The organism is Mucilaginibacter sp., from assembly GCF_041660805.1.
Lineage (GTDB): Bacteria > Bacteroidota > Bacteroidia > Sphingobacteriales > Sphingobacteriaceae > Mucilaginibacter.
The window spans coordinates 1-50,474 of the sequence record NZ_JBAZVP010000035.1; the positions used below are offsets into that span (position 1 = coordinate 1).

Consider the following 50,474-nt stretch of genomic DNA (forward strand, 5'->3'; position numbering starts at 1 on the left):
AGGTAATCAATTAGTCTGCGGCCATAAACAGTAGTTACCAATAACGATACAATTACCGCCATAGCCATACGGAATGTGTAGTACTGGAATACACCTGTACCCGGGATGCTGTAATTTTTATTCAGATAGCTAAACAGGTAATATAGCATTGGTTTTTTAATTGGTGTGCAGATATGCTATATCCATATCTGCAGATTATTTATTTTCTATTTAATTATTCCTTGTTACTTTCATTTGAAATCTGCAAATCTGAAATCTGCACATTTACAACATTTCTTTAAATTGCTCCAGTAATTCTTCCATATCATCAAAATGGTTTTTAACGCCATTTATTTCCTGATACTTTTCGTGGCCCTTACCTGCAAGCAGGATAATATCACCGGGTTGTGCAAACATGCAGGCTGTTTTAATTGCCTCGCGCCTGTCCACAATGCTTACGCTGTGTCTTTTAAAAGCGGGGTCAATACCTGTTTCCATATCTTTGATGATCTGACCCGGGTCTTCCGTGCGGGGATTATCTGATGTTAAGATCAGTTTATCGCTCCATTCGCTGGCAACCTTGGCCATTACGGGGCGCTTGGTTTTATCCCTGTCGCCGCCGCAACCTATAACAGTTATCACCTTTTCGCTCCCCTTGCGGATATCGTGGATAGTGCTCAACACATTTTGCACAGCATCAGGTGTATGCGCGTAATCAACAATACCAATTATTTTATTTGGCGATACCACATACTCAAACCTGCCTTCGGCACCGGTTAACTTGCTCAGGCTAACCAATACTTTTGAGCGGTCTTGCTCCAGCAGCATAGCTGTAGCATATACCGCCAATAGGTTATAAGCATTAAATGTACCTACCAGCTTAAACCAAACTTCTTCGCCGTCAATATTCAGCAACAGGCCGCCAAACTGATTTTCAATAATACGGGCCTTGTAATCGGCCATGCTTTTTAGTCCGTAGGTTTTTTTATGTGCCGATGTATTTTGCAACATTACATTGCCATTCTTATCATCGCTGTTGGTTAAAGCGAAAGCGCTTTTCGGCAAGCCATCAAAGAATGCCTTTTTGGCCTTCAGGTAGCTATCAAAAGTTTTATGATAATCAAGATGATCATGCGTAAGGTTAGAGAATATACCTCCTGAAAAGTGCAGCCCCTCAATACGGTGCTGTGCTACCGCATGCGAACTCACTTCCATAAAGCAATAATCACAGCCCTCGTTAACCATTTCGCTTAATAATTCATTTAGCGCAACAGGATCGGGCGTGGTATGTGTTGATGGCACAATGCGGCCATTAACCTGGTTCTCTACAGTTGAGAGCAACCCGCATTTATAACCCATATCACGAAACAGCTTATATAACAAAGTAGCTATTGTGGTTTTACCGTTTGTACCGGTAACACCAACCAGCTTTAAGTTTGATGATGGATTTTCGTAGAAATTTGCCGCAATAGTACCCAATGCTTTTGCAGAATCGGCAACCATTAAAAAATCAACCTCGCCGGTTACGTGGGCAGGCAGGTCTTCGCATATTACAGCAATGGCACCATCTTTAACAGCCTGATCAATATAGTCATGCCCATCAACCGCTGTACCCTTTAAGGCTACAAACAAGCAGCCCGGCACAACCTTACGCGAATCAAAAACAACCGCAGATATTTCCACATCGGCACTACCCTGTAATTCGGTAAATGCTACCCCCTCTATTATATCACTCAAATATCTCATAGTAGTTCTATAGTTATTTTTGAACCCTTTGGTATCTGGCTTCCCCCTGTTACTGATTGTTTATCTACCGTTCCGCTGCCAAGCACTTTTACTTTATACCCGGCGTTGCCCAGCGCAAATAGCGCGTCGCTTAAACCCATACCGGTAACATTTGGTATGGTGCCTGTTTTATACTTATTTTCCTCAAGTGCTATACCTCTGCTGGTATCAATACTATTAACATTGGTTGATGCATATAAAGGTTTCAAACCTAAATTATCATACACTTTTTTAAGTGCTTTTAAATTGCCTTGTTTATATTTTGGCAATGTGGTATTACCTACTAACGTTACCGGGGCATGTTTAATGTCCATATCGCTGGCATAAACCCTGTCTGCAATTTCCTTAAATACCGGCCCGGCAACTGATGCCGCATAGTATCCATTTTTAGGATCGTTAATAACTACTATCAGCGAATATTTAGGATGATCGGCAGGGAAGTAACCGCAAAAAGATGACTGGTACTGTTTTTTAGCCTTATAACCTTTATTGCCATCAGCAACCTGTGCTGTACCTGTTTTACCCGCTATTTTATATAAAGGGTTATAAACATATTGCTTACCTGTACCTTCGCTAACAACACCTTCCAGCATCTCCTGCATCTTTTTAAGTGTAACATCAGAGCAGATCTTGTCATTGAGTACCTTTGTATGAAAAGTTTCAATTGTATTGCCTAATCTTCTTATCTCCCTCACAAAAACCGGCGACACTAACTTGCCATTGTTGGCTATAGCATTGTAAAACGACAACATCTTTAATGGTGTAAGCTGCATCTCGTAACCATAGGCCATTTGCGGCAGGGTCATGTTCTTATTCCAGCTTTTGTTATTTGGATTTTTTACTACAGGTTGCGCTTCACCCGGAATTTGCAGACCCATTCTTTCGTTCAATTTCCAATCATACAAATGATCTGTGAACTTGCTTTGGTCCGTTTTATAGCTGGTATTTACCAAATAGGCAACTGCCGCATTTGATGATTCTTCAAAAGCTTTTTTTACACTAACCCTTCCAATACTTCCGTGCGAATCTTTAATGGTATGGCCCGGTATAGGGTATTCACCTGTATTCACCATGGTACTGGTATCAATCATCTTATCCTCCAGCATAGCCATATATGATGCTACTTTAAAGGTAGAACCGGGGTCCTGGTTGCCTGCTATAGCATAATTGAATTTCTCTTTATAGGAGCCGTCGGGCATTTTAGTGAAATTGGCAACCGCTCTTATTTCGCCTGTGGCAACTTCCATTAGTATAACCGTGCCATGGTCGGCATCACTTTTCACCAGTTGTTTTTCCAGCGCGCTTTGTGCCACGTCCTGAAAGTTAATATCAATGGTCGACATGATATCAGCGCCTTCTTTAGGTGCAATTTCATCATCATCATTAACAGGCCTCCAAACATTGCCGGCCATGCGCTGCTCTAAACGCTTACCGCTTTCGCCGTTAATATAGCCTGAGTATGCGCCCTCAAGGCCCACCGCATTGGTCACGTTATCATTTTTATATCCAATTGTACGTGCCGCTAATGAACGGAATGGCAAGATGCGTTTATTTTGGGGAACGATGATCAGCCCTCCCTTATACTTGCCCAAGCAAAATATCGGGAACTTGCGGATCTCCTTTAACTCCCGGTAAGTAACCTTGCGCCTAACCAACTGGTAGCGCGAACTATCTTTACGTGCATCACGAAATAACCTTGAATACTCCCTTGCAGATTTATCGCCATAGACCTGTGAAAGCTTCATAGCCAGTGAATCAATCTTTTCGTCAAAAACCTTATCATCGGCAATACCGGCGGCCAGCATATCCATACGCAGCTCGTACTCAGGTACTGATGTAGCCAACAGGCTGCCATCAACTGAGAAAATGTTACCCCTTGCCGCTTCAATGGTTTTGTAGCGGGTCGACATGGTTTTAGCCATTGCCTTCCACTTATCGCCCTGGGCAAATTGCACACGGCACAGTTGGAATACCACCGCTGCCGCAAAAAGCAGGATCAACCCAAAAGCAAGGTAAACCCTTAGCAATATGTTAGTTCTTATGCTCATTCCTGCGCATCCTCCTTTACTGTTATTTTTTGCGGTGGCTGTTCTGACGTTTTAATACCCAGTGTATCCGCCCGTTTAGCTACCTCGGTTAATGTACTTTTAAAAGCCAGGTCGGCCTTACTGCTTTTATATTCCCAGCTTAGCTCTTTAACCTCTTTACTTATTTTATCAATATCGCGCACCGCGTTTTCTGATATATGCCTGTTAGCTATATATAGCATGCCCAAAAAAGCGATATACAAAACAAACGGAAGCGCACGGGTAGCGTCATCAGTACTGATGGCCCCCTTTGTTAAAAACTGAATTAAAAAGTTATCGGAAAGTTCCTTTACAGGCTTCTCGTCAACAATAAGCTTTTTTTCAGCTATCTCTTCTTCCGGAATTTCTGTACGCAAACGATTGGTCATCTTTTTACAGCTATTCTTAGTTTAGCGCTACGCGCCCTGTTATTGTTACTTATCTCTTCGTCGGTTGCCGTTACAGCACCACGACTAACCGCATCAAACGGCCTGTTATCATTACCATAAATATCTTTCTCCAGCTCTCCGCTGAATTTGCCTTTGGCAATAAAATTCTTTACAAGCCTGTCTTCAAGCGAGTGGTATGACATTATAACCAGCCTGCCGCCAACAGCCAATACTTCTGATGTTTGCATCAAAAAGTCCTTTAAGGCTTCCAGTTCCTGATTTACTTCAATACGTAATGCCTGGAAAACCTGCGCCAGGTATTTATTTTCTTTCCCCCGGGGGATGAGATTGCTTATTGCATTCTTCAAATCGGCAACGGTAACTATCTGGCCGTTAAGCCTTGCGGTTACTATTGTTTTGGCGAGTGATTTAGCGTTTTGAATTTCGCCGTACATGCCAAAAATGCGATGCAGATCGGCCTCACTATAAGTATTTACTACCTCTTTAGCACTCAGATCTGATAATTGATTCATCCGCATATCCAGCTCGGCATCAAACCTGATAGAAAAACCACGCTCGGCCTGATCAAACTGATATGATGATACACCCAGATCTGCCAGTATACCATCAACAGGGATAGCATCATGCAAACGGGTGAAATTTTTCAGGTAACGAAAATTCTGATCAATGAAGGTAAAACGGTCATCTTCAATTACATTTTGCTGCGCATCAACATCCTGATCAAAAGCCAATAGCTGACCATCTTTACCCAAATGCTTGAGTATTTCGCGCGCATGGCCACCGCCGCCAAAGGTTACATCAACATAAGTACCGTTAGGTTTAATTGCTAAACCCTCAATGCACTCCTGCAACATAACCGGTGTATGGTAATTACTCATTGCGCCCCCTTCCTTTATTGCCCATTACTTCTTCGGCCAGTTCGGCAAAATTTTCGGGTTCGTTATTGATCATTTCCTGATGCGCCTGCTTATCCCAAACCTCAACTTTGTTCAGCATGGTAGTTAACACAACTTCGCCGGTGATGCCTGCATGATCTAGCAAGTTCTTTGGCAAAAGCACACGGCCGGCAGCATCGGGCTGCAAATTTGTTGCGCCAGCGGTAAAATATCTTATAAACTGCAAACTTTTTCTATCGTATTCGTTAAGTTTGCTTAGTTCATCAAGCTTCTTGTCCCATTCCGTTTTAGTGTAAATAACCAGATACTTCTCCAGGCCACGATTGATCACAAGACCCTCTGAGTCAGCTTCTGGAAGCTGCTTTTTGAGGCCTGCAGGGATCATCATCCGCCCTTTGGCATCCAGTTTACATTCAAATTCACCGGTTAAATAGGACATTGTTGTTGGTCGACAATATTTGTAACGTAAAAGTATATTACTTTTACCACTTTCTACCACTTTTTACCACCAAAAGTTTTCAACATTTTTTGGGGTGTATTTTTATATGGTAAACCCCTCATATCTATAGCGTTGTAGCCTCAATAAATAACATAAACATGTTTATTGTGATACAGTACCCCTATCGCTTTGGTTGGGATGCTTTTATATTAAATTTGCTTGAAATGCAGGAATTTATTGGTAGCACAGCAAAGAGATGTAAGTGTGCAGCTGTTCCGTTCCGCTAAAAGCGGAACAAACCGGAACAAAAGCGGAACACGTTGTAAATAAGCTCTTAATGCATTGATTAGCTATGCAGACTACTAACTTTACTGTAGCCGCAGTTATATTATAGTGTGTGAGCACAAACTACGTTTGGTATTACCTACCGCTTTTTACCATTAGATACTCAATAACTTACCAGATAGATTTCAAAGACGTTACTTCCAAATTCTTAATTTCCATTCCGTTGGCTGTAATACTTAATTGGGTATAGGGCTTTTTTGGGAAGAATACACTGGTTAGGTTGCTGAGGCCGCCATCGGCAAATAGCTCTATTGATGATGCATCAACTATCAGTTCCAGATCTGACTGAGGGTTAATATCAATGCGTGGTGCATAAGCAACGCCCGTAAATAACTTGCTAAAATCATCCCGGCCGGCTTTGGTACGGTTAATATAATATCGATAATTCTTTTTGTCAAAACCTAAAATCAGCTTTTCGCCGCTTTCATTGGCTAAAACAACAGCGTAACTGTTTAGCTTATCTGTTTTAAATTTTAATTTATACTGGGTAAGGTTTTGCTTAATTACAGCGAACAGGTTGTTATTATTAGCTACCTGTTCTGCATTGATCTTAAAAGTTTTTGCAGCAATATTTTTTAACTCCTTTATAGGGTTTGAGGCCAGGTAAATATCATTATCTACAAACTTTAACGACAACTCCCTCGGGATGGTCATGGCGTTGCGCCATTTGCCTGTGGGCACCTCATTGGCATAGAGCCAGTTGCCCATCCACCCTAAAAATATTTTACGGTTGCCCGTGTTTGACCATGTTACACCGGCATAATTATCGGGGCCAAAATCTATCCATTTTGTTTTGTTGTTGACAGGAGTGAATTTACTGCCATTAAACTGACCCACGAAGTATTGCGTTGCCGAGCCCCCGTTAGTCCCCCCTGGATTGATACTTACCAGCAGCACCCAATATTCTTTACCATCCACTTTTAACGGAATTAGGTCCGGGCATTCCCAAACACCGCCGTGAGCGCCCAGGGCCTGGCCAAACTCACTTTCTTTTGTCCAGCTCTTTAAATTTGCCGAAGAGTAAAACGTGATCCTGTCTTTAGTGGCCAGGCTCATTATCCATTTTTTACCCGGGCCATACCAAAATACTTTTGGGTCGCGAAAATCTTTGATGCCGGGGTTTCTAAGTACCGGATTGCTTTTATATTTTGCCCAGGTTTTACCCTCATCAAGGCTGTAAGCCAGGCTCTCATTCTGATAGTTTATAGCTCCCGCTTTTTCGCCTTTAGGATCATGATGGGTAAATATGGCCACCATGGCAGGCTTATTTTTTGTGCCGAAACCGGAAGTGTTTTTTTCATCAACCACCACACTGCCGCTAAAAATATAGCCCAGCTTATCCGGATATAAAGCTATTGGCATTTGTTTCCAATGGATCATATCTTTACTCACCGCGTGCCCCCAGTGCATAGGCCCCCATACGGTAGTTTTTGGATAATGCTGAAAGAATAAATGATAGGTACCTTTATAATACACCAGTCCGTTAGGGTCGTTTATCCACTTAGCCTGTGGCGAAAAGTGTGCCTGCAGTCGGTATGGTTCATGGTATAGCCTGGTTTGTGCCTTAACAATAATTGCAGCTAAAATCAGGCAGCTTATCAGTAATCCTTTTTTGATATTCATGTACGGGGCGGGTTTATTAAGTAATAGTACCGCTTTAACAATTAAACAGCAAATAGGATTTAATTTAATTATAAAAGTAAGGATTGCGCAAAGCGGAGAAAAGCGGGTTAATTAAACGATTTATCTAAGCAGTGATACCCACCCCTTTTGTACAGCGGGCTTTTGTTCTTCATTTACAAAATTCACTACCCAATAATATATTCCTGCCGGCGCGTTTTTGTTGTTGCTGGTACCCGGCCAGCCTTCAAACATATTTGTTGAAAAAAATACCTCCTGACCTAAACGATTATAAATATGCAATTTATATTGCCGGGCACGGCTGTCCTGGTTTGGCCGGAAAATGTCATTTATACCATCGCCATTTGGAGTAAAGGTGTTTGGGAACACTACCGGTGAACAAGGTAACTGAACCAACTGAATACCGGCAGTATCAACAATACAGCCTTTTTCATCAAATATAGTAAAGAGATGGTGTCCGGCATGCAGATTAGTAAAGGTGTGGTTAAAAGCATACAAAGCACCATTAAACTGCAATTGATATAACCGGGTATTACCTGTATTGTTAAAGGTAATTTCGCCTCCCAAATCGCACAGTTCGGCTCTTTGGATTACATTAAAGGCAGGCACAGTTAGTTTGTAATCAGGCACAGTTACAGGTACATAAATGGTATCTTCTGATGAGGTTATTTTAATTTGATAACTCCCCTTATCAACATCGCTAAACGCACCGTTACTATTATTGATACCATTTAAAGTATAGGTGTAAGGATAGGCGTGTGTGGGCGTATTTACGGCAACCGTGCCTCGTAACAGGGCATTGCACTGCTGTGCAACAGTTACATCGGTTACAATAATATCACATTTGGTGCGCCCAATTGTAACATCATAAGTCCCATAAAGGCACCCGTTTTCGCGTAATACCATAAAACGATAAGTACCCGTTGCCAGCCCTGTTATGGGTTGCGTAAAGGCAAGTGTATCTGCGTTAAATTTAATTTTATACCGGTCGCCGTCATCTGCTATATGAAACGTAATCTGGCCTGATAATTCGCATTTTGTATTTAAGACAGTATAGGTAACGGCCGGCCTGTTTAAAGAATAATCGGGTACTTCGGCTGTTGTATTCAACACAGTATCGGGAGCAGTAACCCTAATATTATAAGTACCTGAACTTAGGTTTTGATATAAGCCTACTGTATCAGCAGCGCCTCCGTTAAGTGAATAATAAATTGGTTTTTTATCACCAATGGCGCTAACCTGTATCTGCCCCTTGCCCGGATTGTCACATTGTTCTGAAACAACAATATTATTTAAAAGCGTGCCGCTCTCAACTTCACTTGCGGCATCACCTACGGGCTCGGCTATATTATAGGCGGCTTTTGTTACCACATTTTTTACGAAGTCCAGTTCAAGTAAATCCGTTCCGCTAATTGAGTTTGAAGTCGTAGCATATGGCTTAATTTGCCCATCCGCCCCTAACAGGCTCGCCATCCCATAACTTATGGTGGTAAGGGGGATAACTAAAGTACTTAATGGCGGATTTGATAAATTTACTTTTACTATACCTTCAATAGCGGCCATGTATAATGTGCCTTTATTAAAAATAAAATCGCCCGCACAACGATAAGGCATGGTGCCTACAAGTTCCGCTACGGGTTTTTGCGGGTCTAATTTATAAAGGTCTGTAGCTGCGGCAAAATAAAGCACTCCACGTTCATTTACAGTCATACCAACAGCACCGTAACAGGGCGTGTTAGCCACTAACTTACAATCTATTGTGGTATTGCCGCTAATTGTTGATTGAGATATAGACCCATCCCCAGTGATGGTATACAAGGTGTTCTTATATAATGCAATGGTACCAATTTGGGCGCAACCGGTAATAAATTCGCCAGTGTAGCCTGTTTTAGTTATGGTAATTCTTTTAACGCCACCATTAGTGATTATATAAAATTGCTGCGAATAGGTTGTGAGGCAGGCCAGCATGAATATAAGGCTGACTATCAGCTTTTTATTAATCGAAAATATTAGCACAATTGTGAAAATCAGGGTGCTTAAATATAATAAGATGTTTGATATTTATAACTGTCTGGTCTTATAAAAATTTAATAACTTAAAGCGAAAGGCTAAGCTTTTTTATTTTGGTTAGTTGGCGCATTGGTCGCCGTTACCAGACATCGTAATCCAGGCTTTGAAATGAAGAAAAGATATTATTGATGAGCTTATTTCCCTGTCATTTAATTAACAAATGCAGCGCCGTAGTGCTGCATTTGTTAAGATTGGCTAAGTAATCACTTCGCCTTTAATTTTTGCACTTCTAATTTAAGTGCTTCTATTTCGGCTTGCTGTTCTTTAACAGCACCTACCAGCAGGGGCACCAGTTTTTCAAGATCAACCTGAGATGTGGTTACCGCGCGCTGATTGTTTTTACCCGCCGTAAACCAGTTATTATGTCTGCTGATGGCTGCAGGAACTACTTGTTTTACATCATCAGCGATGAACCCAAACTGCTTCCCTCCCGGTAAATGGAGTTGTTTAAAAGCATCCTGGTTATACTCGTAGGTTACAGGCTGCAACTGCTTGATATAGCTGAGCGAATTAGCTACAGGAGCTGTATTCTTCTTCAGGTCTTTGTCGCTTATTTGCTGTGCGCTGGCCGAAGTAGTTAGAATTAGTATGGAACCGATTGTTAAAAGTGACGATAATATTTTACCACTAATTTTCATGTTTTATAGATTTTTAGATAAAGTAATACCTCGACGCAAGATGCGACAGGCGTTAAAAAAGATATGTACGGATTGAAATTAAGCCAGCGGATTGGGCGGCGGTGTGGGTACAGGTGAAACCCAGGCCAGGTGGTTACTGCTTTGCTCATCTGCATATTGCAGAGGTTCGCAACTGATGCATAAAGGGGTTAGTCGCAAATATTCATATGCAGCGTAGTATTCTTTCAGATTGGTTTCCTTTTCACTACGTTCGGTAGCATCGTCATCATCTGAGGTGGTAGCTTGCCATTCTGAATGACGATCTGTAAAACTAAATACTGAACTTACAACTGCGCCGGTATCTTCCAGCAAGGAAAATATACACACAAATATCAGTAAATGTTTAAGGCCGCTAAGTTTCATATTTACTATGCAAACATAGCAAATCTTCCATTCGCTGCAAATAACCGCATTAATATATTACGATAAATTGACTTGATGCTCATAGAGCGCAATTAAAGGATCTGATTAAACTCCAGCCGTTCGCCATCGGGCCCGGTGATGTTAAAGTATTTGCAGCCTTTATCCCAGAACTGCAAAAACACCGGCTCAGGTTCTAAAATGTTTAGTCCCGCCTCTTTTAAAGCAGCATAGGCGGCATCAATATCTGGCATATCAAAGGCAACATGATCTATGTGCCCGTTCTTTCTTGAACGGATTTCGGCAAGGTCTTTTTCGGGCAGTTGGTAAAGTTCAATGACCATGTTTCCGCGTTTCATCATGATGCAGGTGCCACGTTCACCCTCCGGGCCAAAACCAGCCTCCATCACATTTGCAAAACCAAGCCGCGTATAAAATGTCTGCGAGTTTTGGATATCAGTTACCGGTATGCCAATGTGCTGGATGCCGGTGATGTTTATGTTAACTGGGTTTTGCATGGTATGTATTTATGTGTGGTTAGTTATAATCATAACATCCAACATCGGCTGAATGTTGCTTAAGCTGAAAGCTTAAGTCATTTTAGGTCGAAGTTGTAAACTTCGACCAGTGAGGGGAAATTAAAAAAAGTGTATTATTATCAGAATTAACACAATAAATAAGAACCCTAACATCTTTTGCAAAAGTTCTGCAGAAACGCCTCTGAAAAAATCATCATTATAGGGAGCGTTCCACACCTCTTTAAATGAATAGGGCTTTCTCCATTTAAAGAATGAGATTGTCATTTCATAAAAATAGATAACTATTGTTCCAAGTAACCTTAAAAAATATCCCCCTATAAACATTGCATATTTTTTTCTCCCTTATTAATATTGTCACCGGTAATCATACAACTGTGCCCTTGTTGATGTTGTCTTCCCACTGGTCGAAGTTTATAACTTCGACCTAAAACAATGTAAGCTTTCAGCTTACATCACCCTCACCTTCAAATAACTTGGATGCGCTTTTGAGCTGTACACCCGGTGGGTAGCTTTCTTAAAGTCGTCATCTTTAGCTTTCATAATATCTTGAAACTGTTGGGTATTTCTGTCTATCAGCGGGAACCAGGTGCTTTGGATCTGTACCATTATGCGGTGGCCTTTTTTAAAGGTGTGCAATACATCCTGCAGCTCAAAATTAACCGGGGTTACCTTGCCGGGTACAAACGCCTCCGGCTTATCAAACCCATTGCGGAACTTACCACGCATAGCCTCGCTGCGTACCATTTGCTCGTAGCCGGCCATGCTTACTTCTTTACCTGTAAATTTATTGGCAGTTGCAGTATCGGGGTAAACATCCAGCACTTTTACTATCCAGTCGGCATCGGTACCGGTAGTGCTTACCTTCAGGTTTGCCCAAATGTTACCGGCAATGGTTACATCCTTATCCAGCACTTCGGTTTTATAGGTTAATACATCGGCACGTTTTTCGGCAAAGCGCTGGTCGGCGGTCATGTATTCGCGCTGCATATCATTATCAATACCGGCAATGAACGGAACGGGGTTCATGGGGTCTGATACAAATTCTTTATAATCATCTTTAGCGGCAGCAGGTGCGTTGAATGATAACTTACCACCCGGCAACAGGTAAAGGTTCTTTTCTTCGGCCTCTTTTGGCGGCCATGTTTTATAGTTTTTCCATTGGTTAACACCGGTCTCAAAGGTAGATACCTTGGGCAAGTCAAGCGGTGTGCCTTTCAGGTAATGACTAAAAAATGCAAACTCTATCTTCTCCCTGTAAAACGGACCTGTAGGGCCGCCAAAATCAACATCGCCCAAATGGTCGCCGGTACCACGTGCCCATCCGCCATGCACCCAGGGGCCCATAGCAAAGTAAACAGGTGTAGACGGATTTTTTTGAGCCAGCACCTTATAGGTGTTTATAGCCCCGTATAAATCTTCGGCATCATACCAGCCGCCGGTAACCAGTGTGGCGGTTTTAATGTCATGCAGATGGGTAAGCACGTTGCGGTCTTTCCAGTGCTGGTCATAATTAGGGTGATCCATCATCTCGTTCCATAAGCGGATAGTATCCTTATAATACTTCACATTTGAATTACGCATGCTGCCCATATCCATAAAGAATTTATAGCCATCATCGGTACCCATATTAAAGCCTTTGCCCCTGCGTTGGGTAGGCTTGTCATCCTGGCGGTTAGTGAAGCCCGGGTAGAACCCGAAATTCGCTACCAACATAAACGCGCCGTTATGGAAAGCATCATCACGATACAGGTCTGCAATTGGTGCCTGCGGCGATGCTGCAACTAAAGCCGGGTGGCGGCTCAGCAATGCTGTTGTAGTATAAAAACCGGGATAAGAGATACCCCATACTCCTACTTTACCATTATTATTCGGCAGGTTTTTTAGCAGCCAGTCAATGGTATCATAGGTATCAGTTCCTTCATCAACATCTTTATTGGTTTTGTGCGATTCCAGTTCGGGCGTCATTTCTTCATAAATGCCTTCGCTCATATAGCGGCCGCGTACATCCTGGTAAACAAAAATAAATCCATCATGCAAAAACTGTGGCGATGGACCAAGGCTTGTTTTTAACTTATCGGCACCATACGGGGCTACACTATAGCAAGTGCGGTCCATCATGATAGGGTATTTCTTGCTTTGATCTTTAGGTACATATACCGATGTGAACAGCTTTTTGCCATCGCGCATTGGTATCTGGTACTCAAACTTGGTGTAATTATCTTTTACGTAAGCGGCATCGCCCTGGGCGCAAGAGTATAAAGTTGAAATAACCAGACAGAATACTAAAAGGAAAGATTTTTTCATGATATGGAATTGATGCATTAAAAATAGCGAATAAAACAAAAAGGCGCTGACAAATCAGCGCCTTCAACAAAATCGTTACTAAAGCCCGGCTTCCTGTTTCTTAGTATTGAAAAGTTCAACGCTGCTTTTTTGATTGATCAGCCATTCTGTAAGCTTTATTTTCATACTATAGCCATTCCCCGAGTCTGTCGACATACTAAACGGAATAGAACAGCCTTTGTAAAATTTATAATCACTCAAATAAGTTTTAACGCCGCTTTTTTCGATCATCGTTAATAGGCCGCTTTTCTGCTCATAATAATTGGTATTTACTGATCCGTTTTTTGATGTTAGGATAACCTTATAACATGGCACGCCATTAATATTTTCGAGCCCTGATACCTGTCGGTTATACTGTAGCTTTATATAACTCATGTCAGGCAAAATATTTGACTGAAGTTGGTAATGGTCAAGCATAATAGTGTCCGTTATCTTCCTCGGTTTACCATTTTGTAATACAATGGCGCTTCCTGAATCATATATCTCCGTTATAGATAGATTGCCACCTTCCATACTTTGGTATAACTTTCCGGAACCTGCTTTTATAATTAACATAATCAACGCTTTATCACCGATAGTTGCTGTCGCATGAAACTCTGACGTTTTAATAGCGGCCCATTGTTTTTCCCCTCCTATCATTTTTACATAACGGGCTATAATAGCGTCGGCAGCAGGAGGCTTTTGTGCAAAACCAAAACAACAAGAGAAAAGAAATAAAGCTGAAAGGAATGATAATTTAGGCATATGGATATTGTTGCGTAAATATAAAAAAAGAGGCAGGGTTACCCGCCTCTTTTTTTAATTATGCTTTTGAAGGATTTTATCCTTATTCGTTTATCGCTTTTACGCCCGGTAACTCTTTACCTTCCATGTATTCGAGCAAAGCACCGCCACCTGTAGATACATAGCTAACATCGTCGGTCATATCAAACTTGGCAACCGCAGCTGCAGAATCACCACCGCCTATTAATGAGAATGCACCGTTATCAGTTGCTTTAGCAACGGCTTCGGCAATTGCTTTGGTACCTACCAAAAATTTCTCCATTTCGAAAACACCCATCGGGCCGTTCCACAATATGGTTTTTGATTCTTCAACTACCTTGCTAAACAGTGCTACTGTTTCCGGGCCTATGTCTAATCCCATCCAATTGTCTTTTATTTCGCCTGTTTTTGCTATATCGGTATTGGCATCGTTTGAAAATGCATCGGCAATAACGTTATCTACAGGTAATAACAGTTTTACACCTTTTTCTTTTGCTTTTTTTACAAGGCTAAGTGCCAGGTCAAGTTTATCGGCTTCTACTAATGATGTACCAATATTGCCACCATCCGCTTTAGCAAAGGTATAAGCCATACCACCGCCAATGATCAGGTTATCTACTTTATCAAGCAATTTCTCAATCAGCTCAATTTTATCAGAAACTTTTGAACCACCCATAATAGCGGTGAAAGGTTTTGCGGCGCCGTTTAATATTTTTTCGGCATTGGCTAATTCGGCTGCCATCAGGTAACCAAAGTATTTGGCATCCGGGAAAAACTGCGCTATAACAGCTGTTGACGCATGCGCACGGTGGGCCGTACCAAAAGCATCATTTACATATATATCACCTAATTTTGAAAGCTTTTCTGCAAAATCCTTATCGCCTTTTTCTTCTTCTTTATAAAAACGAAGGTTCTCTAATAATAACACTTCGCCTTTGCCTAAACCTTTTGATTTTTCAATTGCTTGTTCACCAATACAATCATCAGCAAATTCAACCTGCTGACCTAACAGATCAGAAAGATGCGGAACCACATGCTTTAAAGAGTATTTTTCTGTAGGACCATCTTTTGGGCGACCCAGGTGAGACATTAATATAACAGCACCGCCATCTTTTAAAATCTTTTTAATAGTTGGCAAAGCCGCTGTCATACGGTTATCGTCGGTAATGTTGTAGTCCTCATCCAGGGGAACATTAAAATCTACACGGATAAGGGCTCTTTTACCGTTAAAACTGATCTGATCTATTGTTTTCATATAGTATTGTGTAATTTATGAACGGTGGCAAATTGAACAATTTTATTCTAATCAGCAACGTAAAAGTAAAAAAGGTGCTCATTTATGCGTAAAACTTCATTGTATCTTAACATACATTACATAGTGAGGACCTATACCGGGCACATCAAATTCGGGCGATATCACCTCAAAACCTACCCCTAAATAAAATTGCAGCGCCTTTTTACGTGCATTGCACCATATGTAATTTACCTGCTGCCCCCTTAAGTAAGTAATGGCAAAATTAACCAGGCGGTTGCCCAAACCCTTACCCCTATACTTTTCTGTTGTTGCCATACCGCGTAACTGGTAAGCCTTGCCCTTAAATTCGCCATAGGTTTGGGGATGAAACGATGCAATGCATGCCAGCTCATCCTCAACATAATATCCTAAATGAAAAGAACCTTCTGCATCATCATTCAGGAAACGGCATTCGTCAAGGGTTAATTTGCCTTCGCGCAAAACCTCGTTGCGAATAGGCAGCACATCATCGGCGGTTATAAACTTTATCATTTTTTAAGCAGACTTATTTTTTCAATCAGATCTGCCAGGCGGCTGGAGTATCCCATTTCATTATCATACCAGCCAACCACTTTTACCAGGCCGCCAACTATTGATGTTAGCTGTGCATCAAAAATACAGCTGTGCGGGTTATCTAATATATCTGTTGATACAATTGGGTCTTCGGTGTATTCCAGTACATTTTTCATTGGGCCGTCGGCAGCTTGCTTAAATGCCGCGTTGATCTCAGCTACTGTTGGCATTTTCCTTAAGCTACAGGTAAAATCTGTAAGCGAGCCGTTTAATACGGGCACACGGATACCGGCACCACCTAAGTGGCCTTCCAGATGCGGGAATATTGCTGTGATTGCTTTGGCAGCACCTGTTGTTGTTGGTATAATGGAGGCTGATGCGGCCCTTGCCCTGCGCAGGTCTTTATGCGGTGCATCATGCAGGTTTTGGTCGCCCGTCATAGAATGTACGGTGGTAATATAGCCGTCTGTTATGCCCCAGTTCTCGTCAAGTATTTTCACCATAGTAGCAACGTTGTTGGTTGTACATGATGCGTTAGACAATATTTTGGATAGCAGATCAACGTTGCCATCATTTACGGCAAGCACCACTGTAGGGATGCTTTTATCGCCCGGAGGGGCAGAAATAATTACCTGCTTTGCCCCTGCCGTTAAATGCTTTGCAGCGCCTTCGGCAGTAATGAACTTCCCTGTTGATTCAATAACCAGGTCAATATCCAGTTCTTTCCAGGGTAAGTTTTGCGGATCGGTTTCCTGCAGGGTTATTATTTTTTGATTGTTAACGATGAGGCCATCATCACTACTGGTAACAGTACCTTTAAAACCACGATGTACCGAGTCATATTTAAACAGATGTGCCAGCGTTTTTGTATCTGCCAGATCATTTATAGCTACTACCTGTATGTTGGGTTTTGTAAGTATTGTTCTTAAAAAAATACGCCCAATACGGCCAAAGCCATTAATTGCAATTTTCATTACATTAAAATTAAGGGTGCAAAACTAAATAAATTAATGTGGAGTATTAGTGTACTGCCAATGCTAAGCAAACAGGTTACGGAAGGTAAAAGATTCCCTTTCTTTAGTACGGATACAAACTGTTATAATCCAACTAAATAATAAGGAGTTTGCAAAGATGATAATGATAAGGGTGAGGTTGCCTAAATGACTAAGCATTAAAGCCATAGCAATTGAAAGAATATTGATACCGGCCAATATAAAGGTAGCTTGCATGTGAGTATAACCCAACCTTAGCATACGGTGGTGTATATGGTTACGATCTGCAGTAAAAGGAGACGATCCCTTTAAAATACGCAATGCAAAAACCCTTAACGTATCAAATATAGGCCCTATCAATATAGCCAATGCTATAGCCGGGGCCGAAAATATATCGGGGCTATTAAGCGCGGTAATTTTATTTAGTTCAATAAATTTAACCGCCATAACTGCAGATATAAGGCCAATAAGCAAAGAGCCGGCATCGCCCATAAATATTTTTGCGGGCGTTAAATTATATCGTAAAAAACCGGCAACCGATCCTGCTATGGCTAATGAAATAGCAGCAAGCTCGTAATGTTTCATGTATATAAATAAGGCTGTAAATGTTCCGTTCACTATAATACAGGTAGTACCTGCCAGGCCATCAATGCCATCTATCAAATTAAATGAATTTACAATTAACATGATTAATAGTATAGACAAAATAACACTTAACAGATATGGCAGATCATAAATCCCTAAAACCCCATACATACTGGTAAGGCGCACTTCGCTCAGTGTAACCAAAATTGTAGCTACAACAAATTGTATAAAAAACTTAGTGCTTGAATTAACCCCCGATAAGTCATCCTTTACCCCCATTATAAACAAAATAATAGTTGCTGCAAGCAAATAGCTAATGGGCAAACTTTTATCTATCATGCTAAATAATAACATGGTGATGCTAAAGCTTGTAAAGATTGCTACACCGCCTAAACGGGGTATGCCATGATCATGCTGTTTACGAAAATGACCAACATCATCATATAAATGCCGGGTACGTGCAACGTGTAAAATAGAGGGGATAGAAAGCAATGTTATCAAAACCGAAAACATTACTATAAAAGTATAATATATGAAATAGTAGGTATCTAAATACTCTTGCATCTATATAAATGTTAGGGGGTCAGTTATAAGTTGCTTATGCACAAATATAATATTTTTATCTTACGATTAAAGGAATTGCTTTAGCTTTCTTAAGGGTTTAAGCATCAATGCAAAAGGTGGAAAATTTATTTCATTGTTATACATGGCCTTCAAATCATAATAAAGTGCTTTAATGCGGTTTTTATAGCTGCTATTGCTAACCCCGCCTGCTGTCATTTTCACTAATACCATTTCAAGATAATAAACCGGCACTTGTTTTAAGTGTATAAATCTTGCCATCAATTCATAATCGGCAGCTGTACCAAAAACAAGGCTGTAATTGCCAAATTTTTCAAACAATTCCTTCCTGCAATAAAATGTGGGGTGCGGGGGCATCCAGCCACGGTTAAACTTGCCATGCTTATATTTTCCCGAGCGCCATTTACGTACTACGTTGCCTTTTTTATCTACATAATCTAAATCGCCATATATTACATCAGCCATATTAGCTTTAAATGCGGCAGCAATTGAGTACAATACATCAGGGCCTGAGAAAAAATCATCGGCATTAAGCACACCAATAATGTCCCCGGTTGCTAAACCAATACCTTTATTTATTGCATCATAAATCCCTTTATCGGGCTCAGATACTATTACAGCTACATGGCTTTCATGTTTTTTTATAATGGCAAGGGTATTATCTGTTGATGCTCCGTCAATAATTATGTATTCAACATTATTGTAAGTTTGGTTTATTACCGAGCTGATACAGGCATTTATTGTTGTTTCGGCATTACGGCAAACGGTAATTACAGATATTTTTAAATCGGGCACGTCGGAAAAATACAGTTATTTAACTGCAAATATGTAAATTTGAAATTGCTGCATAATAAATTAGTAAACATTAAGCAGTAATTATTTCATATGCGTGTTTTATATTTTGTTTGTATTGTAAGTATTTTCGCCCTCATCAGTTCATGCTCGTACAAGCAAAACCAAATTCTTTTTGAAAATAATAAAACCGTAAGCGATACCTCAGCACAAAAAGTGTTACCGGCACCAGGCAGCTATCATATAAGGCCTTTGGATGTACTGCAAATACGCAACCTTCAAAACATAAAATATATTGTTGACGAAGTGCCCACAGCAAATAGTGCAAGCGGTGGCAATGCCGGGCAAGGGCAAACTTTCCAGGTTGAAGAAGATGGTACCGTAACGTTACCGGCAATAGGCCATGTACAGGTTGCCGGCTTAACACGGATGCAAACATCAAAACTAATTGAAGACCTTTATCGTAAACAGTTATTAAAGGACCCCATTTTTGAGGTGAAGGTTATAAATTTAAAGGTTACCATATTTGGCGAAGTAAAATCACCCGGGCGGTTCCCATTAGAAAAAGACAATACTACTTTAGTTGAGCTTATTGGCGAGGCGGGTGGCCTTACGGCAAACGCCAATGAAAAAAACATTAAAATTATACGCGGAGAGCAAAATAAAACAGTGACAGAGATTAACCTGGGTAAGCTAAGTTCAATATCAGATCCCGCTGCTGTATTGCAAAACGGCGATATTATATATATAGCACAAAATAAACGCGCAATACGTAACGATAATTTACAAAACATAACAAGCCTGGTGCAACCTGCATTACTATTGATTAATACAGCATTACTGATTTTTACTCTTTCGCGGCAGTAAATGGAAGAAACAGAGAATATTCAGAACAAATTACCTAACCAGGAAATTGATTATTTTAAACTTGGTAAAATATTAATTAGCCGCTGGTATTGGATAGCAGGTTCACTTGCTATTTTTATGATAATTTCAAACGTGTACTTATGGTATACGCCTAAAATTTACGCCACATCGGGCACAATGAAACTGGAGGATAAAAAATCTGAAATTGCAGATCTATCCAGTATTATCGCAAGCTCAGAGAGGGGTACTTCAAGAATACAAAGTGAAACATCGGTAATTCAAAGTCACGGTGTAATATTAAATGCTGTTAAAGACCTTGACTACCCTATTAGTTTTTATATAGAAGGCAGGGTGCGTACCAGCGAAATTTACCCGGCTAAGCCGCTTACTATTCAACTGGTACAGTTTGATAGCTTAAACTTTTACCGCGACCTGATCACTTTTAAACCTATAAATAACAACAACTTTAGCCTGGTTTATAAAGTTGGCGATAAAGAGATAGCAAATAACTATGCTTATAACAGCATTATTAATATTGGCCCTACCTCATTTACAATAAAATATCCCGGAGCAATAAACAAAAGTTCGGTGATCTTATTTAAATTTAACACACCCGAAGATTTTGTTGGCCGCATCCGCGGAGAATTGCGCACAGCAGAAACCGCTAAAAATTCAAATATTTTATCATTACAGTTAACCGATGCAAACCCCAAGTTTGCAGCTGATGTACTTAACTACATAATGAAAGAGTACCTGATTTATGACCGCAACAGAAAAACGCAATCAGCAACTCAAATGATCAACTTTATTGATGATCAATTAAAGTATTTATCATCACAGGTTAAAGGGTCAGAAAAATCCATTCAAAATTTCAAGCAAAAGAACAGGTTAATGGAAGTTGGCGCTTCGGCCGATGCTGCTATGACCAAGGCAAAAGATCTTGAAACACAGCAATCCGTTTTAAATTTGCAGCTATTGGCAATTAATGATCTAAAGCAGCAAATTGCTAAAGAAAAAAACAATGTCAATTTAAATTTTGATGCCGGCAATGGGCAGGTGGACCCATCATTAAACCGGTTAATTGCCAACCTTGATCTTTTATTAACCCAGCGTAATGAGCTGCTAAAAACCTACAATAATAACTCGCAACCTATACAGGACATTAACAGGTCTATTTTACAGATTAAAAATACTGCATTAACCAGTCTTACTGCCATTTATTCAAATATTCAAAGAAATTTAGATTACCTTAATAAGCAACTGGTACAGGTTAACCAGCAAATATCTCTTTTGCCGGTGCATGAGCGTGATATTATTAGTTTAAGGCGCGATTTTGAAATTAGCGAGAAGGTTTATTCCTTTTTATCAGAGAAAAAACTGGAGGCACAAATTAGCCGCTCAGGAATTTTACCTGGTGCAACCATCATTGAACTTGCCCAGCCAAATTATTCGCCGGTAGCCCCTAATGAACATGATATACACCGGTCTGCTATTATATTTGGCCTGCTTACCGGCCTTGGCTTAATCATTTTGATAAGGGTGCTAAACCCTTATATTTATGATAAAGAAACCATCGAAAGCCTTACTGCCAGCCCAATTATTGGTGTGATAAGAAAGTTTCCCGGGCATATTGATGAAGATAATTCGCAGATTTTAGCTACAAGCAAGCCTAAATCAATTTTTGCAGAATCGGTAAGGTCCGTACGTACAAATTTAAACTTTATTGCAGGCGAAAAAGAAAGCAAGATCATTTGCATAACATCTGAAGTTGCAGGCGAGGGTAAATCATTTGTTGCGGTAAACTTATCAAGCACACTATCATTAATTGACAAAAAGGTTATACTGATTGGTGCTGATTTACGCAGATCAAAGATCCATAAAACATTTAAAGTACCCAATGATATAGGTTTAAGCAATTATCTTTCTTACCAGGCTGATGCAGAGGATATCATTCAGCACTCCAAACAAAAAGATCTTGATTTTATTGTTTCGGGGCCGGTTCCACCTAACCCTTCAGAGTTACTGCATAACGACAGGATGAAGAAACTCATTAAAGAGCTAAATGCTGTTTATGATATAATAATGATAGATACGGCGCCTATAGGGCTGGTTTCAGATGCTATACCTTTAATAAGGATGAGCGATATAAACATTTTTGTTATCCGTTCAGGCAAATCAAAATTTTACTCAGCAACCGTTCCGCAGCGTATTGCCCAGGAGTATCATCTTGATAATACTGTAATTGTGTTAAATGCATTTGCAGAAGATTTACTACATTCAAGATATTACACCACTAAATTTACCAGTGATAGTTCGGGCAGCAAATACTATTATTACTCTGATTACAGTGGCTACGAAGCTTCGGGGTATTATGTAGATAGTGAAGAAAAGAAATGGTGGGACATAAGGCGCTGGTTTTAATAATATTAGGTTCTTTTTTAAAGTATGGTTTTTAACATAAATACAGGTATGCTAAAATGGTATCCGGTTTATACACATCCCCGTGCCGAAAAAAAAGCTTATACTGCCTTAGCCAATAAGGGCGTGGAGGTATACTTACCTTTACAGCGCAGGTTAAAACAATGGAGCGACAGAAAAAAATGGGTAGAAGAACCTCTTATTAAATCATACTTATTTGTTAGGATAGCAGAAAATGCCCAGGCCGATGTATTAATGACCAGGGGGATATCCCGTTTTATATATTTTTCTGGCCATATCACAGCAATGCCCAACAGGCAGATAGATGATCTTAAATTACTAATGGCAAGTTCACTGGAGCTTGAAGTAACAGAAGAAAATTTACAACCCGGAGAAAAAATTAAGATTAAAGGCGGGCCATTAAAAGGGCTAACCGGAGAAATGATAACTTACCGTTCTCAAAAACAATTATTAATACGTTTAGAGAACCTCGGATGCTCAATTATTGTAAGTGTTGCAGCATCATTAATAAATAGGTTTTAATTTATACGCTGTTTGTACAACGCATAAATTAAAAAATCACAGCTTGCTCATTATTAATAAGTTACAAATAAACAGTGTGACTTACGGGGCGAAGCTGTATACAGACAGTAAATGTGCAGGATAGCAGGGCTGGTTTCAAACCGGTTACATATTGATCAGATAAAAACAATAGTTAATGCTATGTGCAATGCCCTGCAGCATGGTGGCCCTGACGATGAAGGTATATATGCAGATGAAAAAGCCGGGTTATCATTCGGCCATCGCAGGCTTTCAATAATTGATCTGAGTAAAAACGGCCATCAGCCAATGGCTGATACAGAACAAAAGATCTGGTTAACTTTTAACGGGGAAATTTATAATTACCCCGACCTTAAAAAAGAGTTACTTATACTTGGTGCAAGGTTCAAATCTGATACAGATACCGAAGTTATTATACAAGCCTATTTATACTGGGGCGTAGCGTGCTTTGCCAAGCTCCGGGGCATGTTTGCTTTTGCACTATATGATACGGTTAAGGGCGCTGTTTACCTGGTACGTGATACCACCGGAATAAAACCATTATACTATTTCATAAATGAAGGGCAACTGGCCTTCGCATCAGAAATTAAAGCATTTAAAGCATCTGGTTTAAATAATAATATTGATGAAAGATGGCCGGTGTGGTTATTGGCATTCGGTAATATTCCTGAACCATACACTACACTAAAAGATACCCTTAACTTACCCAAAGGCCATTATTTATGCTGGAATAAAAATGGCACTTATGCTATTAATAAATATGCCGGGCCAGATCCTGAACATTTTATTACAGATGTTGCGGTTGCCTGCCAGGGGATTCGTGAGCATTTACAAAAAGCTGTTACAAGGCAATTAATTGCCGATGCGCCGATAGGTGTATTTTTAAGTGGTGGGGTCGATTCAAGCCTGATAACTTTACTGGCCAAATCACAATTACAACATTTAAGAACCGTATCAATTTTTTTCGACGAGAAAAAATATGATGAGCGCCCATATCAGGATGTTATTTTAAATGAAATTAAAGGCAATAACTATAAGCACCTGGTTAAACAGCAGGACTTTGAAAAGTTTTTCCCTCAAATAATGTCATCAATGGATATGCCAACAACAGATGGTATAAATAGCTGGTTTATTAGTAAATATGCACATGATGCCGGCTTAAAAGCGGTATTATCCGGCATAGGCGCCGATGAATTGTTTGGGGGCTATCCTTCGTTTAAAAGAATAGCATACCTGCGTTACCTTAAAAAACTGCCGGCCCTTGTTTTCAAAGGTGCCCAAATGTTTAATACCGATAGCTATAAAAGATTCACCTATTTACAGCATGATCACCCGGCGGCAGATTACTTATTTATAAGAGGGCTGTACACACCTGCCGATATTGCCGGGATCTTAAACATGGATGAAAAGCATGTTAATGAAATACTATTTGGCACAAACAACTTTCCTGACCTGGGCCCTTATGATCAATTACATGCTGCCTGGTTTGAAACTAACCTGTATATGCAAAACCAACTTCTGCGAGATACCGATGTAATGAGTATGAGCCATGGTTTAGAAGTAAGGGTGCCATTTTTAGATGAAGATTTTCAACATTTCACTAAACAGATCCATCCCGATATTAGGTTTGGTAATAACAGGCCTAAAAAAATATTGATAGATAGCTTTAAATCTATTTTGCCTGAATTTGTTTGGAACAGGCCTAAAATGGGTTTTAGTTTCCCTTTAGAAGACTGGATGAAGCGCAATAAAAATATTTGCGATGAAACCTTGTATAAGGGGCAGGCTGCAAAAAACTTTATCAGGGAATTTAAAAGCGGAAAAATTCATTGGTCAAGGGCTTTTGCGCTTTACCAAATTCAAAACCATGTCTAAAAACATCAGTCTGTTATCGTTACAAATATTTAACACAACTGGTGGCATACAAAAAATGGTGCGCACACTGGCCCATGCATTAAATACCTTAAGTGAAAAAAAAGGATGGGATTTTAAATTGTCATCGTTATATGAGAGTAATGCCGACCTGATGACAGCATATTTACCTCAGAATAAGTTTAATGGCTATAATGAAAACATCCTAAAGTTTATTTTTAGAACGGTATTTGTTAAAAAGAAACCCGATGTTGTTATTTTAACACATATTAACTTAGCCGTTGTTGGCTTGCTTACCAGGTTGTTTAATCCCGGGTGTGAAATTTGGCTAATAGCACACGGCATTGAGGTATGGCGGCCGTTAAGTTTCCATAAAAAATTGATCATAAAGCGATCTGATAAAATTATATGTGTGAGTGATTTTACCAAACAGCAAATGCATAAATGGCATAAAACGCCACTTGAAAAGTGCCATGTATTAAATAATGCCATTGATCCGTTTATAAAATTGCCTTCAAATTTTTCAAAACCTCAATATCTGCTTAGTAAATATTCAATAAATATTAAACAACCTATTGTTTTTACATTAACCCGCCTTGCGTCAACAGAAAAATATAAAGGCCATGATATGGTTTTGCGCGCTGTAAGAGACCTGAAGGATAAATTTCCTGATATTAAATATATCCTGTCCGGCCAGTATGATAAAAAAGAAGGGCTTAGGGTAAAACGGCTTATAGCCGATATGGATTTAACCAACCAGGTTATATTAACCAATTTTATAGAGGATAAAGAATTGGCAGATCATTTTTTACTGGCTGATCTTTTTGTTTTACCAAGTAAAAAAGAAGGGTTTGGCATTGTATTTATTGAAGCCTTAGCTTATGGCCTACCGGTAATTTGCGGCAATGCCGATGGCAGTTTAGATGCTATTAAAAATGGTGAATTGGGTACAGCAATTAATGCAGATGATTTGGATGAATTAATAGAATCAATAACAGCTCATTTAACAGTTCCATTAACCAACCAAAATCGTAGTAAACTACAAACCAAATGTTTAGAATACTTTAACGAAGAGCAGTACATAAATAATTTAGAGAAATTACTACTTAATGTATAAGCAAGATATATGTATACTGAAATAAAAAAGTGCAGGATAAGCGGGAGCACCAATCTTATAAAGGTTTTATCTCTTGGCGAACAATACCTTACCGGTGTATTCCCCAAATCTGTTACTGAAGAAATCACCAAAGGCCCTTTGGATTTGGTTTGGTGCCCTGACAGCGGCCTGCTGCAAATGAAACAATCCTACAGCCTGGATGAAATGTATGGCGATAACTATGGTTACCGTTCGGGGCTTAATGCTTCCATGGTAACGCACCTGACCCATAAAATAAAAGCGCTTGAACGGCTGGTTCAGTTACAGGATACCGACCTGGTAATTGATATTGGCAGTAACGATGCCACATCACTAAAAGCGTATAGCGGTAAGTTCCGCAAAGTGGGCATTGACCCAACGGGCCTAAAGTTTAAAGCATACTACACCGATGGCATTGAGCTGATCCCTGATTTTTTTACGGCAGATGCTTTTCGCTCGGCCTTCCCGGATAGCAAGGCCAGGATCATTACCTCCATTGCCATGTTTTATGACCTGGAGAGCCCGGTTGCCTTTGTAAAAGACATTGAGGCGGTACTGGAAGATGAGGGCATCTGGCATTTTGAACAAAGCTATATGCCCTCCATGCTAAGGACCAACTCCTATGATACCATCTGTCATGAGCATCTGGAGTTTTATTCGTTCAAGGTGGTAAAGAACCTTTTGGAAAGCTGCGGCATGAGCGTGGTTGACGTACAGATGAATGCCATTAACGGCGGCAGCTTTGCCGTTACCGCCTGTAAAAAGGGGGCATCCTATAAAAAGAACAACGCTATCATCAACTGGATGCTGCAGCAGGAAAGCGATATGGGTTTGGATACCCCAAGGCCCTACCGTGATTTTGAGGAGCGGGTGTTTAAGCACCGCAAAAACCTGCTGGACCTGATAGAGGCGCTCGTAGCCGACGGGAAGACCATATTTGGTTACGGGGCATCAACCAAAGGCAACGTGCTGCTGCAGTTTTGTGGTATCACGGCAAAGCATATCCCGTATATAGCGGAGGTTAACCCCGATAAATTCGGTTCATTTACGCCGGGCACCAACATCCCCATCATATCTGAAAAGGAAGCGCGTGCCATGAACCCCGATTATTTTTTGGTGTTGCCGTGGCACTTTAAACATAATATATTAGCACGGGAAACAAATTACATTGAGCAGGGCGGTAAGTTTATCTTCCCACTGCCTGAAATTGAAATTGTATAATTATAAAACATGGGTAAGATAAAAAAAGCCATAAAAAAAATTGTTTTCAAAGTCATTAAGCCGCCTATAATAAGCGTTAATAACTCAAATTCGCAGGCAGGCGAAGACCGCATAATTCAGTATCTATTTTCGTCAATGGGTATAAGTTCTTTCTCTTATATAGATATTGGAGCAAATGACCCAATTGGTTGCAATAACACCTATCTTTTTTATAACTGGGGTTGCAGAGGGGTTTTAGTAGAACCCGATCTTAATTTTAGTGAACGAATTAAAAGTGCAAGGCCCAATGATATAGTTGTTAATGCTGCCATAAGCAACGAGGGGAACAAGAATGCAGACTTTTTTGTATTTAACGAGCCATCATTAAATACCCTGTCTAAAGAAGACGCTGAAATGCGTGTAAAGTCTGGCATGTATAAGCTAACCGAAACAAGAAGTATCAGGTTAATTACTATAGAAGATATTATTCATGAAAATTTAAATGGTACCGTGCCTCATCTCATATCTTTAGACATTGAGGGGGTAGATTATCAGGTTTTAAAAGCATTTGATTTTGAAAAATACCCAGTACCTGTTTGGATAGTTGAAACATGCGAGTATTCAGAAAACCACATTAAGCCTAAAGTAACTTCAATTATTGATTTGATGCTGTCAAAAGGTTATTTTGTATTTGCAGATACTTATATCAATACAATTTTTGTGGACAAGAAATGGTTTAATAATTACAATGCAACCTAAAGCCATAATATTTGGAATAAACGGGCAGGATGGCTTTTATTTAAACACACTGCTCAATAAAGCGGGCGTTGAAGTAATTGGCGTTTCAAGAAGAAACCCCGCCTATACCATAGGCGATGTTGCCGGTTATGCGCTGGTTGAAAAGCTGATAAAAGACAATCAACCCGATTATGTTTTCCATTTAGCCGCTAATTCTACTACCCGCCATGATACGGTTTTTGAAAATTATCAAACCATTTCAACCGGTACATTAAATATACTTGAGGCTGTATATAAATATTCAAAGCAAAGCAAAGTGTTTATTGCCGGTAGCGGCCTGCAGTTTGTAAACAACAATGCACCAATAGCAGAAACAGATACCTTTGAAGCCCGGGATAGCTATTCAATGGCACGCATCCAGTCCGTATACACTTCCCGGTATTACCGCAGTTTAGGTATAAACGTTTATGTAGGCTATTTTTTCAATCATGATAGTCCGCTGAGATCAGAGAGGCACGTTAATCAAAAAATTGTGATGGCTGCCCGAAGGATCGCAAACGGAGAAATTGAAAAATTAGAATTGGGCGATATCACGGTAAAAAAAGAATTCACTTACGCGGGCGACGTAGCCGAAGCAATTTGGAAGTTCATAAATAATAATGCGGTTTTTGAAACCGTTATTGGCTCTGGCAAAGCATATACTATAGCCAATTGGTTAGAGCTATGCTTTAGTTATTATAATTTAGATTGGCAAAGTTATGTATCACTGATCCCCGGTTTTGCTTCTGAATATAAGACATTGGTTTCAAACCCTGCCACAATTCATTCGCTCGGGTGGCAACCAGTAGTTAGTATTAATGATTTGGCGTTAATTATGTTAAAAGCAAACAACGACTTATAATGAGTAATCCAAAATCAAAAAAAGAGATCCTGATCATCTTTCTAAATGACCATTTAGCTTATTCGCCATCTACTCTTAATTTATTTTACGCATTAAAAGAAAAATATAAAGTCCAACTGATCTGTCCTTATCAACCAAAACATTTTTCGGAAAACGAAATTAAAGATCCGGATATAAAATATACAGATTTTAAAATCAAAAGAAATATATTCAATTCAGCTATAGCCTTACTTCATAAAATAATAAATAAATTTATTCAAAGTTCAGAAAATAGATTATTAAAAAAACGTTTAACTAATCACCAGGCCAAATTTTTAATAAACTATATTAAAAAAACAAATAAAGAGATTATCGCAATTGATACTATGGCATTATGGTGTGCCCAACAAGCTGGTAAGAAAGCTCATTTGCTATCATTAGAAATATCTGAGAATGATGAATATCTGAAAAATATTAAACTAAGCTCCATTAAATCGGTAATCATCCAGTCGCATGAAAGGTTAAATTACCTATTCCCCCAAGAAAAACCCCGATACTTTATAATTCAAAATTCACCAAAATACTTACCTTTTGAACCAGACTATACCCATAGAAAAAAAACAGATCTTGTTTATTGTGGCAGTGCAGTGCTATGCTTCGGGATAATAACATGCCTCGATTTTATTAAAGATTATAAAGAGTACACTTTAACAATAAAAGGGGCATATCCAAAAGAAACAAAAGACATTATTGAGAAATTTTATTCAGATCTGTTAACTGAAAAAAGATTAATTATAGATACCGCTTATTTATCGGAAGAAAACTTAACTAAATTTGTGTCCAAATTTAGAATTGGTTTTGCATTTTATGATTTTTATAGATTCCCTCATTTAAAAACCTTTAATTATTACACTGCCCCATCAGGCAAAGTATATCAGTATCTTAATAGCGGTACGCCTATTATAGGTAACTCCTTGCCCGGCTTCCAGTTTATAAACGACACCAAAAGCGGCGTATTAGTTAATTATTTAAGCACTCACCAAATAAAAATGGCTATTGATGCCATTGAAGATGATTACTTAACCTATGCGGAGAATGCAAAAAGAATTTCGTCTGAAAACGATTTTGATAAAATGATCATTCCTTTTTTAGAATACATTACAGAGTTAAATTAAATGAGTGATTATTTAATTCTTAAATGAAGATACAAACACCCCAAGTCTCTATTTGTATTCCAACATATAATAATACTTATTACTTAAAAAAAACGCTTTCTTCTATAATCAGTCAAATCTTTACTGATTATGAGTTAATTATAACCGATGACTCTGATAACCAAGATGTTAAAGAGTTAATTGATCAGTTTAACTTTCAAGATAAACTACGGTACTATCATAACGAAAAACCCTTAGGTTCGCCGCGAAACTGGAATTGTTGCATAAGCAAAGCGCAGGGGAAATATATAAAGATCATGCATCATGATGATTGGTTTAGCTCAACAGATGCATTAGAAAACCTCGTTGGGTTGATCAAAGAACATCCAAATAATATTTTAGCCTTTTGTGGCTCTAAAAACATAGCCTTAAACGGCTCAATAATAAGCCAGCATTCCATTACAGATAGTTATGTATCTGCAATAAGGTACGATCCTGAATTCATATTTTATAATAATGTTATTGGTGCACCCAGCGTAACATTGTTTAAAAAAAACGACCTGCTTTTTGACGAAAATTTAAAATATGTAGTTGATATAGATTACTACATCCGGCTGTTAAAATTAAATCCACAGTTCGCGTTTACAAAAGACTTTTTAATCAATATAGGGTTAAGCAATACGCAGGTAACTGAATCAGCAATTCATAACAAAAACCTTTTAATTTTTGAATATTCACACACCTACCAGAAGCTTAAGCATACCAAAAATCAATTACAGTTTTATTTTGACACCTTTTGGATGCTTATCAGGAGGTTCAATATCAAAACCAATAACGAACTTACTGAAGCAGGCTGGAGCGGCGCAGTCCCGTATTTTGTTACTTGTTGCATTAAAGCCAATGGCTTAATAAGTTATCTTCCTAAAAAACACTATTTACAGCAATTAATTAAAAATTTAACCTTTTGGCAGGCAAAAATCAATGATAGTTATAAAGCTTCAAGGCGGGTTAGGTAATCAAATGTTTCAATATGCCTTTGGCCGCTCACTTGCCAAACGGTTAAATACAGAACTTTATCTTGATATCACCACCCTGGAGGATACTGATCACCCACCCGGATTTACTCACAGGAAATACGAGCTGGATGTTTTTAATGTTAAAGCGCAAATTGCAGGCACAAAAATACTGAGCTCTGTTGTTGCCTATCCTAAAAGCAGATCAGCCTTTTACAAATTGCGATTGCTCAAATCTTTAGGCATTGTACAGCACTTGCATGAAAAAAAATTCAGCTATGATGCAGACATTCATGGTTTAATTAATGGGAATACATTTTTAACCGGTTTTTGGCAGTCTGAAAAATATTTTCAAGATATCGCCGATGATATTCGCCGGGAATTAAAGTTACCTCAACCCCATGATCATCAAAACATATCTTATCAGCAGCTAATTCAAAACAAAAACGCTGTTTCGCTGCACATCCGCAGGGGCGATTATGTGGGCAATGCAACACATCCGGTTTGCGGTATGGAGTACTACCAGCAAGCTATACAGATCATGAATAAAGATATTACCGATCCTGTATATTTTATATTCTCTGACGATACCGAGTGGGCCGCTAATAACGTGGTTACAGATAGCGAAAACTATGTTATTAACCACAACAAAACCAATAGCGCTGCCGATATGTACCTGATGAGCCAATGCAAACATCATATTATTGCTAACAGTTCTTTTAGCTGGTGGGGGGCCTGGCTTAATCCGTCAGAAAATAAAAAGGTAATTGCACCCGGGAAATGGTTTACTAATTCTTTAACAGATACAAAAGACCTGATACCACACCGTTGGACAATAATTTAGATATTCCTTTTTTCTCCGTTATTATGCCTGCCTACAACGCGGCGGGATATATTGCCGAAGCGATAGGATCTGTTATTGGTCAGGAATTTAGCAATTGGGAATTGATTGTAGTGAACGACGGATCTACAGATGCTACTGTATCTATTGTTGAGCAGTATATAAATGATAAAAGAATAACGCTGATAAGCCAGGAAAATAAAAAACTTGGGGCCGCGCGAAACACTGGTATATCGCACGCTAAAGGCAACTGGATCTGTTTCTTAGATGCTGACGACACCTGGTTACCTGATAAGCTTAAGAAACAGCACCGGTTCATACTGAATAACCCGCAAGCAGATGTACTTTTTTCAGACGGTTATACATTTGACCAGTCCATCAATTTCCGCCTGCCTTATCATTTTAATGTAGCAAAAGGATGGTATACCGGCGAAGAAATGTACCGGATTGAATTTTCAGGAAACAGCATCCCGGTGTTATCAGCTTGCATAAAAAAAAGTTATTGTGACATAGTTGGCTCCCAGTATGGAAACATTACCCAGGGAGCAGAGGATTGGGATTATTGGCTAAGGCTTGCGCTTGCAGGGGCAAATTTTTATGGGATGGATGAACGCCTTTTTGTATACCGGATCCATGAGGAAAATATGTCTGCTAAGAACTTACTGCAGCAGGTGGCCTCCGCTTTGGTTTTAATAAAAAACTTCCGCCGGGAGCTTTTACCTCCCGAAGCAATTAATGTGTTCATTAAAAATTTAATTGCACTTCATAATAAACTTACAAAGGCCGGCCTACCTCATGAAGCAAAAACTTTAGCAAAATTCATTAGCGAAACTTATAATAATGCCAATTTCAACTGGTTAAAAAAATTGTTTGGATTAACGTTGGCTCTATCTGTTTATGGCACTACTTTAAAAACGACAAAGCCCGGTCACTCTTTAAAATATTGGATGAAAAAAATATTCCTGAGTATTATTGAGTTCTTATTCTTTAAGCCTTATCAATACTATCAAAAGCATGCGCACAACTTTACTATACAGTATTATCGATGGCAATTGGGTAACCGGCTCGAAACCAGGGGGAGCTTTTTTATTAGTCCGAAAGCAAACCTGCATATAACAGCCAAAGGTTCAAAATTCATTACTTATGGTATCTATATTAATGATTTTACACAAATTAATATGGATAGGGACCGCTCCTACCTGTTAACAGGCAGTAATGTGATGGTTAACCGCTTTTGCAACATAAGCATATGGGAGGGCAGCCTTATTATTGGCAGCAATGTATCATTCAACAACTATTGCTCAATTAGTTGTATGGAGCATATTGAAATTGGCGACGATACATGGCTTGGAGAGGGTGTACGGCTTTATGATCATAATCATCAATATAAAGCCGCGGGCATTCCATTTACCAGGCAGGGTATGGCAACCGGGGCAATAAAGATAGGGCATAACTGCTGGATAGGCAGCAACACGGTTATTCTGCAAAATGTAACAATTGGAGACAACTGTGTTATAGGTGCCAATAACCTTATTTATAAATCAGTACCGGCTAACACCATTATTAAAGCCAGGGCAATGGAGCTTGCAGAACCTGTTCACAAATGAAAGAACTGGTAGCGGTTACAATCCCGATATATAAACAGAGCATCAGCGAAGAAGAGCTGGCTTCACTAACCCAGTGTTTAAATATATTAGGTAAATACAAAATAATCTTTTTCGCCCCGGCATCATTAGATACCACCTTTTATGAAAATTTCTGTCATACTAAAATTGACTTTGCAGTAGAGAGATTTGCGGATGACTATTTTATTGATATTCCCGGTTATAACCGACTAATGCTTTCAACCGCATTTTACAAAAGGTTTAACAACTATAAGTACATTTTAATATATCAGTTAGATGCCTATGTATTTAAGGATGAACTGGAATACTGGTGCAAGCAAGGATATGACTATATAGGGGCACCTTACATGTTTATTAATATGGATACTTATCCAATTAGGGTACTTACTAAGTATAGGGCTTTTCTTAAAACTATGAAAAGGTATTTTCCATCGTTTTATACTTTTAAACAAGTGGGTAACGGGGGCTTATCATTACGTAATATAAAAAAAACATTGTTTTTAATTAAGTTTAAAAGGCTGCAGCCCCAAATATGGGTAACCCTTATGGAAGATAATTTCTTTCAATACTGGGGCAACCTCTTATTCCCATTCTTTAAACTCCCTACTACTACAGAAGCTGCCAAATTTTCAATAGAACTTGATCCTAAACAAACATTTGAATCTATTGGTAAAAAGTTACCATTCGGTTGCCATGCTTATTTGCGTTATGAACCTGAGTTCTGGAAAAATTATATCGAAACTGCAAATAACCATTTACCCAAATGAGCATTCGTTTCGTAACTATTGTAACACACGTTGAAAATTTAGAATTAAGGAAAGATCCTGGCCAGGTGCCCTACCATATCGGCAACAGTTACAAGGATTTTTCAGCAAGCTTAGTAACCTATTATTATACCCTAAAAGGCGGCAGGCATGAGGGACCGGTTGATATACCGCCACAAGATTCAGAACAACAACACAAGGACTATCCCTTTTTACACAGCGAAGTAAACGGTTTACAACTGCAATTTTTACCACATAAAGGGCGGGGTAAATTCTACGAAAGAGCTGTTTTAAGTTACTTACTTAAGAACTCCAAACAAATTGACGTACTCAATTTATTTCATTTTAATGCCGAAAATATATTCTACACCTTATTGTTTAAATTACTGCATCCTAAAGGTAAAGTTTACATAAAGTTGGATATTGATATCTGTTTTTATAAACAAAATAAATATTTTTTTAATACAAACAGTAGTTATGCATGGCTTAAAGTCATACTTTTCACTAAAATAATTCAACCGCTATTCTTTAGACTGGTCCACACCATATCTGCCGAAACTCAAGAAGGGTATAGATATTTTATCAAAAGATTTAATGTCCCATTAAAGAAAATGTTGTTGTTATCAAATGGTGTTGATGAAAACCGAATAAGTGAATGTGTTACCATAAATAAAAACTTTCAACAAAAAGAAAATATAATTATTACTGTTGGTAAAATCGGCACCCGTCAAAAAAACAATGAAATGCTACTTGATACTTTAAACGGAATAGAGCTAAAAGATTGGAAAGTATATTTTATAGGTTCAATTGAACCATCCTTTTACAATACTATTAATAATTTTTATAAAAAATATCCAGCATATTCTGAATCTGTATTTTTCACAGGTAAAATTGATGATCCGAATAAACTTTATGAATATTATAATAAAGCCAAAATATTTTGCATGACATCAGAAAATGAAAGCTTTTGCATTGCCGCAGCAGAGGCCGCTTTTTTTGGTAATTATTTAATACTTACTGATACAATACCATCATTCGAGCAGTTAACAAATAACGGTCTGCACGGCAAAAAAATTAAATTAAATGATACAATAGAATTGAAAGAAACATTGCAAAAACTAATTGATGATGAGATCTTACTTTCAAATAATTATGATGCTATGAAGAATTATTCTTCTAAATATTTAACATGGCAATCAATTATTCCCATCCTAAACAAAAAGTTGAAAAATTAGTACTGTTGAAAAACAAACGCGTCATCTTCATATCAAATTCAGTTATCCCACAAAAAGACGCGGGCGGCGGCAGTGTAGTAGTTTACCGTCACCTAAAAAGATTAAAAGATGCAGGCCATCAAATAATGATAATTTATATATCAAGTTCACCGGCCTTTAACAAATCATTCCCGGTCGAATTTGATTGTATCTGCTTAAATAAAAAAAACTGGTATCCACCACTAAGAAGAAGAACCCCGTTCCTAACTAACGTCCGGATATATTTTACGCTGCATAGTCTGTTGAGCCAGGTTAAATTCAGCAGCGAACACGATATACTACTTGGTGTACTGGGCGAGGTGAGCAATCTTTTGATGTTAAGTATAAAAAAACTGTTTAAAATTCCTTACTATTTGTTTTATCACGATGATACCATATTTAACCGTTACGCTAAGCTAAGTTTGTTGACTGCTGAACATATTAATAAAATCCTTAAGGCAGCAAACTATATTTTTCCGGTTTCAGATTCACTAACAAGTTTGCTTAAAGCAAAGGGCATTAATAATGCAGAAACACTTTATCCAATACCTGAAGGATATGGTGGTCCGTTTAAGGCACATAATAATGACAGCCCGAACCACTTGCGGTTTTGTTATGCCGGGATGATAATGATGCACGTTCACTTCGATATTCTTGATAACATATTGCAAGCAATACATCAATTCGATGGGTCGCTTTATTGTTTTACTGGGCCGTTAGATGAGTTCCAACCAAAATATCCAGAAAACATTATAATAAGAGATTTATTACCCACAATAAATCAACTTCAAAGTTTTATAATTAACAATATTGATGTTGTAATAGTTTTTTATTCCTTTGATTTGCAACACGAACCCCGGATGGAGTCAAGCTTTCCGAGTAAATTTATTGAATATGCCCAACTTGGCATCCCCGTTTTACTTATTGCTCCTGAATACAGCTCTTTAGGTAAATGGGCATTAAAAAACAATTGGATAAGTTATGTTAATAGCGACGATCCGGATATCATAGCCGGAACATTAATGAAATTCAAAAATGAAGAATATTGGAAAAAATGCCAGCAGCAGGTTTTAGAGCATATTAACAATGAGTTTAATCCTGATCTCATCCATTCTAATTTTATGAAAAAGATAGTGAATTCGTCTGCATTTAATGTTTAACCTTATCATAATATTTATTCAATTAATTAAACTGCGGCGTTTAGCTTAAAGAATTATATTCAATTTGAAATTTTTTATATTTGGGAAAACTGAGCAGTGGTTAAAAAGTATTTTAAAGTCTGATAGGCCCTTCGAAACGTTTATATTATAAAAATCATTATTTAATATAGCTTCTCTGTCCCTAACTTCCAATGAATAACATGCCTGGTGATAAAAATTTATTGATAACCGGCGATCTTTTTTTTATTAAAAGATATCATTTATTGATAAAAGCGTTACAAAAGCATTTCAATCATATTGAAACTTTGAGTTTTCCGCATTTGGCGCCCAGTAAAAGAAGATTTATAACAGACATCATCAACGGATTTCCTTACATAAATTATTTTAAGCAGAATTTTGAACGATCGTTGACTCCTTGGGCGTTTGATTATAAATCTAAAATATTACAAAAGCGGGTGGCCCAAATAAAGCCAGATATAGTTCTGCAGATCTTTGGACAAGCTTGTTCTGTTAAGAATAATGATTTACCGTTTGCAATGACGTTAGATTTTACAGTGGCATTAGCAGAAAAAATTGACCCAATTAAAAGGTTCTCAAGTCAAAAAAACAAAGAAAAATGGATGGAAAAAGAAAGAGAAGCTTATGAAAAGGCCACATTTCTTTTTCCTTGGAGCAATATGGTTGCACAATCGTTACAGACAGATTACGGAATCGATCCCAAAAAGATGATAGTTATCGGGTCGAGCGGCAATTTACAGGACATCTTTCCCGGAGAAAAAAAATTTGGAAGTAAAGTAATATTGTTTAACGGCAGTGACTTTCACCGAAAAGGTGGAGATATTTTAATTGAAGCGTTTACGAAAGCTTATTCTAATGACCCTACAATTAAGCTATATATATTAGGAATAGATAAAGGCATTGATGCTAAAAATGTGTTTTATAAGGGAAGTGTAAATCAAGAAGAATTAAAAGAGTTATTTGCCGAATGCGATATTGTTGCTGCGCCGGCCAGATGCGACCCATATCCCGGTTTTATTATAGAAGCGATGCAATTTGGTATACCCTCTATTGTTTCTGATAGAGGCGGCATGCCTGAGATTGTAGATCATCTGCAAAATGGTATTGTTTTACCTGAATTATCAGCCTCTCAACTGTCTATTGCGATAAGTGATCTTTTAAATGATCATACGTCGCTTGTAAAATATTCAAAAGCAGCCCAAAATAAAGTAAGATCAACACTAAATTGGGATTTTGTAGCTAACAATATGGCATCTACTTTCACATCTTGTTTTTAATACATTTTACAAATCGTTAAATATCCATTGAAATACTCTTCATTTTTCCTGAATATTATCCTCATTCTGGTGGTGGTATTTCTACATACTATGAGCAATATATACAGGGTTATATCCCATATAAATAATGAATTTAATCCGGACTATATTCATAATATTTTTTTGAATACAATAATGGATAAATCCAGAGCACATGTCTAACCCCTACCAAAGCCTTGTTCCGTTAATGCAGCTTAAATCATCATTAACTGATGTAAAGCATTTTCATAATAAGGTAAATACCATATTTCATGACTACGAAGCACGGCTTTATGATGATATACATGGAGAAATGTGGGCAAGCCTGCCACAACAATACCAATTGACAATAAACGATATTCAAGAGTTTTTTAAAGGCCCAAATTCTCTTAAACTGTTAGATATAGGTTGTGGAACCGGGCTGGCAACTCAAATGCTGCTTGATACTGTAGCCAATGATAAAATTTCTGAGATCCACCTGATTGATACCTCTGCACAAATGCTAAAAAAGGCGACAGAACGGTCAAAAAGTTGGAATAAAACGGTAAAGATCATTCATGGTGAAATTGCTGATCTGAAGGAAATATATGACGTCATTATCATTTCATCGGTACTTCACCATATCCCTGATCTTAATGGTTTTTTTGAACAGGTTAACCACATACAGGTTAAAGGCGGGTTAATATTTACAATTCATGATCCATCGGCAGATGCTTTAAATAGCACCGCTTATAACCAACGTTGCCATGAGCTTCAGCAACACCGTATGCAAACAAATAATACCAGGAAAAAGCTTAGCATTTTAAGAAGGGGTATTAATAAAATTAAGCGGACACTTAACCCTCAGGATTATATGGAAAAAGCAAACCGCGAATTGCTTAAAGCCAACATTATAAATCAACCTCTTACCGCTCCCGAAATTTGGAGTATAACTGACATCCATGTAGAAGGTTTGCCATACTCGGCCAGTAGCGGCATAACAAAGAAATTCCTTGAGAAGGCGTTACAGAACTATAAGCTCATCAGCTATAGGACCTACGCTTTCTTTGGCACTCTTAAAAGTAATCTCGACCCTATTTATCAGCAAAAGGAACAGGAATTGATAGAAAACAAAGACATGAATGGTCGTAATTTTAGTTCGGTATGGATAAAAGAATGAACATTTTATTCATCCTTCCGGAATATTATCCTCATTCGGGTGGGGGTATTTCTACTTATTACGACCAATATATAAGAGCCTTACAGCCTTATTGCAATAAAATAAAAGTTATTGTTGGCAGCGGCTATACACATGCCGACAATGCTTTTGAGCATAATGGAATAAGCGTCGAGTACCTTAAGCCTGCTCTTTACCAAAAGTATCTTAATAAATTCAAGCTCTATGATCTCCTGCCCGATTTTAAAAGAGATATAGCGGCAGCATGGGCCATGTGGGAACAAGCCAGGCAGGGCGATGGCTTCGATTTAATAGAATGCACAGATTTTAGCCTGGGATTTATTCCGTGGGTTGTTGACCATGCCAAACCTGTTATAACCCGTTTACATGGCAGTGCTGGTCAAATTAGCTTGCATGAGCCCGGTATCCCTGCAGATTTATCTGCCTCATTCTTTCAGCAGACAGAATTTCTATTGCTGCCAAAATGCGACCAACTGATATCGCATAGCGAAGCGAACAGACAATTTTGGAATAATTCGTTTAATTTAAATAAGGTTGTAAAAGTTAATGCCGTGTATACTGATGTATACGAGCCATTGCCTTTAAGTCAGCGTGAAAGTTTTGGCCTTGTTACTGCCAGATTACAAAGGTGGAAAGGCCCTGTTGAACTATGCAAGGCTTACCGGTTGCTGAAAGATACCCCCCCTATTAAATGGATAGGCCGGGATACGGTTTATGAAAAAGGGATAACTACAGGTAGTTACCTCAAGCAAAATTTTTCTGATATATGGGGGAACCATATTATATACCATCCCCCGGTGCCACGTGCCCAGCTTTTACAGTTGCAGCAAAAAGCAAAGTTTGGATTAGTCCCTTCAACCTGGGATATGTTTAATTTCACTTGTGTAGAATTTATGGCTGCGGGGATACCTGCTATATGTTCAGATGGTGCAGGCGCTGCTGACCTGGTTCAGCATAATAAAAATGGATTTAAATACGCCGGCGACGATATACAAGCCCTTGCAAATTGTTTAGAAACTATAAATAACCTAACCGGGCAAGATTATAATAGGATAGCCGGTGCTGCGCTTGAAACAATTAAAACAGAACTCTCACCCGGGAACGTTATGCCAGTGAATTTAGAGCTTTATCAAACTACAATAAGTACATTTAAACCGATACCATCAAACGCGTACTTTGATGCATTGTATAAACCATCTGATCAAAATCATCCCATCAGCAGTATCTTAAATAAGCAGTCTTTAAAAAAGCTTACAAAATATTATGCCGATAGGATAAGATCAAAACTGCTTGGTAAAACATGAACACTTTAGCGCTTTGTATTCCCGCCTATAATGCCGAAGCCTTTCTTCCCCGACTGTTACAATCGGCTAAAGATCAAATAATACCTTTTGATGAAATATTGGTGTATAACGATTGCAGCACAGATAAAACTGCTCTCGTAGCGGCACAGTACGGTGTTACCCTACTTAATGGCAATATTAATAAAGGCTGCTCATACGGGAAAAATCAGTTGGCTGCACATAGCACCTGCAAGTGGCTCCATTTTCATGATGCAGATGATGACCTGCTCCCTGATTTTACCGAAAAGGTGCATAAGCGGCTTAAGGCTAATGCCGATAAATACGATGTATTGCTGCTAAATTTCAATTATGTTGATTCTGAAACAGGCAACCTGCTGGGTACTGCAAACCATAACATAACTGAGCTTCATACAGATGCTTTAAAATATGCCATCAGCAATAAAATAGTAAACTTTGGTGTATATAAACGCCAGGCTTTTTTAGATGCCAGAGGCTTTGACCTTGACCCTGATGTGCTTTATAATGAGGATAACGCCCTGCATCAGCGGCTGGCAAAATACGGATTAAAATTCGACTACCTGCCCGAGATAACCGGCATCAACTACAGGTATAACAGTAGTATGTCATCATCAAACAGGCTAAAATGTATTAAGGCGCAATACTATGTGCTTAAAAAAACGGCCGCTACCCATGGTAAGATCTACCCAAAGGAGTTGGCAGATCAGTTATATGCCTGTACCCCTCTCTTTGCTGCCGAAAGCGATTGGCTCTACGTAAAAAAGGCTCTTAAACTTTGTGCACAATTAGGGAATGATTATACTGTTAATGGTGGGCGCTTATTTAAATTTTTAACCTTCCTGCATCCTTTTGCAGCGGTTTGGCTCAGAGAACAAATGATCAGGCTGTTTAAACCTCATCTACGCAAACATGCCTGAACCACTGATATCTATTATTATCCCGGTGTATAATGCAGAGAAATACCTGGCTTATACAATTCAGTCGGCAATTGCACAAACCTGGCCTAATAAAGAGGTCATTGTTGTTGACGATGGATCAACCGATAATTCTTTGGCTATAGCTAAGTCATTTGAAGGGCAATCTGTTAAAATATTCAATCAAAAAAATAAAGGCGCCAGTGCGGCGCGTAACAAGGGCTTGCAGGAAGCAAAGGGTGAATATATTCAGTTTTTAGATGCAGATGACCTGTTAAGCATTAATAAAATAGCCGAACAAATGCAGGCGTTACAATTTGCCGCAGGCAAGGTAGCCGTTTGCAGCACTGTTCATTTTAATGATGGAGATGATCCTTTATCTAACCGGCCATCGGTATATGAAGAAGCTTTTTTATTTAACAGCAACAATCCTGTCTATTTCTTAGTGAATTTATGGGGAGGATATAGCGATCATGGTTCAATGGTACAGCCCAATGCATGGCTAACCCCTGCACACCTTATCAAAAAGGCCGGTAACTGGAACGAGTTGCTTAGTGTTGATGACGACGGCGAATTCTTTTGCCGGATTTTACTGGCATCGGCAGGAGTGATAAAAACAGGCGGACTTAATTTTTACCGCAAGCATGGTAACAGCACCAATTTATCCGCAGGCAAAAAGCTTAAAAATTACACTTCTTTATATAACTCATTAAAGCTACGGTATCAGCATATTGCAAATACGGGTGTATCAGAACATCTTAAAATTGCATACATCAAAAGTTTGTACGATTTAAAAAATAATATATACCCTTTATTTCCCCGCCTTAAAAAAGAAATAAACAATTCAATTAACAATCTTAATATGAACATATCATATGATGATAGCAGCACCCAACGACTCAAAAAAATAGTGCTCAGCTTATTAAACATGTATCCGGGCAGCGCCTTGCGGCAATTATTTTATAAACTTAAATGATAGCTGTAGTAACATCAACTATTAAGCCCGCTAATCATAGTTTTTTTGATCATCCCACAAGGCTTGAGCAAACCCGGCAAACGCTTGATAGCCTGTATCAAAAAGCAGGAACTATTTTTTTAATAGATAATTCCCCGGGCATTAGTCAGGCCGAACTGGATAACATGTTAACAGACTATCCGCATGTTAAGAAAATACATTTGCTCCAATATCAGTTTGATAATAAAGGCATAACAGAAGTAATGATGTTGCTCTCTATATGTGATCAACTACCTTTAAATACGCCCATATTTAAAATTAGCGGCAGGTACTCGTTTATAAAGCCGGTGTTAAATATTAATATCCCTGCCGATTTTATGGGTAAGGGTTATCGCTTTAATACAAAATATGGCACTGTTTCAACCAGGGGCTATTGGGTAAAGAACGTAACAGTTTTTAAAGCATTATTACTGGAAACATTAACGCACATTTTCACTTATCCCGAGAAAATAACAGGCGCACGAAGTTTCTTTAACAAGTTCAATAAAGTGCTATTTAACAAAGACTATAAAAAAATTAATACATCGGTTGAGTTTGCTATGGCAATAGCAATAAAAAATAATAATTATTCAATTAAACTGCTTGATGATTTGGGCATACAAGGATATGTTGCCGGTGCAGATAAACTGGAGCAGATAACTGAATGAAAATTTTCATTTCTTTTCTTCAATCAAACCATAAACATCCCATCCCGGCTTATGATTTTTGGGAATATTATATTAAAAATGGTATAGTTGAAGCAGGCCATGAATGGGTTGAATGCCCGGATATTGACTGGGCCGCGGGATTGGTTCCTCAAAGTAAAAATGAGTTAGCCATGTGGAAACAGGATGCATGGACCAAAACAGTTGCATGGCTAAAGGGTAATCCTGCTGATCTGTTTTTAAGTTATTTATATCCCAAACAAATTGATGTAACTGCTATAAAGCAAATTCAAAAAATGGGGATCCCTTGTGTTAACTTTTTTTGCGATAACATAAGGGAATTCAATAAACCGCCTATTCAGTTTAAGGCTTTTGATTTGAACTGGGTACCCGAATATAAAGCCATTAAACTTTATAAACAGGCCGGTTATCCACATATATATTTGCCTATGCCTATGTGGATTGAGCCAGCATACAGGGTTCATAAAGAGGAAGCTAATAATCAGGTTACGTTTATTGGTTCAAGGGATATTCAAAGAGTACGCTTGTTTAATGAGTTGGTAAATAATAATCCCGAAATTCAACTGGCTATTTATGGGAACGGCTGGCTAAACAATACCTCACATAAAGTAATTAACGCCAATTATACACTTGCTAAAAAAATCCTCTTTAATATATCTTTTTTAACCGGTAATGGCATTAAGGGCTACGCACGTAAAATGACGCAGCTAAAAAATCAGGCCATTGTTATTGATACTTTGAAGTTGAAGCTCCATGAGCTGATTTCAGATGACGAATATGTAGCATTAACTTCTGCAAGCATGATCACTTTAGGTGTAAACCGCTACCCTTCTTACAAATTTCCATTAGCAAAGCCAGATACCTATTCAAGGCTCAGGGATATTGAAGCCCCTATGCTTGGTGCTTGTTACTTAACAGAGTGGACAGAAGGAATAGAAGATTTATATGACACTCAAAATGAGATTGCCGTTTACAGAACCGGGCAAGAATTGGCAGACCAGATAAACAGCTTGCAAAATGATCCTGAAAGGCGGAGAGCCCTTAGGCGGAATGGCCAGGAAAAAGCATTGCGCATGCATTCTATTCCGCGCTCTTTAAATAGCATAACTAAAGCACTTGGTTTACAAAATTAAGACTTAAAGTATTTGAATAAAATCCACCTATACTTTAGGGTTCCGCCGCAAAAGGACCGCTATTTTCCAGGAGACAGGTATCTATTGGCATTAATCCGAAAACTTTTTAGAAAACCTAAAACAAGTGGGGTTAAAAAGGTATTTGACAACCTATGTAAAGGTTTTGACGAATTGGGCATCAACTATGATATTAACCTGCCATTCAAAAAGATAAAACCCAATGAACCCGTAGTGTTTTTAGGCACCGGCCGGTATGCATTATTGGGATATAATCAACCCAACCCGGTAATTGCCGGGATAGCCCTAATGACCCACCCCAGTGAATGGCCTTCTCTTTTTACAGACTATCCCATTGCTAAATACTTGCAGCATTCCGAATGGGCAAACAATGTTTATACCCCTTTCTACGGATCCGCAAATTGCGGGCTTTGGCCCGCAGGAATTGATACTGAAAAGTGGAAGCCGGGCGTGAATAAAAAATACGATATTCTTATTTATAATAAAATAAGATGGGATAAAAAGAACAAGGATATTGAACTGCGTATTCCAATTTTGTTAAAACTTAACGAGCTAAATATCTCCTATAAAGAGGTCACATACGGGCAATATACCGAAGATGAGTATTACAAATTATTGCAGGAATGCCGGGCCATGATATTTTTATGCGAGCATGAAAGCCAGGGATTTGCTTGCCTGGAAGCGCTATCTATGGATGTGCCTGTTTTTGCCTGGGACCAGGGATTTTGCCTTGATCCTAACCGCTTTAATTGGAATGATCCGGTAATACCCGCAACGTCTATCCCCTTTTTTGATGAACGCTGTGGTATGTGGTTTAAAAACATTGAAGATTTTGAAGGTAAGATAAATGCTTTTTGGCAACATGTAAATAAAGGCAATTTTAACCCGAGGGCATATATCTTAGAGAACCTTACATTAAAGAAAAGTGCTGAAAAAATGCTGACCATTATTAACAGCGTTTACCATTGAGGATACTACTGATAATGGATCCGGGGATAGCTGTACCACCGGTACAGTATGGCGGCCATGAGCGTTTAGTTTACCTGTTTGCCCAGGAATATATAAGCCTTGGACATACGGTAACCCTGCTTGCCGGCCCCAGCTCCCATTGCAGTGGTGATACCATAACATTTGGGATCAATGACCTTAAAAGGCCAAAACTGCAGCGATATAAAGAGGTACTATTCGTTTGGAAGTACCTGTTTAATAATCACAATAATTTTGACCTGATCCACAATTTTGGAAGGCTCTTTTATTTGTTACCCGTATTAAATTCACCGGTAAAAAAACTAATGACCTATGGCAGGCCGGTATCAACGAAAGGTATAAGACTGGTTAATTTGCTTCCTAACCAAAATCTTATTTTCACTGCTTGCAGTAACTATTGCGCAGGAACAGGTAACGTGGCAGGCAAATGGGAAACGGTATACAATGCGATTGATTTTTCAAATTATCACCTGCAGGAAAATATAGCCGATGATGCCCCACTGATGTTTTTAGGCCGGTTAGATAAAATTAAAGGCGTACATACCGCTATTAAAGTAGCAAAAGAAACATCATCAAAACTATGGATTGGAGGAAACATCCCGGATACTGCCGATAACCTGGCGTACTATGATCAGGAAATTAAACCGCAAATTGATGGGCATCAGGTCATTTATCTTGGCGCTTTAAATGATGAACAAAAGGATGCCTACCTGGGCTGGGCCAAAGCTTTACTTTTCCCAATTGAATGGGACGAACCTTTCGGGATGGTTATGATAGAAGCCATGGCTTGCGGCACGCCTGTAATCGCTTTTAAACGAGGATCAGTGCCCGAAGTAATTGAAGATGGCGTTACAGGTTATATCGTAAATAATGCCGCAGAAATGCAACAAAAGATCAGTAAGGTTTATAACATCAACAGAGCGCTGTGCCACAATACCGCGGCTAAACGCTTTGATGTAAAAGTGATAGCCCTGCATTATCTTAACTTATTTAATGACTGATAAAAAGATAGTGCTGATCACCTCCGGCCAGCCATCGCTTAATCCCCGGCTTGTAAAAGAGGCCGACTCTTTGGCAAACACCGGCTACAATGTAACGGTACTTTACGCTTATTGGAATGATTGGGGAACCCTGTTTGATGAGGAACTATTAAAAACTAAGGACTGGAAAGCCATACGGGTTGGCGGCGACCCGAAACAAAAAACTTTTACATACTTTTTTAGTCGCTTAATTTATAGGACTGCGCTATTCATTCTAAAAAATATAGGATTTGCTAATTACCTTACAGAAGTAGCAGCAGCACGGGGCAGTTATTTTTTAATTCGCGAAGCTAAAAAGCATAAGGCTGATTTGTATATCGCCCATAATTTAGGTGCTTTACCTGCCGCAGCAAAGGCTGCAAAAGCAAATAACAAACCCTTTAATTTTGATGCAGAAGATTTCCACCGTAACGAGGTGAGCGATAATATTGAATCAATAAATTATAAGATCAGTAAATACATAGAGGATAAATATCTTAATAGAGCAACTATTGTTACAGCTGCAAGTCCGCTAATTGCCCATGAGTATAAAAAGCGCTACCCTGCTATCAATGTTAAACCAATCCTTAATGTGTTTGAACGGGTTAAAACAGAGCAATCTAATCCCAACCCGGGCGGCCTGAAACTATTTTGGTTTTCACAATTTATTGGTGAGCAAAGGGGGGTAGAGGAAGTAATTGAAGCGATAAGTCTGTGTGATCCATCGGCAGGAATAATACTTTCGTTATTGGGCAATTACACGAATGAAACGTATAAATATTTTAATGACCTGGCAAAAAAGCATGGTTTATCACCTAACCAGGTCACTTTTTACAAGCCTATACCGCCGGGTGATATTTTTAATTTTGCCATGCAATTTGATATTGGTTTAGCCACAGAACAGGCTATACCATACAACCGTGATATTTGCCTCACCAACAAAATTTTCACCTATATACAAGCCGGATTGGCCGTTATAGCAAGTGATACACTTGCCCAGGTACAATTATTAAACCAACATAAAAACATAGGTACGCTTTATAAAAAAGGCAATGCTAAAGAACTGGCCAATGCTTTAAAACTATACATTAACAATCCGGATGCTTTACAAAAAGCAAAGCAAAACTCCTATATGCTGGGGCAAACAACTTTAAACTGGGAAACCGAAAGTGAAAAATTGATGGATGTTGTAAAGGAAGTATTAAACAAGGTTGAATAAGAAACTGCTCATTATTTCCCCCTACTTCCCTCCTGTTAATGCCGCGGATATGCAACGTGTGCGTATGAGCCTTCCCTACTTTGAAGAGTTTGGCTGGGAAGCCGAGATAGTAACCATTGATCCCTTATATGCAGATCTACCGTTGGATGATCTTTTATTGGAAACTGTTCCGGCTAAAATAAAAGTCCATAAGGTTGCGGCATTCAATAAAAAATGGACGGCCAAATTAGGTTTAGGCAGTATTGCTTTACGGTCGCTTTGGTTTTATCGTAAAACTGTAAATGAGTTACTAAAAAATCAAAAGTTTGATCTTATCTACTTTTCAACCACGCAATTTCCGGTGTGCATTTTAGGCGCTTATTGGAAAAAACGTTTTGGGGTACCTTATGTAATTGACATGCAAGACCCCTGGCATAGCGATTATTATAAAGATAAACCCAGGCAGCAGCAACCTAAAAAATACTGGCTCTCCTATCGCTTAAACAAGTATCTGGAACCCATTGCCATGAAAGAGGCAGATGGGCTAATAAGTGTTTCTGAGCATTACATAACCGACCTGCAATTAAGATATCCCGCTTTAAAAAACAAACCCACAGCTACCATAACCTTTGGAAGCTTTATGCATGATCTGGATATCGCGGTAAAGAATGAAAGTAAATACCCTGATCTGCTTGAGCCGGGGTTTAAAAATATAGTTTACATCGGTCGCGGGGGCATGGATATGTATAGTGCCATAACCCCGGTATTCAAAGCATTAAAAGCAGGCCTGATAGAGCACCCTGAGTTATTTTCTCAACTAAAGTTCTATTTTATTGGTACAAGCTACGCTCCTGCCGGCGAAGGAACACCTACCATAATGAACCTGGCAAAACAGCATGGCGTTACAGATAATGTTATTGAAGTTACCGATAGGATAAGCTATTATCATACCTTAGTTACTTTAAAACAAGCGGACACATTGTTTATCCCCGGCTCTGATGACCCAAAGTATACCGCATCAAAAATTTATCCGTATTTATTAACCGGTAAACCATTGCTTGCTATTTTTAACTCCAAAAGCTCGGTAGTAAACATTTTAGAGGAATACGGCGTAAAACATAATTACACTTATAACGCCACACCAGATATTGAACTTCACATTCTTAATTTTTTAAAGCTGGTTGTAAATAATGATATTACGGCTGATGTATACAACACTGATGCAGCAGTTAAGCATTCTGCACAAAGCAAAGCCCGGCAGCAATGCGAAATTTTTAACCAGGTAATTTTAGCTGATAATTAATGAACAGATATGTACAATATGGATGCGGATTCACTGCCCCATTAAACTGGGTCAATTATGATTCATCGCCAACGTTACGTTTCGAGCGTTTGCCTTTGTTAGGTAAATTGTACACACGGAATAAGCAACGCTTTCCCACAAACGTAAAATATGGAGACATTGTAAATGGCCTGCCCGAAAATGAAAATAGTTGTGACGGGATCTACTGTTCGCATATATTAGAGCATTTGGCTTACAATGATTTTTTAAAGGCAATAAAGAATACCTGGTTAATTTTGAAACCCGGAGGTATTTTTAGAGGGGTTGTTCCTGACCTTAAAGCGGCTGCAATAGATTATCTGGAGAGCTATAATAATACAGATACGCCGGCAAACGAATTTATGCGAAGCACCATGTTAGGTATTGAGAATAGAAACAAGGGTTTGGCATCTGCAGTAAAGGGTATATACGGCAACTCAAAACACTTGTGGATGTGGGATTATAAGTCTTTACAATTTGAACTGCAGAAAGCTGGTTTTAAAGATATCCGTCCTTGTGAGTTCGGCGATTCTACCGACCCCAGTTTTGCATCAGTAGAAGAAGAAGGAAGATTTTACAAAGCCGCGGCTTTTGAATGTCAAAAGTGAAGAACCTGGCCATTATAACTACGCATCCTATTCAATATTATGCACCGGTATTTAAATTGCTACAACAGCGGCAACACATAAATATTAAGGTTTTTTATACCTGGGGCCAGGCCGCAGCTAACAAATACGACCCCGGCTTTGGCAAAAACATAAACTGGGACCTTCCTTTGTTAGACGGATATGCTTATGAGTGGGTAAATAACAAGTCTGCTGACCCGGGTTCGCATCACTTTAAAGGGATTGTAAATCCTGATCTGATCCAACAAGTAAATTCATTTAAGCCAACTACCATATTAGTTTTTGGCTGGGCATATCATAGCCACTTAAAAGCTATCCGATATTTTAAAAATAAATTGCCGGTATATTTTAGGGGCGATTCCACCTTACTTGATGCACAAACCAATTTAAGATCAACATTAAAAACCGTTATCCTAAAATGGGTTTACAGGCATATTGATCATGCTTTTTATGTAGGCACAAACAATAAAGCTTATTTTAAAAAGTACGGTTTAAATGATAGTCAGCTCACTTTTGCGCCACATGCTATTGATAACGATAGGTTTGCTGCCAGCCATAATATAGAAGCAGAAAAGCTTCGTAATAATTTAAACATCCCTGCCGAAGCTATATTAATATTGTTTGCCGGTAAACTGGAAGGTAAGAAAGCGCCTTCATTATTGTTAAAATCTGTTATGAGTTTAAATCAACCTAATCTGCACCTATTGTTTGTTGGGGATGGGGCATTACAAAAACAGTTAAAAGAAACTTCGGCAGCAAACAGCAATATTCATTTTGTCGATTTTAAAAACCAATTAGAAATGCCTGCAATTTACCAGGCATGTAACCTGTTCTGCCTGCCATCAAAAGGCCCCGGGGAAAGCTGGGGACTTGCCGTTAACGAGGCTATGGCTTGTAAAAAGGCAATTCTGGTATCAGACAAAGTTGGCTGCGCCGTTGATTTGGTAAAAGAAAACTACAATGGCAGTATTTTTAAAAGTGATGACAAAGGCGACCTGCTTAAACAGTTAGCTCTCCTTACAAAATCAAAAGTTTTGTTAGAAGAATACGGTGAAAACTCGGGTAACATGATCAAGAATTGGAGTTTTATAAAAATTGCGGAAGCAATTGAAAACAAATTACTGCATGAAAAGAACTGACAGAATTAAACTTGATTTTACACGTAATTGGAATTTTCCCGGCAAGGAGCGCCTTTCGCATCTGTTTAAACCATCA

45 protein-coding genes are annotated in these 50,474 nt (G+C 38.8%); 28 read left to right on the plus strand and 17 right to left on the minus strand.

What is annotated here, in order from left to right; all coding sequences use genetic code 11:
• Positions 1 to 264 precede the first annotated feature (264 nt).
• From WC743_RS24825 to WC743_RS24905, 17 genes are all read right to left on the minus strand, one after another.
• Positions 265 to 1,725, minus strand: coding sequence for a UDP-N-acetylmuramoyl-L-alanyl-D-glutamate--2,6-diaminopimelate ligase (locus WC743_RS24825; RefSeq protein WP_373016247.1), 1,461 nt, complete (start codon positions 1,723 to 1,725; stop codon positions 265 to 267).
• On the minus strand, positions 1,722 to 3,812 hold the full coding sequence (locus WC743_RS24830) for a penicillin-binding transpeptidase domain-containing protein (RefSeq protein ID WP_373016248.1): 2,091 nt from the start codon (positions 3,810 to 3,812) through the stop codon (positions 1,722 to 1,724). Before WC743_RS24830 ends, WC743_RS24825 begins: the two co-directional genes overlap by 4 nt.
• Positions 3,809 to 4,219, minus strand: coding sequence for an FtsL-like putative cell division protein (locus WC743_RS24835; protein WP_373016249.1), 411 nt, complete (start codon positions 4,217 to 4,219; stop codon positions 3,809 to 3,811). The genes WC743_RS24830 and WC743_RS24835 overlap by 4 nt, the downstream gene beginning before the upstream one ends.
• Positions 4,216 to 5,118: a 16S rRNA (cytosine(1402)-N(4))-methyltransferase RsmH gene (gene rsmH / locus WC743_RS24840; RefSeq protein ID WP_373016250.1), complete on the minus strand. Its 903-nt coding sequence runs from the start codon at positions 5,116 to 5,118 to the stop codon at positions 4,216 to 4,218. The genes WC743_RS24835 and rsmH overlap by 4 nt, the downstream gene beginning before the upstream one ends.
• The gene (gene mraZ, locus WC743_RS24845) at positions 5,111 to 5,575 is read right to left on the minus strand and encodes a division/cell wall cluster transcriptional repressor MraZ (protein WP_373016251.1); all 465 of its coding nucleotides are present in this window, start codon (positions 5,573 to 5,575) and stop codon (positions 5,111 to 5,113) included. Before mraZ ends, rsmH begins: the two co-directional genes overlap by 8 nt.
• Before the next feature lie 456 nt (positions 5,576 to 6,031).
• Positions 6,032 to 7,543 carry a glycoside hydrolase family 32 protein gene (locus WC743_RS24850; RefSeq protein ID WP_373016252.1) on the minus strand — a complete coding sequence of 504 codons (1,512 nt, stop codon included), beginning with the start codon at positions 7,541 to 7,543 and terminating at the stop codon, positions 6,032 to 6,034.
• A 120-nt stretch (positions 7,544 to 7,663) separates the two neighbouring features.
• Entirely contained in the window at positions 7,664 to 9,529 is a 1,866-nt protein-coding gene (locus WC743_RS24855; protein WP_373016253.1) for a gliding motility-associated C-terminal domain-containing protein, read from the minus strand.
• Positions 9,530 to 9,834: 305 nt separating this feature from the next.
• The gene (locus WC743_RS24860) at positions 9,835 to 10,269 is read right to left on the minus strand and encodes a tail fiber domain-containing protein (protein ID WP_373016254.1); all 435 of its coding nucleotides are present in this window, start codon (positions 10,267 to 10,269) and stop codon (positions 9,835 to 9,837) included.
• A gap of 78 nt (positions 10,270 to 10,347) precedes the next feature.
• The gene (locus tag WC743_RS24865; RefSeq protein ID WP_373016255.1) at positions 10,348 to 10,671 is read right to left on the minus strand and encodes a hypothetical protein; all 324 of its coding nucleotides are present in this window, start codon (positions 10,669 to 10,671) and stop codon (positions 10,348 to 10,350) included.
• 92 nt (positions 10,672 to 10,763) lie between these two features.
• Entirely contained in the window at positions 10,764 to 11,186 is a 423-nt protein-coding gene (locus WC743_RS24870; protein WP_373016256.1) for a VOC family protein, read from the minus strand.
• A gap of 468 nt (positions 11,187 to 11,654) precedes the next feature.
• On the minus strand, positions 11,655 to 13,511 hold the full coding sequence (locus WC743_RS24875) for a CocE/NonD family hydrolase (RefSeq protein WP_373016257.1): 1,857 nt from the start codon (positions 13,509 to 13,511) through the stop codon (positions 11,655 to 11,657).
• Positions 13,512 to 13,589: 78 nt separating this feature from the next.
• The gene (locus tag WC743_RS24880) at positions 13,590 to 14,294 is read right to left on the minus strand and encodes a hypothetical protein (protein WP_373016258.1); all 705 of its coding nucleotides are present in this window, start codon (positions 14,292 to 14,294) and stop codon (positions 13,590 to 13,592) included.
• An 82-nt stretch (positions 14,295 to 14,376) separates the two neighbouring features.
• A complete protein-coding gene (gene pgk, locus WC743_RS24885; protein ID WP_373016259.1) occupies positions 14,377 to 15,567 on the minus strand; it encodes a phosphoglycerate kinase in 1,191 nt (396 codons plus the stop codon).
• Between the two features lie 96 nt (positions 15,568 to 15,663).
• Positions 15,664 to 16,098, minus strand: coding sequence for a GNAT family N-acetyltransferase (locus WC743_RS24890; protein ID WP_373016260.1), 435 nt, complete (start codon positions 16,096 to 16,098; stop codon positions 15,664 to 15,666).
• A complete protein-coding gene (gene gap, locus WC743_RS24895) occupies positions 16,095 to 17,093 on the minus strand; it encodes a type I glyceraldehyde-3-phosphate dehydrogenase (protein ID WP_373016261.1) in 999 nt (332 codons plus the stop codon). Before gap ends, WC743_RS24890 begins: the two co-directional genes overlap by 4 nt.
• A 63-nt stretch (positions 17,094 to 17,156) precedes the next feature.
• Complete coding sequence (locus WC743_RS24900) at positions 17,157 to 18,260, minus strand: MraY family glycosyltransferase (RefSeq protein ID WP_373016262.1); 1,104 nt, start codon at positions 18,258 to 18,260, stop codon at positions 17,157 to 17,159.
• 66 nt (positions 18,261 to 18,326) lie between these two features.
• Positions 18,327 to 19,073 carry a glycosyltransferase family 2 protein gene (locus WC743_RS24905; RefSeq protein ID WP_373016263.1) on the minus strand — a complete coding sequence of 249 codons (747 nt, stop codon included), beginning with the start codon at positions 19,071 to 19,073 and terminating at the stop codon, positions 18,327 to 18,329.
• Between the two features lie 90 nt (positions 19,074 to 19,163).
• Between WC743_RS24905 and WC743_RS24910 the strand changes: the two genes are divergently transcribed.
• The 28 genes from WC743_RS24910 (at position 19,164) to WC743_RS25045 (ending at position 50,398) form a co-directional block, all read left to right on the plus strand.
• Positions 19,164 to 19,937 carry a polysaccharide biosynthesis/export family protein gene (locus tag WC743_RS24910; RefSeq protein ID WP_373016264.1) on the plus strand — a complete coding sequence of 258 codons (774 nt, stop codon included), beginning with the start codon at positions 19,164 to 19,166 and terminating at the stop codon, positions 19,935 to 19,937.
• Positions 19,938 to 22,358, plus strand: coding sequence for a GumC family protein (locus WC743_RS24915; RefSeq protein ID WP_373016265.1), 2,421 nt, complete (start codon positions 19,938 to 19,940; stop codon positions 22,356 to 22,358).
• A 24-nt stretch (positions 22,359 to 22,382) separates the two neighbouring features.
• The gene (locus WC743_RS24920; protein WP_373016266.1) at positions 22,383 to 22,898 is read left to right on the plus strand and encodes a UpxY family transcription antiterminator; all 516 of its coding nucleotides are present in this window, start codon (positions 22,383 to 22,385) and stop codon (positions 22,896 to 22,898) included.
• A gap of 111 nt (positions 22,899 to 23,009) precedes the next feature.
• A complete protein-coding gene (gene asnB, locus WC743_RS24925; RefSeq protein WP_373016267.1) occupies positions 23,010 to 24,791 on the plus strand; it encodes an asparagine synthase (glutamine-hydrolyzing) in 1,782 nt (593 codons plus the stop codon).
• Entirely contained in the window at positions 24,784 to 25,905 is a 1,122-nt protein-coding gene (locus WC743_RS24930) for a glycosyltransferase family 4 protein (RefSeq protein ID WP_373016268.1), read from the plus strand. Before asnB ends, WC743_RS24930 begins: the two co-directional genes overlap by 8 nt.
• A 9-nt stretch (positions 25,906 to 25,914) precedes the next feature.
• Positions 25,915 to 27,144: a class I SAM-dependent methyltransferase gene (locus tag WC743_RS24935; RefSeq protein WP_373016269.1), complete on the plus strand. Its 1,230-nt coding sequence runs from the start codon at positions 25,915 to 25,917 to the stop codon at positions 27,142 to 27,144.
• A gap of 9 nt (positions 27,145 to 27,153) precedes the next feature.
• Positions 27,154 to 27,882 (plus strand): FkbM family methyltransferase, encoded by a 729-nt coding sequence (locus WC743_RS24940; RefSeq protein WP_373016270.1) that lies wholly within the window; start codon positions 27,154 to 27,156, stop codon positions 27,880 to 27,882.
• Complete coding sequence (locus tag WC743_RS24945) at positions 27,872 to 28,762, plus strand: GDP-mannose 4,6-dehydratase (protein WP_373016271.1); 891 nt, start codon at positions 27,872 to 27,874, stop codon at positions 28,760 to 28,762. Before WC743_RS24940 ends, WC743_RS24945 begins: the two co-directional genes overlap by 11 nt.
• A complete protein-coding gene (locus tag WC743_RS24950) occupies positions 28,762 to 29,916 on the plus strand; it encodes a hypothetical protein (RefSeq protein WP_373016272.1) in 1,155 nt (384 codons plus the stop codon). Before WC743_RS24945 ends, WC743_RS24950 begins: the two co-directional genes overlap by 1 nt.
• Positions 29,917 to 29,939: 23 nt before the next feature.
• Positions 29,940 to 30,911 carry a glycosyltransferase family 2 protein gene (locus WC743_RS24955; RefSeq protein WP_373016273.1) on the plus strand — a complete coding sequence of 324 codons (972 nt, stop codon included), beginning with the start codon at positions 29,940 to 29,942 and terminating at the stop codon, positions 30,909 to 30,911.
• Complete coding sequence (locus WC743_RS24960; protein ID WP_373016274.1) at positions 30,877 to 31,752, plus strand: alpha-1,2-fucosyltransferase; 876 nt, start codon at positions 30,877 to 30,879, stop codon at positions 31,750 to 31,752. Before WC743_RS24955 ends, WC743_RS24960 begins: the two co-directional genes overlap by 35 nt.
• A complete protein-coding gene (locus tag WC743_RS24965; RefSeq protein ID WP_373016275.1) occupies positions 31,737 to 33,356 on the plus strand; it encodes a glycosyltransferase in 1,620 nt (539 codons plus the stop codon). Before WC743_RS24960 ends, WC743_RS24965 begins: the two co-directional genes overlap by 16 nt.
• On the plus strand, positions 33,353 to 34,141 hold the full coding sequence (locus tag WC743_RS24970; protein WP_373016276.1) for a DUF5672 family protein: 789 nt from the start codon (positions 33,353 to 33,355) through the stop codon (positions 34,139 to 34,141). Before WC743_RS24965 ends, WC743_RS24970 begins: the two co-directional genes overlap by 4 nt.
• Positions 34,138 to 35,373, plus strand: a complete 1,236-nt coding sequence (locus tag WC743_RS24975) for a glycosyltransferase (protein WP_373016277.1) — start codon at positions 34,138 to 34,140, stop codon at positions 35,371 to 35,373. Before WC743_RS24970 ends, WC743_RS24975 begins: the two co-directional genes overlap by 4 nt.
• Before the next feature lie 281 nt (positions 35,374 to 35,654).
• Positions 35,655 to 36,551 carry a hypothetical protein gene (locus tag WC743_RS24980; protein WP_373016278.1) on the plus strand — a complete coding sequence of 299 codons (897 nt, stop codon included), beginning with the start codon at positions 35,655 to 35,657 and terminating at the stop codon, positions 36,549 to 36,551.
• Positions 36,552 to 36,751: 200 nt separating this feature from the next.
• Positions 36,752 to 37,846, plus strand: coding sequence for a glycosyltransferase family 4 protein (locus WC743_RS24985; protein WP_373016279.1), 1,095 nt, complete (start codon positions 36,752 to 36,754; stop codon positions 37,844 to 37,846).
• A 193-nt stretch (positions 37,847 to 38,039) separates the two neighbouring features.
• Positions 38,040 to 39,023, plus strand: a complete 984-nt coding sequence (locus WC743_RS24990) for a class I SAM-dependent methyltransferase (protein ID WP_373016280.1) — start codon at positions 38,040 to 38,042, stop codon at positions 39,021 to 39,023.
• Positions 39,020 to 40,345: a glycosyltransferase family 4 protein gene (locus tag WC743_RS24995; protein ID WP_373016281.1), complete on the plus strand. Its 1,326-nt coding sequence runs from the start codon at positions 39,020 to 39,022 to the stop codon at positions 40,343 to 40,345. The genes WC743_RS24990 and WC743_RS24995 overlap by 4 nt, the downstream gene beginning before the upstream one ends.
• Positions 40,342 to 41,280 carry a glycosyltransferase family 2 protein gene (locus tag WC743_RS25000; RefSeq protein ID WP_373016282.1) on the plus strand — a complete coding sequence of 313 codons (939 nt, stop codon included), beginning with the start codon at positions 40,342 to 40,344 and terminating at the stop codon, positions 41,278 to 41,280. The genes WC743_RS24995 and WC743_RS25000 overlap by 4 nt, the downstream gene beginning before the upstream one ends.
• Complete coding sequence (locus tag WC743_RS25005) at positions 41,273 to 42,253, plus strand: glycosyltransferase family 2 protein (protein WP_373016283.1); 981 nt, start codon at positions 41,273 to 41,275, stop codon at positions 42,251 to 42,253. Before WC743_RS25000 ends, WC743_RS25005 begins: the two co-directional genes overlap by 8 nt.
• A complete protein-coding gene (locus WC743_RS25010) occupies positions 42,250 to 42,939 on the plus strand; it encodes a hypothetical protein (protein ID WP_373016284.1) in 690 nt (229 codons plus the stop codon). Before WC743_RS25005 ends, WC743_RS25010 begins: the two co-directional genes overlap by 4 nt.
• Positions 42,936 to 44,090 carry a glycosyltransferase gene (locus WC743_RS25015; protein ID WP_373016285.1) on the plus strand — a complete coding sequence of 385 codons (1,155 nt, stop codon included), beginning with the start codon at positions 42,936 to 42,938 and terminating at the stop codon, positions 44,088 to 44,090. The genes WC743_RS25010 and WC743_RS25015 overlap by 4 nt, the downstream gene beginning before the upstream one ends.
• Positions 44,091 to 44,102: 12 nt before the next feature.
• Positions 44,103 to 45,077 carry a glycosyltransferase gene (locus tag WC743_RS25020; RefSeq protein WP_373016286.1) on the plus strand — a complete coding sequence of 325 codons (975 nt, stop codon included), beginning with the start codon at positions 44,103 to 44,105 and terminating at the stop codon, positions 45,075 to 45,077.
• Positions 45,074 to 46,096, plus strand: a complete 1,023-nt coding sequence (locus tag WC743_RS25025) for a glycosyltransferase (protein WP_373016287.1) — start codon at positions 45,074 to 45,076, stop codon at positions 46,094 to 46,096. Before WC743_RS25020 ends, WC743_RS25025 begins: the two co-directional genes overlap by 4 nt.
• A complete protein-coding gene (locus tag WC743_RS25030) occupies positions 46,089 to 47,333 on the plus strand; it encodes a glycosyltransferase (RefSeq protein WP_373016288.1) in 1,245 nt (414 codons plus the stop codon). Before WC743_RS25025 ends, WC743_RS25030 begins: the two co-directional genes overlap by 8 nt.
• Complete coding sequence (locus WC743_RS25035) at positions 47,326 to 48,615, plus strand: glycosyltransferase (RefSeq protein WP_373016289.1); 1,290 nt, start codon at positions 47,326 to 47,328, stop codon at positions 48,613 to 48,615. The genes WC743_RS25030 and WC743_RS25035 overlap by 8 nt, the downstream gene beginning before the upstream one ends.
• Complete coding sequence (locus WC743_RS25040) at positions 48,615 to 49,241, plus strand: methyltransferase domain-containing protein (RefSeq protein ID WP_373016290.1); 627 nt, start codon at positions 48,615 to 48,617, stop codon at positions 49,239 to 49,241. The genes WC743_RS25035 and WC743_RS25040 overlap by 1 nt, the downstream gene beginning before the upstream one ends.
• A complete protein-coding gene (locus tag WC743_RS25045) occupies positions 49,229 to 50,398 on the plus strand; it encodes a glycosyltransferase family 4 protein (protein WP_373016291.1) in 1,170 nt (389 codons plus the stop codon). Before WC743_RS25040 ends, WC743_RS25045 begins: the two co-directional genes overlap by 13 nt.
• Positions 50,399 to 50,474 lie beyond the last annotated feature (76 nt).

What these genes read in the sequence shown, in the direction of transcription:
- WC743_RS24825 (WP_373016247.1), bottom strand. Translation starts at nt 1,725, where the DNA reads ATGAGATATTTGAGTGATATAATAGAGGGGGTAGCATTTACCGAATTA.
- WC743_RS24830 (WP_373016248.1), bottom strand. Translation starts at nt 3,812, where the DNA reads ATGAGCATAAGAACTAACATATTGCTAAGGGTTTACCTTGCTTTTGGG.
- WC743_RS24835 (WP_373016249.1), bottom strand. Translation starts at nt 4,219, where the DNA reads ATGACCAATCGTTTGCGTACAGAAATTCCGGAAGAAGAGATAGCTGAA.
- rsmH (WP_373016250.1), bottom strand. Translation starts at nt 5,118, where the DNA reads ATGAGTAATTACCATACACCGGTTATGTTGCAGGAGTGCATTGAGGGT.
- mraZ (WP_373016251.1), bottom strand. Translation starts at nt 5,575, where the DNA reads ATGTCCTATTTAACCGGTGAATTTGAATGTAAACTGGATGCCAAAGGG.
- WC743_RS24850 (WP_373016252.1), bottom strand. Translation starts at nt 7,543, where the DNA reads ATGAATATCAAAAAAGGATTACTGATAAGCTGCCTGATTTTAGCTGCA.
- WC743_RS24855 (WP_373016253.1), bottom strand. Translation starts at nt 9,529, where the DNA reads ATGCTGGCCTGCCTCACAACCTATTCGCAGCAATTTTATATAATCACT.
- WC743_RS24860 (WP_373016254.1), bottom strand. Translation starts at nt 10,269, where the DNA reads ATGAAAATTAGTGGTAAAATATTATCGTCACTTTTAACAATCGGTTCC.
- WC743_RS24865 (WP_373016255.1), bottom strand. Translation starts at nt 10,671, where the DNA reads ATGAAACTTAGCGGCCTTAAACATTTACTGATATTTGTGTGTATATTT.
- WC743_RS24870 (WP_373016256.1), bottom strand. Translation starts at nt 11,186, where the DNA reads ATGCAAAACCCAGTTAACATAAACATCACCGGCATCCAGCACATTGGC.
- WC743_RS24875 (WP_373016257.1), bottom strand. Translation starts at nt 13,511, where the DNA reads ATGAAAAAATCTTTCCTTTTAGTATTCTGTCTGGTTATTTCAACTTTA.
- WC743_RS24880 (WP_373016258.1), bottom strand. Translation starts at nt 14,294, where the DNA reads ATGCCTAAATTATCATTCCTTTCAGCTTTATTTCTTTTCTCTTGTTGT.
- pgk (WP_373016259.1), bottom strand. Translation starts at nt 15,567, where the DNA reads ATGAAAACAATAGATCAGATCAGTTTTAACGGTAAAAGAGCCCTTATC.
- WC743_RS24890 (WP_373016260.1), bottom strand. Translation starts at nt 16,098, where the DNA reads ATGATAAAGTTTATAACCGCCGATGATGTGCTGCCTATTCGCAACGAG.
- gap (WP_373016261.1), bottom strand. Translation starts at nt 17,093, where the DNA reads ATGAAAATTGCAATTAATGGCTTTGGCCGTATTGGGCGTATTTTTTTA.
- WC743_RS24900 (WP_373016262.1), bottom strand. Translation starts at nt 18,260, where the DNA reads ATGCAAGAGTATTTAGATACCTACTATTTCATATATTATACTTTTATA.
- WC743_RS24910 (WP_373016264.1), top strand. Translation starts at nt 19,164, where the DNA reads ATGCGTGTTTTATATTTTGTTTGTATTGTAAGTATTTTCGCCCTCATC.
- WC743_RS24915 (WP_373016265.1), top strand. Translation starts at nt 19,938, where the DNA reads ATGGAAGAAACAGAGAATATTCAGAACAAATTACCTAACCAGGAAATT.
- WC743_RS24920 (WP_373016266.1), top strand. Translation starts at nt 22,383, where the DNA reads ATGGTTTTTAACATAAATACAGGTATGCTAAAATGGTATCCGGTTTAT.
- asnB (WP_373016267.1), top strand. Translation starts at nt 23,010, where the DNA reads ATGTGCAGGATAGCAGGGCTGGTTTCAAACCGGTTACATATTGATCAG.
- WC743_RS24930 (WP_373016268.1), top strand. Translation starts at nt 24,784, where the DNA reads ATGTCTAAAAACATCAGTCTGTTATCGTTACAAATATTTAACACAACT.
- WC743_RS24935 (WP_373016269.1), top strand. Translation starts at nt 25,915, where the DNA reads ATGTATACTGAAATAAAAAAGTGCAGGATAAGCGGGAGCACCAATCTT.
- WC743_RS24940 (WP_373016270.1), top strand. Translation starts at nt 27,154, where the DNA reads ATGGGTAAGATAAAAAAAGCCATAAAAAAAATTGTTTTCAAAGTCATT.
- WC743_RS24945 (WP_373016271.1), top strand. Translation starts at nt 27,872, where the DNA reads ATGCAACCTAAAGCCATAATATTTGGAATAAACGGGCAGGATGGCTTT.
- WC743_RS24950 (WP_373016272.1), top strand. Translation starts at nt 28,762, where the DNA reads ATGAGTAATCCAAAATCAAAAAAAGAGATCCTGATCATCTTTCTAAAT.
- WC743_RS24955 (WP_373016273.1), top strand. Translation starts at nt 29,940, where the DNA reads ATGAAGATACAAACACCCCAAGTCTCTATTTGTATTCCAACATATAAT.
- WC743_RS24960 (WP_373016274.1), top strand. Translation starts at nt 30,877, where the DNA reads ATGATAGTTATAAAGCTTCAAGGCGGGTTAGGTAATCAAATGTTTCAA.
- WC743_RS24970 (WP_373016276.1), top strand. Translation starts at nt 33,353, where the DNA reads ATGAAAGAACTGGTAGCGGTTACAATCCCGATATATAAACAGAGCATC.
- WC743_RS24975 (WP_373016277.1), top strand. Translation starts at nt 34,138, where the DNA reads ATGAGCATTCGTTTCGTAACTATTGTAACACACGTTGAAAATTTAGAA.
- WC743_RS24985 (WP_373016279.1), top strand. Translation starts at nt 36,752, where the DNA reads ATGCCTGGTGATAAAAATTTATTGATAACCGGCGATCTTTTTTTTATT.
- WC743_RS24990 (WP_373016280.1), top strand. Translation starts at nt 38,040, where the DNA reads ATGTCTAACCCCTACCAAAGCCTTGTTCCGTTAATGCAGCTTAAATCA.
- WC743_RS24995 (WP_373016281.1), top strand. Translation starts at nt 39,020, where the DNA reads ATGAACATTTTATTCATCCTTCCGGAATATTATCCTCATTCGGGTGGG.
- WC743_RS25000 (WP_373016282.1), top strand. Translation starts at nt 40,342, where the DNA reads ATGAACACTTTAGCGCTTTGTATTCCCGCCTATAATGCCGAAGCCTTT.
- WC743_RS25005 (WP_373016283.1), top strand. Translation starts at nt 41,273, where the DNA reads ATGCCTGAACCACTGATATCTATTATTATCCCGGTGTATAATGCAGAG.
- WC743_RS25010 (WP_373016284.1), top strand. Translation starts at nt 42,250, where the DNA reads ATGATAGCTGTAGTAACATCAACTATTAAGCCCGCTAATCATAGTTTT.
- WC743_RS25015 (WP_373016285.1), top strand. Translation starts at nt 42,936, where the DNA reads ATGAAAATTTTCATTTCTTTTCTTCAATCAAACCATAAACATCCCATC.
- WC743_RS25030 (WP_373016288.1), top strand. Translation starts at nt 46,089, where the DNA reads ATGACTGATAAAAAGATAGTGCTGATCACCTCCGGCCAGCCATCGCTT.
- WC743_RS25040 (WP_373016290.1), top strand. Translation starts at nt 48,615, where the DNA reads ATGAACAGATATGTACAATATGGATGCGGATTCACTGCCCCATTAAAC.
- WC743_RS25045 (WP_373016291.1), top strand. Translation starts at nt 49,229, where the DNA reads ATGTCAAAAGTGAAGAACCTGGCCATTATAACTACGCATCCTATTCAA.